At 43.3% G+C, this 57,671-nt stretch carries 49 protein-coding genes (1 of these 49 running past the window's edge); 12 read left to right on the top strand and 37 right to left on the bottom strand.

The genetic code is table 11. From position 1 onward, the window contains the following. The 3 genes from ACVC7S_RS04675 to ACVC7S_RS04665 form a co-directional block, all read left to right on the top strand. Positions 1-177, top strand: partial view of a DUF1700 domain-containing protein gene (locus tag ACVC7S_RS04675; protein WP_447266371.1) — the final stretch only. It extends 417 nt beyond the left edge of the window; the window shows 177 of its 594 coding nt (coding positions 418-594); the start codon falls outside the window, past its left edge; its stop codon occupies positions 175-177. Beyond that, positions 170-1,099 (top strand): DUF4097 family beta strand repeat-containing protein, encoded by a 930-nt coding sequence (locus ACVC7S_RS04670; RefSeq protein WP_447266370.1) that lies wholly within the window; start codon positions 170-172, stop codon positions 1,097-1,099. Before ACVC7S_RS04675 ends, ACVC7S_RS04670 begins: the two co-directional genes overlap by 8 nt. Positions 1,100-1,161: 62 nt before the next feature. After that, a complete protein-coding gene (locus ACVC7S_RS04665; protein WP_447266369.1) occupies positions 1,162-2,124 on the top strand; it encodes a DUF6574 domain-containing protein in 963 nt (320 codons plus the stop codon). A 62-nt stretch (positions 2,125-2,186) separates the two neighbouring features. Here the strand turns inward: ACVC7S_RS04665 and ACVC7S_RS04660 are convergent, their stop codons facing one another. The 15 genes from ACVC7S_RS04660 to ACVC7S_RS04590 all read right to left on the bottom strand — a co-directional run bounded on the left by ACVC7S_RS04660 (position 2,187) and on the right by ACVC7S_RS04590 (position 20,780). After that, positions 2,187-3,047, bottom strand: a complete 861-nt coding sequence (locus ACVC7S_RS04660) for a DUF4299 family protein (protein ID WP_447266368.1) — start codon at positions 3,045-3,047, stop codon at positions 2,187-2,189. Positions 3,048-3,487: 440 nt separating this feature from the next. After that, entirely contained in the window at positions 3,488-3,847 is a 360-nt protein-coding gene (locus ACVC7S_RS04655; protein WP_447266367.1) for a TfoX/Sxy family protein, read from the bottom strand. A gap of 9 nt (positions 3,848-3,856) precedes the next feature. Next, positions 3,857-4,270, bottom strand: a complete 414-nt coding sequence (locus ACVC7S_RS04650) for a VOC family protein (protein ID WP_009659930.1) — start codon at positions 4,268-4,270, stop codon at positions 3,857-3,859. Positions 4,271-4,326: 56 nt separating this feature from the next. Continuing rightward, on the bottom strand, positions 4,327-5,130 hold the full coding sequence (locus ACVC7S_RS04645; protein ID WP_447266366.1) for a helix-turn-helix transcriptional regulator: 804 nt from the start codon (positions 5,128-5,130) through the stop codon (positions 4,327-4,329). Positions 5,131-5,370: 240 nt separating this feature from the next. Then, entirely contained in the window at positions 5,371-5,679 is a 309-nt protein-coding gene (locus ACVC7S_RS04640; RefSeq protein WP_096408617.1) for a putative quinol monooxygenase, read from the bottom strand. 15 nt (positions 5,680-5,694) lie between these two features. Further along, positions 5,695-6,681, bottom strand: a complete 987-nt coding sequence (gene trhO / locus ACVC7S_RS04635; protein WP_061407597.1) for an oxygen-dependent tRNA uridine(34) hydroxylase TrhO — start codon at positions 6,679-6,681, stop codon at positions 5,695-5,697. A gap of 173 nt (positions 6,682-6,854) precedes the next feature. Continuing rightward, positions 6,855-8,048 (bottom strand): L-lactate MFS transporter, encoded by a 1,194-nt coding sequence (locus tag ACVC7S_RS04630; RefSeq protein WP_447266365.1) that lies wholly within the window; start codon positions 8,046-8,048, stop codon positions 6,855-6,857. A 439-nt stretch (positions 8,049-8,487) separates the two neighbouring features. Continuing rightward, complete coding sequence (locus ACVC7S_RS04625; protein ID WP_000800426.1) at positions 8,488-9,972, bottom strand: ABC transporter substrate-binding protein; 1,485 nt, start codon at positions 9,970-9,972, stop codon at positions 8,488-8,490. 107 nt (positions 9,973-10,079) lie between these two features. Further along, on the bottom strand, positions 10,080-11,000 hold the full coding sequence (locus ACVC7S_RS04620) for a carbohydrate ABC transporter permease (RefSeq protein ID WP_000818291.1): 921 nt from the start codon (positions 10,998-11,000) through the stop codon (positions 10,080-10,082). 13 nt (positions 11,001-11,013) lie between these two features. Further along, entirely contained in the window at positions 11,014-11,943 is a 930-nt protein-coding gene (locus ACVC7S_RS04615) for an ABC transporter permease (protein ID WP_049538037.1), read from the bottom strand. A gap of 357 nt (positions 11,944-12,300) precedes the next feature. Beyond that, complete coding sequence (locus tag ACVC7S_RS04610) at positions 12,301-14,181, bottom strand: beta-N-acetylhexosaminidase (protein ID WP_447266364.1); 1,881 nt, start codon at positions 14,179-14,181, stop codon at positions 12,301-12,303. Further along, entirely contained in the window at positions 14,175-15,044 is an 870-nt protein-coding gene (locus ACVC7S_RS04605; protein ID WP_447266363.1) for an ROK family protein, read from the bottom strand. The genes ACVC7S_RS04610 and ACVC7S_RS04605 overlap by 7 nt, the downstream gene beginning before the upstream one ends. 96 nt (positions 15,045-15,140) lie before the next feature. Next, positions 15,141-17,786, bottom strand: coding sequence for an alpha-mannosidase (locus ACVC7S_RS04600; protein ID WP_447266362.1), 2,646 nt, complete (start codon positions 17,784-17,786; stop codon positions 15,141-15,143). A gap of 295 nt (positions 17,787-18,081) precedes the next feature. Next, on the bottom strand, positions 18,082-19,362 hold the full coding sequence (locus ACVC7S_RS04595) for a glycoside hydrolase family 125 protein (protein ID WP_447266361.1): 1,281 nt from the start codon (positions 19,360-19,362) through the stop codon (positions 18,082-18,084). A gap of 128 nt (positions 19,363-19,490) precedes the next feature. Then, positions 19,491-20,780, bottom strand: a complete 1,290-nt coding sequence (locus ACVC7S_RS04590) for a hypothetical protein (protein ID WP_447266360.1) — start codon at positions 20,778-20,780, stop codon at positions 19,491-19,493. Positions 20,781-20,928: 148 nt separating this feature from the next. Between ACVC7S_RS04590 and ACVC7S_RS04585 the strand changes: the two genes are divergently transcribed. Beyond that, the gene (locus ACVC7S_RS04585; RefSeq protein WP_447266359.1) at positions 20,929-23,013 is read left to right on the top strand and encodes a GH92 family glycosyl hydrolase; all 2,085 of its coding nucleotides are present in this window, start codon (positions 20,929-20,931) and stop codon (positions 23,011-23,013) included. A gap of 36 nt (positions 23,014-23,049) precedes the next feature. On the opposite strand, the gene ACVC7S_RS04580 is transcribed toward ACVC7S_RS04585, so the two are convergent. Beyond that, on the bottom strand, positions 23,050-24,729 hold the full coding sequence (locus ACVC7S_RS04580) for an alpha-L-fucosidase (RefSeq protein ID WP_447266462.1): 1,680 nt from the start codon (positions 24,727-24,729) through the stop codon (positions 23,050-23,052). 752 nt (positions 24,730-25,481) lie between these two features. Between ACVC7S_RS04580 and arcA the strand changes: the two genes are divergently transcribed. From arcA to ACVC7S_RS04555, 5 genes are all read left to right on the top strand, one after another. Next, positions 25,482-26,708: an arginine deiminase gene (gene arcA / locus ACVC7S_RS04575; protein WP_000094628.1), complete on the top strand. Its 1,227-nt coding sequence runs from the start codon at positions 25,482-25,484 to the stop codon at positions 26,706-26,708. A 77-nt stretch (positions 26,709-26,785) separates the two neighbouring features. Continuing rightward, on the top strand, positions 26,786-27,802 hold the full coding sequence (gene argF / locus ACVC7S_RS04570; RefSeq protein ID WP_447266358.1) for an ornithine carbamoyltransferase: 1,017 nt from the start codon (positions 26,786-26,788) through the stop codon (positions 27,800-27,802). Positions 27,803-28,114: 312 nt separating this feature from the next. Then, positions 28,115-29,062 (top strand): carbamate kinase, encoded by a 948-nt coding sequence (gene arcC, locus ACVC7S_RS04565; RefSeq protein ID WP_096408642.1) that lies wholly within the window; start codon positions 28,115-28,117, stop codon positions 29,060-29,062. Between the two features lie 90 nt (positions 29,063-29,152). Next, positions 29,153-30,664, top strand: coding sequence for a YfcC family protein (locus ACVC7S_RS04560; protein ID WP_447266357.1), 1,512 nt, complete (start codon positions 29,153-29,155; stop codon positions 30,662-30,664). Positions 30,665-30,684: 20 nt separating this feature from the next. Further along, entirely contained in the window at positions 30,685-32,013 is a 1,329-nt protein-coding gene (locus ACVC7S_RS04555; RefSeq protein WP_447266356.1) for a dipeptidase, read from the top strand. Positions 32,014-32,067: 54 nt separating this feature from the next. Here the strand turns inward: ACVC7S_RS04555 and ACVC7S_RS04550 are convergent, their stop codons facing one another. The 14 genes from ACVC7S_RS04550 to ACVC7S_RS04485 all read right to left on the bottom strand — a co-directional run bounded on the left by ACVC7S_RS04550 (position 32,068) and on the right by ACVC7S_RS04485 (position 48,289). Next, the gene (locus tag ACVC7S_RS04550; protein WP_447266355.1) at positions 32,068-33,573 is read right to left on the bottom strand and encodes a zinc ABC transporter substrate-binding protein AdcA; all 1,506 of its coding nucleotides are present in this window, start codon (positions 33,571-33,573) and stop codon (positions 32,068-32,070) included. 9 nt (positions 33,574-33,582) lie between these two features. After that, entirely contained in the window at positions 33,583-34,389 is an 807-nt protein-coding gene (locus tag ACVC7S_RS04545; RefSeq protein ID WP_447266354.1) for a metal ABC transporter permease, read from the bottom strand. Further along, on the bottom strand, positions 34,382-35,086 hold the full coding sequence (locus ACVC7S_RS04540; RefSeq protein WP_001269485.1) for a metal ABC transporter ATP-binding protein: 705 nt from the start codon (positions 35,084-35,086) through the stop codon (positions 34,382-34,384). The genes ACVC7S_RS04545 and ACVC7S_RS04540 overlap by 8 nt, the downstream gene beginning before the upstream one ends. Continuing rightward, positions 35,086-35,526, bottom strand: a complete 441-nt coding sequence (gene adcR / locus ACVC7S_RS04535; RefSeq protein WP_001249328.1) for a zinc-dependent transcriptional regulator AdcR — start codon at positions 35,524-35,526, stop codon at positions 35,086-35,088. The genes ACVC7S_RS04540 and adcR overlap by 1 nt, the downstream gene beginning before the upstream one ends. A 147-nt stretch (positions 35,527-35,673) precedes the next feature. Next, complete coding sequence (gene nt5e, locus ACVC7S_RS04530; RefSeq protein WP_447266353.1) at positions 35,674-37,710, bottom strand: cell surface ecto-5'-nucleotidase Nt5e; 2,037 nt, start codon at positions 37,708-37,710, stop codon at positions 35,674-35,676. Positions 37,711-37,850: 140 nt separating this feature from the next. Next, positions 37,851-39,119, bottom strand: coding sequence for a D-alanyl-lipoteichoic acid biosynthesis protein DltD (gene dltD, locus ACVC7S_RS04525; protein ID WP_447266352.1), 1,269 nt, complete (start codon positions 39,117-39,119; stop codon positions 37,851-37,853). Continuing rightward, positions 39,112-39,351 carry a D-alanine--poly(phosphoribitol) ligase subunit DltC gene (gene dltC, locus ACVC7S_RS04520; RefSeq protein WP_000351974.1) on the bottom strand — a complete coding sequence of 80 codons (240 nt, stop codon included), beginning with the start codon at positions 39,349-39,351 and terminating at the stop codon, positions 39,112-39,114. Before dltC ends, dltD begins: the two co-directional genes overlap by 8 nt. Before the next feature lie 13 nt (positions 39,352-39,364). Then, on the bottom strand, positions 39,365-40,609 hold the full coding sequence (gene dltB, locus ACVC7S_RS04515) for a D-alanyl-lipoteichoic acid biosynthesis protein DltB (RefSeq protein ID WP_447266351.1): 1,245 nt from the start codon (positions 40,607-40,609) through the stop codon (positions 39,365-39,367). Further along, a complete protein-coding gene (gene dltA / locus ACVC7S_RS04510; RefSeq protein ID WP_447266350.1) occupies positions 40,606-42,156 on the bottom strand; it encodes a D-alanine--poly(phosphoribitol) ligase subunit DltA in 1,551 nt (516 codons plus the stop codon). Before dltA ends, dltB begins: the two co-directional genes overlap by 4 nt. Before the next feature lie 20 nt (positions 42,157-42,176). Beyond that, complete coding sequence (locus tag ACVC7S_RS04505; RefSeq protein WP_061407648.1) at positions 42,177-42,308, bottom strand: teichoic acid D-Ala incorporation-associated protein DltX; 132 nt, start codon at positions 42,306-42,308, stop codon at positions 42,177-42,179. A gap of 226 nt (positions 42,309-42,534) precedes the next feature. After that, positions 42,535-43,239 (bottom strand): MIP/aquaporin family protein, encoded by a 705-nt coding sequence (locus ACVC7S_RS04500; RefSeq protein WP_447266349.1) that lies wholly within the window; start codon positions 43,237-43,239, stop codon positions 42,535-42,537. A 67-nt stretch (positions 43,240-43,306) separates the two neighbouring features. After that, entirely contained in the window at positions 43,307-45,133 is a 1,827-nt protein-coding gene (gene glpO, locus ACVC7S_RS04495) for a type 1 glycerol-3-phosphate oxidase (protein WP_447266348.1), read from the bottom strand. Between the two features lie 63 nt (positions 45,134-45,196). After that, entirely contained in the window at positions 45,197-46,705 is a 1,509-nt protein-coding gene (gene glpK, locus ACVC7S_RS04490; RefSeq protein ID WP_447266347.1) for a glycerol kinase GlpK, read from the bottom strand. Positions 46,706-46,861: 156 nt separating this feature from the next. After that, positions 46,862-48,289 (bottom strand): helix-turn-helix domain-containing protein, encoded by a 1,428-nt coding sequence (locus ACVC7S_RS04485; RefSeq protein WP_447266346.1) that lies wholly within the window; start codon positions 48,287-48,289, stop codon positions 46,862-46,864. 164 nt (positions 48,290-48,453) lie between these two features. Between ACVC7S_RS04485 and hslO the strand changes: the two genes are divergently transcribed. Both hslO and dusB read left to right on the top strand, forming a co-directional pair. Beyond that, on the top strand, positions 48,454-49,326 hold the full coding sequence (hslO, locus tag ACVC7S_RS04480) for an Hsp33 family molecular chaperone HslO (protein ID WP_447266345.1): 873 nt from the start codon (positions 48,454-48,456) through the stop codon (positions 49,324-49,326). Further along, positions 49,313-50,293, top strand: a complete 981-nt coding sequence (dusB, locus tag ACVC7S_RS04475; RefSeq protein ID WP_000183315.1) for a tRNA dihydrouridine synthase DusB — start codon at positions 49,313-49,315, stop codon at positions 50,291-50,293. The genes hslO and dusB overlap by 14 nt, the downstream gene beginning before the upstream one ends. A 65-nt stretch (positions 50,294-50,358) precedes the next feature. On the opposite strand, the gene ACVC7S_RS04470 is transcribed toward dusB, so the two are convergent. Further along, positions 50,359-51,042 carry a hypothetical protein gene (locus ACVC7S_RS04470; protein WP_447266344.1) on the bottom strand — a complete coding sequence of 228 codons (684 nt, stop codon included), beginning with the start codon at positions 51,040-51,042 and terminating at the stop codon, positions 50,359-50,361. A gap of 267 nt (positions 51,043-51,309) precedes the next feature. Here ACVC7S_RS04470 and ACVC7S_RS04465 point away from each other — a divergent pair, with 267 nt between their 5' ends. Continuing rightward, positions 51,310-51,540, top strand: a complete 231-nt coding sequence (locus ACVC7S_RS04465; RefSeq protein WP_268705736.1) for a hypothetical protein — start codon at positions 51,310-51,312, stop codon at positions 51,538-51,540. A 73-nt stretch (positions 51,541-51,613) separates the two neighbouring features. Here ACVC7S_RS04465 and ACVC7S_RS04460 read toward each other — a convergent pair whose 3' ends face one another. From ACVC7S_RS04460 to ACVC7S_RS04435, 6 genes are all read right to left on the bottom strand, one after another. After that, the gene (locus ACVC7S_RS04460) at positions 51,614-52,387 is read right to left on the bottom strand and encodes an NUDIX domain-containing protein (RefSeq protein ID WP_447266343.1); all 774 of its coding nucleotides are present in this window, start codon (positions 52,385-52,387) and stop codon (positions 51,614-51,616) included. A 1-nt stretch (position 52,388) separates the two neighbouring features. Continuing rightward, complete coding sequence (pnuC, locus tag ACVC7S_RS04455; protein ID WP_447266342.1) at positions 52,389-53,168, bottom strand: nicotinamide riboside transporter PnuC; 780 nt, start codon at positions 53,166-53,168, stop codon at positions 52,389-52,391. A 9-nt stretch (positions 53,169-53,177) separates the two neighbouring features. After that, a complete protein-coding gene (locus tag ACVC7S_RS04450) occupies positions 53,178-54,236 on the bottom strand; it encodes an AAA family ATPase (RefSeq protein WP_447266341.1) in 1,059 nt (352 codons plus the stop codon). A 145-nt stretch (positions 54,237-54,381) separates the two neighbouring features. Then, on the bottom strand, positions 54,382-56,814 hold the full coding sequence (locus ACVC7S_RS04445; RefSeq protein ID WP_447266340.1) for an ATP-dependent Clp protease ATP-binding subunit: 2,433 nt from the start codon (positions 56,812-56,814) through the stop codon (positions 54,382-54,384). A gap of 1 nt (position 56,815) precedes the next feature. After that, a complete protein-coding gene (locus tag ACVC7S_RS04440; RefSeq protein ID WP_447266339.1) occupies positions 56,816-57,274 on the bottom strand; it encodes a CtsR family transcriptional regulator in 459 nt (152 codons plus the stop codon). Positions 57,275-57,543: 269 nt separating this feature from the next. Next, a partial coding sequence (locus ACVC7S_RS04435; protein WP_447266461.1) for an LPXTG cell wall anchor domain-containing protein occupies positions 57,544-57,671 on the bottom strand: 128 nt, incomplete at its 5' end.

Below are 57,671 nucleotides of genomic sequence, written 5' to 3'. Positions count from 1 at the left end.
CTAGTCGAAGCCAAATCTGCCTTTATCTTGATTTTCGGGGCTGGTTTGCTTGCTATCGGTGCTTCTTCTCTTGTTCTATTAGGCATCTCCTATGTAGCCCGTTTCTTTGGGCTCCTGATCGTCCGCTTGGTGCAATGGATTCTTAAAAAAGGAAAGAGAGGTGACAGACATGCGTAAATTGACGAAAGGATTTCTTATCTTTGGTGTGGTTTCTACAATCCTTGGTTTTATCATGATTATTGTAGGTGCCCAGTCCAATGGTATTCAAAGTTTGCTTGCCATGTCAAAAGACCCCGTCTATGACAATCGTATCGAAGAAGTGACCTTTGGAAGCGAAGTGGAAAAACTTGATTTGACCCTTGAGGAACACAGCCTAACCATCACAGAGTCTGTAGATGACAAAATCCACATCACCTATCATCCTTCCGTATCTGGTCGTCATGATCTGACTACTGGCATGAGTGACAAAACACTGAGCGTCACTGACAAACAAGCCTCACAACATCGCTTTCTAGGTTCAGGAATCGAAGGCCTACTTCGTATTGCCAGCAGTTATTCTCACCGTTTTGACGAAGTTGTTCTCTCCCTACCTAAAGGAAGAAAGCTGCAAGCTATCACCGTCTCAGCCAATCGTGGACAAACTAATATTCGTCAAGCCAACCTTGAAAATGCAACCATCAAAACAAAAGGCTATCTCTTAAGACTAACAGAAAGTTCTATCAAGAACAGCACACTAACGACACCCCATATCATCAATATCTTTGATACCGAACTGACAGATAGTCAGGTCAAGACGGAGGGGGGACACATCTATGCTGAAAATATTCATGTTCACGGTAAGGTTGAGCTAGAGGCCCATTCCACTCTAACACTCATTCTCTCCCAGAAAGAGACCGACCGTATCAATCTAGAAATTTCTTCTCAGCATGGTGGTATCTATCGTCAACCCAAAGAAGAACATCGTGGACAAAAAGAGAATGTACTTGCCAACCCTTATAAAACCGAAAAAGCAAATATCAAGGATTTACTCATTGCAAAAGCAAACCAGGATATCTACCTACCTAAAGAGGAGCACTCTGCTCCATCTAGAAACCATTGACAAAAACGCTTTCATCTGCTAATCTAAAAATAGAAAACGACCATAAAAAAGGAGGTTCCACCATGACACAAGAATGGTTTGAAAGCGCCGATCTTGAGAAGAAATCAGCTCAGACGAAATCGGAAATCCAACCCGACCAACCAGAGACTTCGGAAACTGTGGAGACCGAACCACAAGCAAGCCAAGAAACTCCTGTCTTACCTAAAGAGTCGGAAAGGCATGAGGAGGAAGCTCCCGAAATAATCGAGGAAACCCAAACCGAGGAAGAGAGAGAAGGGAAGGAGGAAGAGGAACACAAGCAAGAAAAGCCTGCAAAAGAGAAAAGCATCTTCAGCAAGGCTTTAGAGAGTCCCTATATCCCAGACATTGACCCCCGCAAAACTGCTCGATTCAAAGAAGAAATCGCACTATTTTGGACTTGGCTGCTGGCCGCTATCCAAGAACCAACTGCCAGCAAGAATACGGACCAAAAGCATCGTTATAGTGTCTTTGCCCTACTCACCTTGCTGTCGTCAATCAACCTTTTCTTTAGTATCTATCATATCAAGCACCTCTACTATGGCTATATGATTTCTATTGCTAATGGTTCTCCTAACCAGCTTCCACCTTTAGATCTCTTTGCCGGGCTTTCGATTCTGGTCGCTAGCGCTCTATTTTACTTTTCCATCATTTTGGGAGGCTTTACTGTCCGACGTGTGTTGGACCAGGAGAGCGACTTTACATTCCAAGAAGCCTTCGATCGGTATAGCAGACTCTTTGCTATCCCACTTGTCCTAACGGCTCTAGCAAGTTTCTTTGCACTCTTTGGCGGCTTACGATTTGCTGGTATCCTCACTCTTCTAAGCATGGCCATCTTTGCCCTTGGCAATCTCTTTGTGATTAGCAAGCCAAGTAAGATCAGTAGCCTGGACCCATTTTATCGATTCTTGCTCGCTGTCTTACTTGATGGCGCCATTCTCTTACCCTTCTTCATTGCAGAGCTTGCGCTGACAGTGGACTACCTTCGCATCCTGACATTCTTTTAACCAAAATCCCTGCCATTTGTTAATGACAGGGATTTTTATGCTTACTCTTTTTTGAACAATGTCTACTTGATAGTTGCCAATCCTTCAAAATCTTGTCCTAGGATGGGTTGAACTTCTAATTGATTGGCATCTAATTGCTGGTAAAATGCTTTTGGTAGTGACTCTAGGAATTTTTCATAATCCAAGCGAGCGATGGCTTCATAGTCTTCTGCTTTTGAGCCATCACCAGAAATCTTCACTAGGTCAATCTCCCAAACAAGCTCCTTTCCTGCCAGCTGCTCGGTATAAGGAGCTGGTACAAAGGGTTCCTTTGGCAATATTGTCTTGACTCCCTGGGCTAGGTGGTAGATACCGTGCACCTTGCCTTGAGCATCTGGGTAAAATTTCACACTGGCAAGGTAGGCATCAGAGCCTTGAACTTTCTTGACCAGCTCTTCAAAACGTGCCAATCCATCCTCAGCCAAAAAGCTCTCGAGGTATTCCTTATTGAGATAGATAGGGGCCAAGAGTCCTTGGCAATATACTAAACGAGCTGCTTTGTCAGCTAGATAATGCTTGACCGTTTGTCGGAAATAAGCTTCAAACTCAAACCCTTCTAACCCTTCTACCACTTCCCCCAACTTGCTCGATAGGGCCTGGAGGAGAGTCTCTACAATCTCCCAGTCCACTCTGGTAAGGAAATCTGGAATCCCCACTTGATAACCTTTTCGGCTGTCCGCATAGTTGACCTTGAAGAGAAATTGCGACTGGCCTACAATCCCACACTCGATATACTCGAGACGATTGAGGGGCTGGTGGAGATAGACCGCATCATAACTGTGTGACTCCAAGCCCTCCACAAAGGCCAAGATGGACTTGGCAGTCAAGACCTCCTGTTGTCCTAGAATGCTTTCTTTATTTGGGATAAAAAATGTTTTCGCCATAACTGGCCTCCTTTGAAATCGTTTACATACAGTATAACCTATTTTCCTGAAAGATACAGAAACAAACTTTAGTTTTTTAGATAAAAAGCATAGAAAAACAGCCCCTGAAAATTGCTTGACATTCAGCAGACTAAAAGTAATCGGTATTCACACACCCTAGAAATGCAATAAAGACGACCAAAGGAATCGTCTTTATTTAAGGTAAGTATTTCTTTATAATCTCATATATCTTTTTATGATTGTAGATCTTTTTAATTTGCTTATCAATTTAATTGCCTATATGTTCCTTCTTAGCATCATTTCTTCGTATAGGATTTATTTTCATAAAATCTTGCTAATTAAAGTCACAAAATCAATACATATTCTGAGAATATATCTGAATTTCATAAAAAAGCAATGAATGAACTTCTAAGAAAGCAAAAACTTATTCTGAGCTCTTCTTACTTTTTATCCTGCTGTGCCAGCTCCTGATTGTAGGACAAAGCTAGATTAATCCAGTAAGACAGTTCTTTTTGTCCTTCGGCATCTAAATCAATATAGCCATGATAAAGCCTGCCCTTCATTAACGTCACACTGGCACCATTTTTAGGCAGGACCTGCTTTTCCAGTCCCTTACCAATGCGTACCATGACAAGCTCTTGACTTCTCGAACTCACAGTAACGGTCATCTTACCGCGAACCATAAAAGCCAAACCACCAAACATCTTCTTCTCTTCTACCTCTTCTTCAAAAACATGAGGAGGAAGTTCAGTAGCTAAAATTTCACGGACTTGCTGGGCTAAGGATTCACTATAAGCCATCCTTCTACCTCATTTCATCACATCCCAGCCGATACCAAAACGGTCAATCAAGCGGCCATAAAACTCTGCGAAAGCTTGTTCCTCTAAAGGATAGAGAATTTGCCCACCTTCAGCAAGCTTAGCAAAAAGTTCATCAGCTTCTTCTCTACTGTCTGGGCTCAAAACCAACCATTGATTGGGCTGGTGATTGCTAGGAATAGATAGGTCGTTAAAAATGCCTACATCTTCACCATTCAGGGTCAAGTTTTCTGTATCTAAAGCAATCCAAGCAAGCTTATCCCGTTTTTCTGCAGGAAGGTCAGCTGGATCCATCATCTCACTGGCTCGGACAAGTCCCTTAATCTCTGTCTGAAAAAGGTCAGCATAAAAACGAAAAGCTTCTTCGGCCTGACCATTAAAACTTAAAAACACGTCTAATTTCATTATTGTTCCTCCAATTTTATATATCTGAGAATAAATCTCTAGTATCAGTTTATCAATTAGGATAAAAATTTTCTTATTCTCAATTGCGCTTGTTTGGCTAGGGAACGCATGATTAAAACTGGAAGATTAACTGTAATAGGTGGATCGCTCGGCAATGGCCTCCGCATGCTGATTTCCTCTTGATAGATGCTATCGCCTGCAAAAGTGAGAGGCTCATCGCTGCCCCAGCGAAAGTTATGCTTCAAGACATAGTTTTTAGTTAGGCATAAATCCTCCAGCAATTCACAGGCCAAAAGATAGTAGTGGCCATCTGGTACATTTTCAAAAGTAAACTGTCTCTCCTGACTTAGTGCCACTCCGATAACTGGCTCTTCTTTGGGTATTCGGGTTTTAAACAGCCCGACACAGCTAAGGCGTGGTTCATACCCCTCGGGATAAGATAGCGTCACAGTCAACCGATTGCCACTTTTGTGGTCAGGATCCTGATGCAACAAAGCTCCCTTCTCATCCAGCTGTTTAACCATAAAATCATAAGCCTTGGTTGATTCTTGGTAGTATTTTTTAGGCGAAAGTCCAGTATGCCGCTTAAAAGTATTGGAAAAACTACCTAGACTATCATAACCAGCTTCCATAGAGGTCTCGGTCACATTTTGCCGGCTTTCTACAATCTCCTGAATCCCTTTTTCCATCTTAAGAGCTTCCACATATTGCTTGATAGAGAAGCCCATCTTTTTCTTGAAAGTTCTGGATAGATGGAAAGGACTATAATGGAAATGCTCAGCCAAATCGGTCAGACTCAGCTCTTCATCTGCATGCTGACGCAGATAGGCTACCACTTCTTCCATGATAGCTTTAGACATAGACCTGCTCCTTTCCCATTTATTTAAGCTCATTATATCACATCAAAAAGAAAGGACAAAAAATCAAAACCGAAGAAAGAAAATCAGAAATCAAGTGATACTCCGCGAGATGCCCCAAGAACATGAGGAAATAGTCTGCTTTCCCAAATCTCTGTCCAACAAACCTTTTACCTGTAGATAAATGATGAAAAAAACTTTAGACGTTTGAATCGCCTAAAGTTTTTAGTTTTTCTTAGTAATTTAGAAACTTGCCTTACCATCAAAAATAGTCAGCTTATGCAAATTTTCTATGCCTGCAATAATGGGTCTAGCTTTTGCAATGAGATTTTGAAAAACTTCCAAGGTCAGACTGTCATTGTGAGCTTGCTCGCTCTCCCAAACTTCGTAAATATAGATGCTGTTGGGTTCATCTGCCTTCTCACCTAAGATATAGCAGAAACAAGTATCAAGATTTTGCATTTCTTTAACAACTTCTTGCATATAAGCAGCAAGTTCCTGCGCCTTTCCTTCTTTGGCAATTAATTTACCATAAACGCAAAATTTTTCCATTAGGATCTCTCCTTATTACTGAGCTACCACTGTTTCCAAGCTTTCACCGATAGCTGCTAGGCGCTCGACCACTTCTGCTTGTGTCAATTCATTTTCTGAAACATAACGGTTGCGTGGGTGAACACGGCACTCGTGTGAGCATCCACGAAGGTACTTGTCTTCATTTTCTTCTGATGTTAGGATACGACGGTTACAGAAGGGATTTCCACAGTTGACATAACGTTCACATGGTGTTCCATCAAACCAGTCTTTCCCTACGATGGTTGGGTTAACATGGTTGACATCGACTGCGATACGCTCGTCAAAGACGTACATTTTCCCATCCCAAAGCTCACCTTGAACTTCTGGGTCTTTACCGTAAGTTGCGATTCCTCCGTGCAATTGGCCAACATCTTTGTAGCCTTCACGCACCATCCAACCTGAGAATTTCTCACAACGAACGCCACCTGTACAGTAAACCACGACACGCTTGTCCATGAATTTTTCCTTGTTGTCACGGACCCATTGTGGTAACTCACGGAAGTTGCGGATGTCTGGGCGGATAGCTCCACGGAAATGTCCTAGGTCGTACTCGTAATCGTTACGTGTATCAAGGACAACGGTATCTTCATCAAGTAGGGCTTCTTTGAACTCTTTTGGAGACAAGTAAGCACCTGTTGTTTCAAGTGGGTTGATGTCGTTGTCAAAGTCATTGTCTTCCAAACCAAGGTGGACAATTTCTTTCTTGTAGCGAACAAACATCTTCTTGAAGGCTTGTTCATTTTCTTCGTCAATCTTGAACCAAAGGTCTTCCATTCCTGGGAGGCTGTGAACGTAGTCCATGTATTTTTGAGTTGTTTCGTAGTCACCTGAAACAGTTCCATTGATTCCCTCGTCAGCGACTAGGATACGACCTTTAAGGCCGATTGATTTACAGAAAGCCAAGTGATCTGCAGCAAATTGCTCTGCATTTTCAATTGGGGTATAGAGGTAGTAAAGTAAGACACGAATATCTTTTGCCATAAGATTTGTTCTCTTTTCTATTCTTAAATTTTCAGAATTTTTCATTCAACTATTCTAGTATACCCACTTGAGAAAACGAATGCAATTTATTTGACCGGAAATTAAAAAGGAGCTAATTCCAACGAATGTCTACTCCAATTTAAAAAATCCTTGGATAATCCAAGGATTCATTTTTAAACTTTTTTAGCTTTAGCCATATAGAAGAGTTGGAGCAGAATACCAATGATAGCCATACCGATAACGATAAAGAAGGCCATTGTATAATCTCCTTGGTTTGCCTGTGCAAGACGTGCCCCTAACTGAGGACCAGCAATAGCAGCTACACCATAAGCAGTAAACATCCATCCATAGTTTGTCCCTACGTAGGTCACTCCCCAGTTTTCAGCAGTAATTCCTGGGAAGGAACCGAGGAAGCCACCAAATGACAAGGCAACCATCATGATTCCAAGGATAGCCAAGATGCTTCCAGGACCTTTGAATAAGGCTGTGAGCAACAAGCCAGTAGCAACCGCTCCAAACATGGCAATAACGGTAGGGTAGCGGCCAATCTTATCAGATACCGTACCCCAGAAGATACGACCAAATGTATTTGCAATGGATACCAGCATAACGAAGAGGGTCGCTTCTCCAACAAGTTGATATTGGTCTGAGATTGCTGCTGCAGTTCCGATAATCATCATTCCGCCTGTAGCACCAAGAACATAAATCAACCATAGAAGCCAGTAATTTCCATCACGGAGCATTTCTTTATAAGTTTTTCCTTCCGGTTGAGCATTCCCCGCTGCTGGAGCAACAGTAGGAGCTTTGGCCATAACTAGGGAAGATGTACAGATCACTAGTAAAAGGACAATACCTAATACCTTAAAGGTAGAGTAAATCCCCATAGAAGCAATCAAAGATTTTGCAACCGGTCCGATAATTAGTGGACCCAAGCCAAATCCTGCCGCTGTCAATCCACCAGCTAGGCCTTTTTTGTCTGGGAACCACTTTGTCGCAACGGACGTAGATGCCCCATAAGCAGAGCCGATACCAAGTCCTAGGATGACACCGTAAGTTAGATAAAGCACGGGTAGTGAGTTGGCAAAACCAGTCGCAAACATCCCTGTACCAAAGAGAATACCACCTAGAAAGACAAACTTTTTAGGTCCAACCGAATCTACTTTGGGTCCGAAAAGAATCATTCCAACAGGTACCATAGCAAAAGAAATGCTAAAGGCTAAGGAAGTCTGAGCTTGAACCCATCCTTGACTAGCATTGGTTTCTAGGAGTGCCTTCTGAAAGACCGACCAGGCATATCCTGCACCTAGAGAGAGATTCGTTAAAATGGCCGCAGCCAAAATTAACCATCGATTGGGTGTTTTTTTCATATGAATAACCTCATGTAATATTTCTTGTTCCCAAAAGGGATAGCAAACAACTTTTTATCGGATTTTCACTTGCTGTGTTTCACTTGAACCTTTCATAATTTACAAAATGTGAACAAGCTGAAATCAGACATAAATGAAACATTTAAGAAGAAATCCTGTCCACTTCTTAAATCAAAATCCAGTTAAATTTCACAATGTTAAGCGCTTTCATCGTACTCTTATTATAAGCTAGTTCATTCTAAAAATCTACTTAATTAAACTAATAGAGGTATTAGTCCAATTAATCGATATCTATATTTTATACTGGTATTTCACAAAGTTTTTAACAAGATTTTTTTACTTTTAGCTACTCTAATAAAAAAACCACTACCTCCCCCGGGAGTCCCAGAGGAGGTAGTGATAACATTTTTTAGGAATGAATACACGAAATCAGTTTGTCTTATGATTTTTTGCTTTTCAAAAATTCGTCGTATTGTTTTTGCATTTCATCCAATACTTTTTGGTATGCACCTTCAGATTTCAATTTTTCCATCAATTCTGGAATAGCTTTATCAGGGTCTACAGTACCAGTGTTGATAGCTGTATCGAATTGTTGCATTGTGTTAGTGATTGCAGAGATTTCAGATTTTACGCTATCAGTGTTAAAGATGAATCCAAGCGCTGGAGATTCTTTAGCTTCTGCCAATTGTTTCTTAGAATCTTCGATTTGTTGGTCTGTAACGTTTTCGTTGATGTAAAGGATCCAGTTGTTACCAGTGTTCCATCCACCCATGTGAGTGTTTCCTTTGTATCCTTCAAGGACACGAACACGGTTTTCTTTACCTGGAATTTTCTCCCAGTTCTTGCCTTCTGGACCGTAAACAAGTCCATTCAAGAGTTCAGGGTTCGTGTTCAAGAGGTTCAACACTTCCATTGATTTTTCTTTGTTCTTAGAGTTGTTTGAGATAACAAAGTTAGCAACTTGAGTTGTTTGGTTTTTCTTGATGAAGTTAGTGAATGGTTTGATTTGGATGTCTTTGTTAGCAACACGTGAGAGCAAGCTGTTACCGTAGTCAGCTGGTCCTACTGTTTCTTCACGAACGAACCAAGTGTCTTGTTGAAGGTCAAATGAAGTGTCGCTTGTTGCTACGTCTTTTGGAATGTATCCTGCTTCGTAGAATTTGTGAAGAGTCTTCAAGTGTTCTTTGAAACGAGGAACGTCGTAACGGTTTACGATCTTAGTAGTATCCCCTTCAAGGTCGATAACGAATGGAAGTCCGTTTGCTACTGGGTAGTCAAAGTTTTCAGAAGGGATGAAGTTCTTAGTAACTGCAAATGGTACTACATCTGGAGCTTTTTCTTTGATTTGTTTCAAGACTGGTTCAAGTGTTTCGTATGAGTTTACACCTGAAATGTCGATACCGTATTTAGCAAGAAGAGTTCCGTTGAAGGCAAAGTTTTGTGAAGATGCAACGTTAGCCGCAACTGGAACAGCGTAGATCTTACCGTTTACAGTGTTTCCTTTGATGTAAGCTGGGTCAAGTGCTTTATAAAGCTCTGCTCCTTCTTTCTTGTACAATTCTGTCAAGTCAGCATAAGCACCTTTTTGCGCGTTTACGATGTAGTTATCTGCAAAAGCGATATCGTAGTTTTCACCTGATGATGTGATAACTGACATTTTCTTACCATAGTCACCCCATCCAAGGTATTGGATATCCAATTTAGCACCAACTTTTTCTTCGATGATTTTGTTTGCATTTTCTAGCAATTCATCCAAGTTGTCTGGTTTGTCACCGATTTGGTACATTTTAATAACAGGTTTTTCTCCTGATCCTGAGTCAGCAGCTTTTTTGTTGTTACCTGAAAGGTTTCCACAAGCAGCAAGACTTGCAGCCAAAGCTACTACGCTAGCAGATGCAAAAGCATATTTTTTCCAGTTTTTCATGATAAAAACTCCTTTTTTTATTTTTAAACTTATAAACGATTTAATGATTTTAACTTCAGCCACTAAGATGAAGTTGGGAAGGGAGAAACGGTGTTTCTCAGTAAGTCCTATTCTTTCACACCACCGATTGTCAAACCTTTAACAAAGTAGCGTTGGAAGAATGGATACAGAATCGCGATTGGAAGGGTTGCAACAACAACCATGGCCATACGACCTGTTTCTTTCGGTAGAGCGACTCCCAGTTGACCAGATAGGCCGACTGCTTTTGCGATGTAGTCCATATTTTGTTGGATTTGCATGAGCAAATATTGCAATGGATACAAGTTATCACTCTTGATGTAAAGAAGGGCGTTGAACCAGTCGTTCCAGAAACCAAGAGCTGTCAAAAGCGTGATGGTTGCGATACCCGGTAATGACAATGGTAAACAGATTTGGAAGAAGATCCGGGCTTCACTAGCACCATCGATACGAGCGGACTCCAGAATGGCTTCTGGAATGGTCTTCTTGAAGAAGGAACGCATCAAGATGATGTTAAATGGTGAGAGAAGCATTGGAACAATCAAGGCCCAAACTGTATCACCTAGTTGAAGCAAACGAGTTACCACGATATAGCCTGGAACCAAACCGGCGTTGAACAACATACTAAGTAGGACGAAAACTGTAAAGAATCTGCGGTACTTAAAGGTTGTCCGTGAAATGGCGTAGGCATAAGTAGTTGTGATAAAGACGTTTGTCAAGGTTCCGACTACTGTTACAAACACTGAGATAAAGAGCGCTTGTAATATCTTATCTTTAAACTGAGCCAAAAACTCGAAGCCATCTAATCCAAACTGTGATGGGAAAAAGCTATATCCATGTTGAAGGATGCTCTTTTCATCTGTGATGGAAATCATGATGACAAAGATAAAGGGCAAGATACAAGAGAGAGCAATCAATCCAGAAATAATACTGAAGAAGATATCTGCCTTCTTACTAAAGGAGTGAATGCCGACATTATCAATTTTTGCTTTTTTAATTTTTTCTGCCATGCTTTCCTCCTTTCTAGAATAGTGCTGAATTTGGATCGACTCGTCTTGCGAGTATATTTGATAAGATAACGAGAATTAAACCGACAACTGACTGATAAAGACCAGCTGCTGATGCCATACCAATATCCGCTGTCTGAGTCAAACCATTATAGACATAGACGTCTAGTACGTTGGTTACATTATAGAGCTGACCAGCATTGTGTGGGATTTGGTAGAAAAGACCGAAGTCTGCACGGAAGATGTTTCCGACTGCAAGGATGGTCAAAACAGTTATCAGCGGTGTCAACTGTGGAATCGTTACATTGCGAATCCGTTGCCACTTGCTAGCCCCGTCCACTGTTGCTGCTTCGTAGTAGGTAGGGTCAATTCCCATGATAGTCGCATAGTACATGACACTGCTATATCCGAATCCTTTCCAGATACCTAGGAAAAGGAGAAGATATGGCCAAATACCTAAGTCAGCGTAGAAGTTAATTTCCTTCAATCCGATGGAAGAAAGGAAGTGGTTGATCACACCCTTGTCAATGTTGAGGAATGCATCTGTAAAGAAACTGATGATAACCCATGACAAGAAGTACGGGAACAACATAGACGTTTGGAAAATTTTAACCATTCTCTTAGAACGAAGCTCACTGAGGATGATAGCAATTCCAACCGACACAATCAAACCAATAAAGATGAATCCAAGGTTGTAAAGGACGGTATTTCGAGTAATGATAAAGGCATCTTTAGAACTAAACAAGAACTTAAAGTTATCGAGGCCGACCCACTTACTATTCATAATACTGTGGATAAATCCTTCACCACTCATATGGTAATCTTTAAAGGCGACCACATTTCCAAATACTGGGATATAGAAGAATAGAATCAACCAAAGTGCCCCTGGTAAAACCATCAAGAGAAAAATCCAGTTATCTCTCAAGGTCTTTGAAAACTTTTTCATAATTTCCTCCCATTTTATTCCTAAAAACTGATTTCATCGAATTTTTAGGTTTGATAACGATTACATAATTAGTATACTCTTATTTTAAGAATAGTTTAAACTACTAATTATAGAAAAAACTCCACAAATTATTTTATGTGGAGAAGTTTTTTATAAGAAATAGGTTTCACGAGAAACACTCTGAACAGGGGACACTATTCTTGTTTTTATACTCAATGAAAATCAAAGAGCAAACTAGGAAGCTAGCCGCAAGCTGCTCAAAGCACTGCTTTGAGGTTGCAGATAAAACTGACGAAGTCAGTAACATCTATACGGCAAGGCGAAGCTGACGTGGTTTGAAGAGATTTTCGAAGAGTATTAAGTCGTATAAATCGTCGATGCGGTCGCAATGGTGTGCCACTGGTTGGCTGTTGTGGCTGCAAAGTCCTTGTCTCCATAAAAATCATTAAATGGAAGGATTTCAACTTCTAATTCTTCGATACGGTCAATCTGACCTGCCAGATAAGCCTCGATGCGACTCTCTGCTCGCTTGATTCTTTGTAAGAGTCCGCCCATACGGATATCAACCGTATCCAAACCAAAGACCTTGTTTTCTTTCAGCCATTGTTGACTAAAGAGTTTGTGGAAGGTTTCAATCTCACTTCTGAGTTTTGGTAATTCTTCTCTGGCGATTTGCTGCAAGCTGACTTTGTCACCGACTTTATAAGTTTCACGAATGCGTCGTCCTACATCAACCTTGCTACTTAAAATAGCATTCAACTGAGCCTGAGTTTCAAAGAGATAGGCGTAGATGCCTGCTTTGTCTTTGATAGCATCAAGGGTCTCAGCGGCCTGAGCGAAGTGCGGTTTGTCCTGTTCAGGTGTCGTGTGTCGATCAAGAATCGGACAGAGAACATCCTGATAAAGGACATAGCGGTTAGGATTGATACCACTGAGATTGCCTGGTAGATCTGGCAAGAGGTTGGCTAGGTCAATCTGCATGAAATCCTCAACTGATAGACCCGTATTGGTCTTGAAGTGTGCAGACAAACGGTCTAGGTCATTGCGGTAGCTGAGTTCTGCCCAGATTTGCAAGCTTGGGAGAATAGAAAACTGGGCTGTTTCCCCACCATTGTCCCCCCAACCTGTCACGATAACTTCTTTGATCTGATTAGCACGACAGGCTTTATTGGCCTCGATAGCCACTAGACGGCTGAAATGGTTGTGTGGGGTAAAACCAATCCACTTCCAAGCACCACCTGCAAAGGCGATATCTTGGCTAATCTTGTGGTGATTGCGGAAATTACGATTGTACTTTTCTTCGCTGTCCTGGTAATAATCCCAATAAACCAAGGTTACACGATCTTTGAGACGGTCTAGGTAGACACGAGTTTCCTCAGGAATTTCCACATCGCGGTCATACTGGCCATCTGCTGACATGAGTTTGAAGAACATGTCACTCCACATCTGGCAGTGGAAACCATATTTGTCAGCAATATCCAGCACGCGCTCCAAGTGTTGACACATGAGGAGACTACGGTCCACAACACCGTTCAAAATGAGGTAGCGTCCCAAACCAACCAAGTGAGCTTCGTCCATCCCGATATTGACCTTGCGTGTCTGCAGTTTAGACAGAGTGGCAAACATCCCGTCAATCAAATCATAAACCTTTTCTTCACCGATAAGGAGAATGTCCTCTACATCACGGAGTTCTTGCACTTCTTTGACACCCCATTTAACGAAGGCCGACAAATGAGCCAAGGTCTGGATGCAAGGCACAAAGGTCATATCAAACTGCTGGGCATGGGCTTCGATTTCCTGCAACTCCTCTGTTGAATAGGCTCCACGGAAGTAACCAAAGTATGGTTGCCCCTCAATCTGGTAGGTGTCTTCCATGTAAAGCTCAAAGGTTGAGTAGCCCATGAGAGCCAAAACCTCAATCATCTGCTTAGCTGAAGCTACATTTAGCACTGCATTTCGGGAACAGTCTGCCATGTAAGCCAAATCTTCGTAAGCAGCTTGTTCTTCAATCTCTACCTTATCACCTTCCACTAGAGCTGTTGCCAATAAGGACAAGGCGCGGTAAAGTTGGTGAGGTTTGCGATAAGTCAGTTGATAGTGGCCATCCTCACCCTTGATAGAGATAGAGGCTTGGTCAGACTGAGCGACTGCTACCTCTACATCTGCTAGCGAAATATGCTTTTTAAGCAACTCTAATGCTTGCTCTTGTTTGGGACTAAGTCCTGTAAAAATTACCATTGGTTTTCCTCCTGCAACCAGTTGACAAGGGCACCATAGAGATTGGCATCTGCATGATAGGTGCAAGCTTGGATAACTGGTGCGACTGTGTATTCTTCGTAGGTTTCGACAAATGCATCGACAGCTTTTTTGACACCTTGGATAAAATCTGGATTTTGACTGATAGAGCCTCCCAGACTAATGACATCTGGATCGATCAGATACTGGATATTGAGCAAGCCTTGAGCCAGATTACGGTTCATGCGCTCAATGGCTTCTTGACAAAGGGCATTGCCTGCTGCAGCTTCTTGGTAAATCTTGCGACCGTCCCAGTCAGTCTGACCTGACTTTTCAATTACGTAGCGGACCATGTTTCCTGTAGATGCTAGTTGCGACCAGTTGTTGAGCTTTTCTGCTGGTGCAATGATTGTCATATAGCCAAACTCACCACCTAAGCCGTGGCGACCTCGGTGAAGTTTGCCATTGATAATCATAGCTCCGCCGATTCCTGTCCCAATCACGACACAGGCTGCATTTTCAATCTCTGGATGAGCTAGCAGTTCACTAAGTCCAACACAGTTGGCATCATTTTCTAGATGGACAGGGAGTTGATGATGAGCAAGGGCCTCATACCAAGAAAAACCGTGAATATAAGGTACGGCACTGATTCCCTCAATTACACCTGTTTCTTGATTGACCGCGCCTGGAACGCTCATGGCAATGCCCTTATAATCTTTCTCTGCCAAGCATTTGTCTAGCCATGCCAGTAAATCTTCTAGGGTTTCTGGTGTCGGTGTACTTGTCTTATCTAGTATTTTTCCATCAGGAGTCAGACTGGCAAACTTAATCCCAGTCCCTCCGATATCAATGGTTGCAATGGTCATATTTTCACCAAAAAAGGGACGAATCAGTAGTTAATCCTTACTCTTTCGCCCCTCCTTTCTATCTCATAGTATTCGTTATCAAACACTTTAAAACTGTTAAATGTCTTCTTTTTTAATCAATTCTGTACGAATTTCTTGTGGAGCCAATAGTCCTGAATGAACTGGATATGGTCGTTCAAGTAAGTCCAGAATGGTTTGTTGGTGTTCAGATATGCGCACATTTTCTTGGCTCATATTGTAGTAACGGAGGACATATCCTTCTTCATTTTCCGCCACTTTAAAGGCTGTTGGGCAAACTTGTGGTAAGCTGAGTGCCGCATGACTCAAGAGGCTACCAGTCGCAGCAACACTTCCTTCTTGTTTAGCAACCTGAAGGCTAGTGAATGGTGTTTGGAAGGCTTTGGCACGACGGAAAGCTGAGAAGCGTTCTTGCGCTTGGTGGCATTCAAGAGCAAACTCGACTTCAAACTCACGCAAGCACTGAGCCTCTGGCGTTGGGAAGTAACCCCAGTCACCTAGCTCGCCTGAAGCACGAAGGATGGTCACTGCAATGGTATCGTCTCCAAGGATTTCATACTCGTGCAATCCTTTATTGGCCACCGTCACTCCGTTTTCATCATCATAAAGGCTGACAAAGGCTTGTTGGTGTTGTGGATTTTCAGGATTTTCCCAAGAAGCAGCTGGTTTATTTGGTCGTGTCACCACCTCATAGATGCTTTCAGAGTCATTGCTTGGACGTGTGTTATGAGTCTTGACCAAGAGACGGATACGGTGGTCCTTGGCTGTGTTAGTAAAGCGAGTCTTGAAGCGTATTTGTGGATTATCAACAAAGACGGTCATCTCTGTTTCAAGAAGAATGCTTGCCAATTCTTCTGAGCGCCCAGCTTCACGCGTCATAAACTCGATGATGCCTCTTTGTTCTGCATCTAATTTTTCGTCTGCACTTACTGGAATTGTCAATTCATGCTTGAGCAAGACCTTAGCAAAACGAGCTGTATTTTCCAAGACTTCATAGCCTTTGAGTTCTGCGTAGATAGGCTCTGTTCCTTTTGGTTGGAAATAGATGTACTCATTTCCAATGTCACCACGGTCTTCAAAGCGAATAACATCTTCATAAGCTTCATGAGTTGTCTTGTCGTAGACCGTGATGTTTTCATCCACACTTACCGTTACAAATGGCGTATCAATCACTCCATTTTGGTAAATACCGTCACGGCCTTCTTGTTCTCCTTCAAGCAATTGGAAGGTTGTCCAAGAGAGAGGTGCTAGATGAACAGGGACTGTCACGCGCACTTGTCGAGCGATACGAGCCTGACGGAACTTGTCTTTTGGCAAATCATACTCAAAATTAGCTCCCAGATCTTCGATTTTCGCTTCTACAGCATGGCCTTCCAAGTCTTCGACACGGTAGTTTGGCAAGGTCAAGGCTGCCATTTTCTTGTAGCCTTCTGTTGGGTGCAATTCCTTGAAATCACAAACCGCCACATCAATCACTGTGCTGACAGTGTCAACCTTGTCATGCAAGCCTGTATTGATGACCGTAAAGAGATGGTCGCTTTGAGCTTCGTGGGTTGCAATTTTACCCTTCCACTCGTTGAGAAGATTGGTCTTAACGAAGTTTCCGACTTGGTTGACCTTGGCAAAACGTGTTTCCATCTCACGGTGAACTTCGTCAATACTACAGCCACAGATACTGTCATGGGGCGCATTTTGTAGAAGGACTTTCCAAGCATAGGTCAACTGGTCCTTGTGGTTATGTCCGCCAGTGATGACCGTCAATGGTTCCACTACTTGTTCTAGCAAGTTGCTATTTTCTTGGAAAGCTTGTTTGAGGTAAATACGGGATGAAGAAGTGTTGGCAAGTGTGTACCAACCGTCTGTTTCCTGGCTCGTCAACTCACCTGTAACCGTAGATAGTTGCTCCGGCAGAGCACTTTCTACTGCGTGGATGTAGTCATCAAAGGAACTATGCACAAAGGTCACATCTGGAAAGAGTTCATTGGCCACACGAATGGCCTCACTCAGATTTCGCTGTACAGGCTGGTGGTCACATCCATTCATCATCAACCATTGGTTGGTCGAAGCGTAGTCACGCACGTCTGCCAATTTTTGTTTCCAGAAGATCAAGGCCTCGTCTTTATCAACTGGAATTTCATTTCCATTACTGTACCAGTTGGCAAAGAGGATACCGAGGACACGACTTCCGTCTGCACCCTGCCAGTACATTTCTGAAAACTGGGAAGTAAACTGCTCATCTTCGAGGACTTGGTTGTCAAATCCAATCGGCTTGACACCACGGCCAAAGGCTGCCACGTGAATGCCTGATTTTTGAAGAATTTGAGGAGCTTGCCCCATATTTCCAAAGGTATCTGGGAAGTAACCAATCTGGGTTGATTTGCCCCATTTTGCACATTCTGCTTGACCAATCAAGGTATTGCGAACATTGGCTTCGCTAGAAATCAAGTAGTCATCCTGCAAGATATAGAAAGGTCCAATCTTGAGCTTGCCTTGGTCAATGTAACCTTGGACTTTGTCGCGATTTTCAGGGCGAATTTCCAAGTAGTCATCGAGGACGATGGTTTGTCCATCCAGGTGGAAACTTTTGAATTCAGGGTCATTTTCAAAGAGATCAAACAGATTGTCAAAAAGTTCCACCAACTGCATACGGTGACTTTCAAAAGGCAAGTACCACTCACGATCCCAGTGACTATGTGAGATAATATGTACAACAACATTTTCCATGAAGTAAAACCTCATTCTAACTTAAATTTTTATTTTTAACGTTTTAAATGTGAATTTGTGATTCTTTCCTAGAATCAATTGAGCAAAAGCCTGCTCCTTATACTCAATGAAAATCAAAGAGCAAACTAGGAAGCTAGCCGCAGGCTGCTCAAAGCACTGCTTTGAGGTTGTAGATAGAACTGACGAAGTCAGCTCAAAACACTGTTTTGAGGTTGTGGATAGAACTTGACGAAGCCAGTAACCATACCCACGGCAAGGCGAAGCTGACGTGGTTTGAAGAGATTTTCGAAGATTATTAACGGATATCCAAGTAATCCAAGACCAACTCACAGAACATCATGTTGGCCCATGAGAACCATTCGCGAGAGTAGAGCGTTGGATCATCTACGTGGAAGCTTTCGTGCATGACACCTGTGCCACCATCGCAGGCAACGAGCTGATCGAGCAAGAATTTCTTCTCCGCCTTATCTCTTGTTGTCAAGCCTTGGATAGAAAGGGCGATTGGCCAGATATAGCGGTAGAAGGTATGAGAACTTCCGAGACCGCTAGCGTATTCTCCTTGGTAGAAGTATGGATTTTCAGGGCTCAGAATGGTACGACGAGTTGCTTGATACACTTCATCTTCAATGTCGCAATAGCCCAGATAAGGAGCAGCCAACAAACTTGGAACATTTGGATCATCCATGATGCTAGCATTTCCTAGACCATCCACTTCAAAGGCGTAAATCTTTTCACCCTTGCTATTGGTGGTGTAGGCATAGTTTTCGATCCCTTTTTGGATCTCTGCTTGCAGGCGTTTAGCGTCTGCGATGACACTCTCGCTATCAGCTAGATTCAATTCTGCAAAGATTTCTTGGACATAACCCAAGACAACGACCGCAAACATATTGGACGGAATCAAGTAGCTATACTGACAACAATCATCACTTGGACGAAAAGCTGACCAGGTCATACCTGTCAGGGCAAAGTCAGGTCCAAAGCCATCATTTACCAGAGTATCTTCCTTGCGGTCTGTATCGCGGACAAAACGATATGGAGAGTTGTTGTGGTCCTGCTCTACTGTCCAGAGATGAAGAATTTCCTTGGTCGCAGCGACAAAAGTTTCATCAAACTGGCTGGTTTCACCTGTTTCTTTCCAAAGGAGATAAGCCAGCTGCAAAGGATAGCAAAGCGAGTCCACCTCATACTTGCGTTCCCAGATCCAGCCGTTAAGATCTGTGTAGTCAGTCTCGTGGTGGCCCTTCCAGTTCTCCTCAATGTTAAAGGAATTGGCATAAGGATCCTTGAGTACCAAGGTCATCTGACGCTTGACCAAACCTGCAATGGTCTGACGCAAGAGAGGATCTCTTTTAGCCACATGAAGATAGGGTCTGAGTTGGGCAGTCGAATCCCGAAGCCACATGGCAGGAATATCTCCTGTCAATACAAAGGTTGAACCATCTTCTAGAATCTCAACCGTATTGTCCAAGGTGTCGGTATAGCAACGCTCAAAGACATCCACCCACTCGGGATGATCCTTAGCCCGCTCCGCTACTTCATCTAGCCACTCTCTGACGATTTCTTTAGAATAAACCATTTTAAATTTTACCTCTTTCAAACAAGTTTCATGTTCAGTATAAAAAAAATCACCCCTAAAAGATATACACAAACTAAAGTCGTTTTGAAACAAACTTATGAAAAAAAGTTGGGGCTCTGCCCAACTTTTTATTCACTTTTCTTTTCTTCGAAAACCTTATAACCCTCGGTAGCCAGTTCTGCTTTTAGACCCTCTAAATCTTTTGATCCCCAGCTTGATACCTTAGAAGCAGCATCAAGATCTAGATTGCCATCTTTCAAAAGGTAAGCTTGATAACCATAGTATTTGTAACGAACTTCTTTTGAGTTGCCACTTGACCAAGTTACTTTATAGACTGTAATCAACGAAACTTTTCCATTTGATTTTTTGTTCTCTTCTGGGATAACTTTCAAATAGCTGCCTTGCGACTCTAAAGTGTAGATGCTAAAGGAGCTATTTTGATGTTCAGACTTGCTATAATCATCATTCTTTTTCAGAAGATCCGCAAAATTCTTCACATCTTTTAGGTCCTTCAAACCTTCAACCGTCACCTCGACCTTGTTGTTGTCAACAACTTTTCCTTTTGATTTCAACTCATTGATATAGGTCACACTAACAGTAAGAGTAACTGTATCTCCGTTCTTCAAGTTAGTCGGACGTTTGTTATCTTCAAAGTTGAAATAGCCATCTTTATTAGGTTTTTCTGTAATGGACGCTATGCCATACCCATTAAATCCAGTAAATGTCACAGGAGTTTCTTTGAGCAAATCCGCTGTTGATACTTTCTCATACTCTTTCAAGTCAGCAACCTTAAAGGTTTTCTTTTCTGCTTTGACTGCCGCACTTTGAGAATTCGTAGCGATCGTAAAGGTAACCTCATCACCATTTTTAAGTTCACTAGTCCGATCGAAATTAAATTGGACGCTCGTAATCATCGCTTCAGCTTTTTGTAACATGGCTGCTAGTTTCGGATTTCTACTCACTTCCGAATAAGCCACAGGATCTTTTTGAGCCAAAGCTTTCGCTTGATTATTGTTAAATCCAGCCTTTCGATAAGACAATTCTTCGATTTTAGATGCGATTTCTTCGCTGTTATAAGTTAACTTCCCAGTTTCTTCATATCCTGAAAATTGAACCTTTACTTCATCTATAATACTCTTTGGTTGTGAGTCATAAATATTGTAGCCAACGAAAGCGACAATCGCAAGCACAACAATAGCAAGCACTGCAATGATTTCCTTGCGCTTTGTTTGCAATAAGGTTTGAAGGCTGATTCCTTCTTGCTTCGGTTCTACCACTTGATCACTTTTCGACTCTTCCTCAATGTTAGGCTGATCTTCTTTGTGACCTTGCTCAATTGTTTCTGTCAGCTCGGGAGTCTGCTCCGTCACCTTTTCTACCAATTCATCATTGGCAGGATTCTTTTCAAATTCACTCATGATAATCTCCTTTCTTGGCCTCATTCTAACAGAAAAGAGTATATTTGTAAATCTTATTTAGATATTTATGCACTTATTTTAACTTTTAGCTATCTTCCTTTATTTTTGTGTTATACTGTATACAAAAATGTTTACAGAAAGTTAGTTTATGAAACCACTACTTGAAACCATCGATACCCGCTTTGGTACTGCTAGCAAGCATGCCTTCTCTCGGGGAAATACCCTACCATACACAGGCGTGCCTTTTGGGATGAATTATTTTGTGCCCCAGACCAGTGATCAGGAGGGAGCTTGGTTCTTCGATCCGCATCTGCCTATCTTTCAGGGGATTCGCTTAACCCACCAGCCTAGCCCTTGGATTGGGGACTACTCATGGCTCCTTCTGACATCTGTCACAGGTCAGCTTGGGGGAGACAGTCTCTTTCACCGCCAGTCTTCTTATGATATAGATAAAGCTTGCTTCCAGCCTCACTATTTGAAACTCTTTTCTCTGCGCTATCAGATTGAAACCCAGCTCACACCGACTTGCTATGGCGCTTCTATTCGTTTGGAGCAAAAGCAAGGCAAAGCCCTCGCCCTCTATCTTCACGCAGAAGATGAACTGACAGTGGAGCAGGTAGATAAGCGGACTCTGGCCCTCAGACAAGAAGGCAAAACAGAGACCAATAAAAATCCACTGATACTCTTCACCGCCCTAAAAATAAATACGGAGATTCTTGCTGTCAGCCAAGAAAGCAGAGACTGGCGAATTGACCTCGCAGATAGCCATGCTGAAATCCAACTAGCGACTTCCTTTATTTCTCCTTCTCAAGCGCTGCTTAATCTACCTCAAACGGACTTTGATAGCTGTAAAGCAAGTGCGAAAGCGAACTGGGAAAATCTCCTCCACCGTTTTGATATCGTGGAGACAGGTGAAGCCGACCGGACCTTCTTTAACCACTGCCTCTACAGACTTTTCCTCTTCCCACAGACATTTTATGAGGTGAACGAGTCAGGGCAGGCCATCCACATGGATTTGTCTACTGGTACTGTCAAGCCTGGTGTCCTCTTTAGCAACAATGGTTTCTGGGATACCTTCCGCACCACCTTCCCTCTCTTTGCCCTTATTATACCAGAACACTATCACCGCTTTCTAGAAGGTTTCCTCAATAGCTACCGTGATACTGGATTCCTGCCTAAATGGCTAGCTCCAGATGAACGTGGTATGATGCCAGGGACTCTATTGGACGGCATTATCGCAGATAGCGCCTGTAAGGATATGGCTCCCGAATTGGAAGAAGAACTCCTCCAAGCCATGCTGGAGACAGCCACCAAGTCTGACCCTCTTGGCATCAACGGTCGCCACGGTTTAGCTCAATACCAAGAATTAGGTTATCTCTCTACTGACCACCACGAAAGCGTCAGCCACACCCTAGACTACGCCTATAGTGATTTTTGCATCGCCAGCTGTGCCGAAAAACAAGGTCAGAATGACATCGCCCAGACTTATAAGGTCGCGTCGCAGAATTACCGTCATCTCTTTGACTCTGAGAAAGGCTATATGCGTGCGCGAGATCGTCAAGGCAACTTCCGACCTGACTTCTCTCCTTACAGTTGGGGACGAGACTACGCCGAATGTTCAGCCATTCAAGCTACTTTAGGCGTCCTCCACGACATCCCCGGCTTAATCCAACTGATGGGTGGAAAAGAAGCCTTTAGCCACTACCTTTTGAAAGCCTGTCAGGATGCTCCTCTCTTTGAAACGACCGGCTATGGTTACGAGATTCACGAGATGAGCGAGATGGCTACTGCTCCCTTTGGACAAATCGCCATTTCCAACCAGCCTAGCTTCCACATCCCTTATCTCTTCCGCTACAGTGACTACCCTGACTACACTGCTCTACTCATCAAGACCTTGCGTCAAAAAGCTTTTCACCCAAGCTGGCAAGCCTATCCTGGCGATGAGGATAATGGCAGTCTCTCTGCTTGGTACATCTGGTCGGCTCTCGGTTTTTATCCGACCTGTCCGGGCAAGACCAGCTATGATCTCGGAATCCCCCTCTTTGATCATCTCCGTGTCTACCTGGCTAAAGAAAATAAATGGTTGGATATCTATGCTGAACAAAACTACAGCCATTTTAACTTTGTCAAAGAGTGTCGATTGGACAAGACCTCTGTATCTAGCATCCAACACCAAGAACTCTTGAAAGCTGAGCAACTGAACTTCACCCTCAGCTGGTTACCAAATCACTAATAACCAAAAGAACCTTTGCGCGGTGCAAAGGTTTTTTTATGAAACTTGGACTTGAAGTTGATCTACAAGCTGACCACCCACCGTTAGATTCAGATAGAAATCCAAGGTCTTATCAGCAGCAAAATACAGGGTTGGTATGGTCAAATCTTTTTTGCTTTCCCCATCTTGAAACGCAAGGACTTGAATCTCGTCCTGATAGGCGACACCATGCACACCAGTCCCCGGTTGAATCGAAATCTTAGCCTCTAAAGAACCACTACATTCTCTGCGCTTAACTGTAAAATAGGCATTTTCTCCCTTGGTCACAGCGAGACTGTTTTCTGAAAACTCCAGTTGCTGAACAGCTTCTTTTTTTGACAAGCTAGGTGTTTTATAAAGTGAAATCTTAGTTAATACTGGCAAATCCTGTGCCTCTGTGATGATTACACGTACCTTCTGAGCCTCTACCATGGATCCGCGTAAAAGGCGTTTATAGCCTACTGTAAATCCTGATCCAAACTCCTGCCAGACACCATCCAACTCTACCTGAACATGGAAAGCAGCGATTCGTTGCCCTAGCTTCAAATCTTCTCTTAACTCAATTACATCAAAAGTTTTAGGTGACTCTAAATCGAGCTCTAACTGAATTGGCAGTTCTGCATCACTTGCCCAAGAACTAGTCTCCAGTCCATCTGTCAGATGGTGACAGGCAAAGTCTGCGGAGAGAGTAGGACCAGATACCGCAGCTCCCAGAGCCAAATCTTCTTTATAGAGCTCATTGCGATAAGCCGCAAATTCATAAAGGCGTTCAATATCCTTTGCATCAAATAGCCCATCTTGATTCGGCGGAATATTGAGCAAGAGTGGAGTTCCCCGGCCCACCGAGTGAAAGTAGATTTCGACCAACTCCTCAAGAGACTTAGGATCCTGGTCCTCATGGTAAAACCAACCTGGACGGATGGAAACATCTGCCTCTCCGATTGAAAAAATCGTGCCTGAGGAATCTCCGTGCTGAAGATAGTCCAGCTCTGCTTCTGTTCCTAGTTTGTCAGGATTCACCTTTTGCCACAGTGGATCCCCTGCATAGCCCCGTTCATTGCCAATCCAGCGAATACTAGTTCCCTCAGTTGAGAAAATCAAACAATCGCCCTGCAAGTCACGAATGGTTTCAAACCAAGTCTCAAACTCATAGTTGACCTGCTGGGCCCCTTCCCCTCGAGCACCATCCATCCAAACCTCAGCGAACTTACCAGCATTCCCATAGTCAGGATTTGATAAGATTTCCTTCAACTGAGCCAGATAATAGGCATTGTAGTCTGCTTCTCGGTCCACATGATAGAGGGGACTATGGGCATCCCAAGGAGATAAATACACTCCCATGTCCATGTCAAACTCAGTTGCAGCTTGGGAAACTTCAAGGAGCAAATCCCCCTTTCCATCCCTCCAAGGGCTAGCCTTAACCGAATAATCGGTATGAGCAGTTGGGTAGAGGACAAAACCATCATGGTGCTTGACCACCAAAATCAGCTTTTTAAAACCTGTTTCTTTGAGCACCCGAACCCACTCACGCGCATCCAACTTGGTCGGGTTAAAGCGTTCAGGCTCCTCCTGACCTGTTCCCCATTCCTGGTCATAAAAGGTATTTGGACCAAAATGGATGAAGGCTGCTAGCTCATCTCCCAGATAAGCTAGCTGGGCCTGACTTGGTAATGGTCCATGCGGTTTTATTTTTGTCATCATCTCATATCTCTTTCTCTGATTATTTCTCTTGTTCCCAAAGTTATCCACAGGTTGTGGATAAGAAAACCTGCCTAAAAATTAGCTTTCCCAAACTCCAGCTCTTAGACTTTGAAACTGTCACCCTCAGGCTGCCTGCTCAAATCCCCACTGCGATACGATTTCTACCAGAAAACTAGCTCGTTACTAGTTGCCGATACTATTCTCAAGATAGCTCTAGTTTACTAACTGAATGTCCTGCTCTCCCCAGACTTATCCACAACTTGTGAATAAACCATTCTTCCTAGTTGTTACCTCGTTGACTATAACAAAAAATCTAGGTAGCGTCAATAAGACAAGGCTGTCTTCCTAAATACTCAGAAAAGATTCTATAATTTGTACAATATACATTTTACACTTTCCGTAAGAAAGGCTTTTCAGATAGATTTCATATAATTTACCATCATTCTTTCAATTACAACCTCAGCCGAATCCCTTATTAATTCTATGTATGAAAGTAATTTTTTCATCTCAAATCATAAAATTTAATATAAAATTTTAAAAATTTTTCTATTCGTTTTATTGTATGTATATCCATTTTATCTTTGTTTTCTATCCCCTACTGCATATTAACATAAAACACTATAAAAACCATATTTTGTCGAAATTTTCTCTATATTTTCGTCCTTGACAAGCATTATTGTTTGTGTTATAACGAACATGTAAGCGGTATCAAAAAGGTATCAAAGCAAAATTTTAAAGGAGGAAACCACATGTCTTCACATCCAATTCAGGTATTCTCAGAAATTGGGAAACTGAAAAAAGTTATGTTGCATCGTCCGGGCAAAGAGTTGGAAAACTTAATGCCGGACCACCTCGAGAGGCTACTCTTTGATGACATCCCATTTTTAGCGGACGCCCAGAGTGAGCACGACGCTTTTGCTCAGGCACTTCGTGACGAAGGAGTCGAAGTCCTTTACCTAGAGCAACTGGCTGCTGAATCATTGACTACTCCAGAAATCCGAAATCAATTCATCGAGGAATATTTAGACGAAGCCAACATCCGTGGCCGTCAAACTAAGATTGCAATTCGCAAGCTCCTCCAAGACATAGAAGACAATCTCGAATTAATCGAAAAAACCATGGCTGGGGTTCAAAAAACAGAACTCCCTGAAATCCCTGAATCAGCAAAAGGATTAACCGACTTAGTTGAGTCAGATTATCCATTTGCTATCGATCCTATGCCCAACCTCTACTTCACTCGCGATCCGTTTGCCACAATTGGGCATGCTGTATCGCTCAACCATATGTATGCCGACACCCGTAACCGCGAGACCCTCTACGGTAAATACATTTTTAAATACCACCCCGTTTACGGTGGCCTTGATTTGATTTACAATCGTGAAGAAACGACACGCATCGAAGGAGGCGATGAACTTGTTCTCTCTAAAGATGTTCTAGCTGTAGGTATTTCTCAACGGACGGATGCGGCATCTATAGAAAAACTACTTGTCAACATCTTCAAAAAAAATGTTGGCTTCAAAAAAGTATTGGCCTTTGAATTCTCAAACAGCCGTAAGTTCATGCACTTGGATACTGTCTTTACTATGGTGGACTACGATAAATTTACTATCCACCCAGAAATCCAAGGCAACCTCCGAGTCTTCTCTGTGACCTATGAAAATGAAGAATTGCAAATCGTCGAAGAAAAAGGCGATCTAGCAGAACTCCTTGCCCAAAACCTCGGTGTTGAGAAGGTAACCCTCATCCCATGTGGGGACGGAAACATCGTTGCTGCTGCTCGTGAACAATGGAATGACGGTTCTAACACCCTTGCAATCGCACCAGGTGTGGTAGTTGTTTATGAACGCAATACCGTTACCAATAAGAAACTGGAAGAATACGGTCTTCGCCTCATTAAGATTCGCGGAAGGGAATTGGTACGTGGCCGTGGTGGACCTCGTTGCATGTCTATGCCGTTTGAACGCGAAGAAATTTGACTTCCTCACCCTTCTGATAGATAGACAGATTATACTTGGCCAAGTCCCTTAGGACGAAGTATTAGAAAGAGGTTATCATGACACATTCCCTATTTCAAGGACGTAGTTTTCTAGCAGAAAAAGATTTTAGCCGAGCAGAGCTCGAATACCTTATCGGTCTTTCAGCTCACTTGAAAGACCTCAAAAAACGTAATATCGAACACCGCTATCTAGCAGGCAAAAACATTGCTCTCTTGTTTGAAAAGACTTCTACTAGAACCCGGGCTGCTTTTACAACAGCAGCCATTGACCTAGGTGCACATCCTGAATACCTAGGTGCCAACGATATCCAACTTGGCAAGAAAGAATCAACTGAAGATACCGCTAAAGTTCTCGGCAGCATGTTCGACGGAATTGAATTTCGTGGTTTTAGCCAGGATATGGTAGAAGAATTGGCTCAGTATTCTGGCGTTCCTGTTTGGAACGGCTTGACTGACAAATGGCACCCAACTCAAATGTTGGCCGACTACCTCACAGTACAAGAAAACTTTGGTCATCTAGAAGGATTGACCTTGGTCTACTGTGGAGATGGTCGTAACAACGTTGCCAATAGTCTCCTTGTGACGGGAGCGATTCTCGGAGTCAACGTACATGTCTTCTCTCCAAAAGAACTCTTCCCTGACCAATCTGTCGTAGAATTGGCAAAAGGATATGCAAAAGAAAGCGGCGCCCACATCCTGATTACAGAAGATGCTGATGAGGCTGTCAAAGGAGCTGACGTCCTCTACACTGACGTTTGGGTATCTATGGGTGAAGAAGACAAATTTGCTGAGCGGGTTGCCCTACTCAAACCTTACCAAGTCAACATGGAGTTGGTGAAGAAAGCTGGAAACGACAAGTTGATTTTCCTTCACTGCTTGCCAGCCTTCCACGACACCAATACCATTTACGGTAAACAAGTAGCTGAAAAATTTGGCGTAGAAGAAATGGAAGTAACGGACGAAGTCTTCCGCAGTCAATACGCACGACACTTTGATCAAGCAGAAAATCGGATGCATACCATCAAAGCTGTCATGGCAGCGACTCTTGGAAATCTCTATATTCCCAAAGTCTAACATTTAGTAACCAAGCACCTTAGGGACTCCGGCTAGTAAGCATTACAATCCATATTTCTAGAAATAAGAAGTTCGTTTAATCAATTGCCACCTCTAAACAAACCTTCCTATCATCCTTTTATCACTAGTCTAGTCCCTTTGGTGGTTTAACCCACTCTTATCCATTTTTGAACTCCCTTCGTCCAGATTACCTCAATGCATCTACCTCTCACCTCATCAGAATAGTGCTTGCTCCAAGCATCCAACCTTGGTCTTGCTTTCAATCTTTTCTTTGAGGTCTGATAGGTTTGTATCTTAGTGAAAGGAGAGATCATGTCTCATCGGAAAATCGTCGTCGCCTTAGGCGGAAATGCCATCCTCTCCACAGATCCCTCTGCCCAGGCTCAGGAAGCTGCTCTGGTAGAAACAGCTCGTTATCTGGTCAAACTGATTCAAAACGGGGATGAACTCATCATCACCCATGGCAACGGCCCTCAGGTTGGAAATCTCCTGCTCCAACACTTGAAGGCTAATTCTGAAAAAAATCCTGCCTTTCCACTGGATTCTCTAGTCGCTATGACCGAGGGCAGTATCGGTTTTTGGCTCCAAAACGCCTTGGAAAATGCCCTAGTAGACGCTAACATCGAAAAGAACGTCGCCTCTGTAGTCACTCAAGTCATCGTCGACAAGGACGACCCAGCATTCGCTGATCCAAGCAAACCAATCGGTCCTTTCTATAGCGAAGAAGAAGCAAAAGCAGAAAGTGAAAAGACAGGTGCTACCTTTAAGGAAGATGCTGGTCGGGGATGGCGTAAGGTAGTCGCTTCACCTAAACCAATTGGCATCAAAGAAATCAATAGCATCCGTACTTTACTCAATGACGGACAAATCGTCATCGCTGCTGGCGGTGGAGGCATTCCTGTCATTGAAAATGAAAACGGTTACTTGGACGGTGTTGAAGCCGTTATAGACAAAGACTTTGCTTCTCAACTGCTGGCAGAATTGGTTGAGGCAGATGTTTTTATCGTGCTCACTGGCGTAGACTACGTCTACATCAACTACAATAAACCAAATCAAGAAAGGCTGGAACGCGTTACCGTTAGTCAACTTCAAGAATACATCAAACAAGGACAATTTGCTCCAGGTAGCATGCTACCCAAGGTCGAAGCTGCCATTGACTTTGTCACCCACCACCCTGCTGGTAAGGCTGTTATCACCTCACTCAGCAATCTCGGTGCCCTGATTGAATCCGAAAGTGGAACAATTATTGTGAAAGACTAGTCGATTTTTAAACAAGCTTGATTAGGAGTACACAGGCAGACCAACATCATTCGTTTTATACTTTGTGACATAGTTTAGGAGGAAAAACAAATGAGTGAAAATACAAAAAAAAGGTTCCAAATGCCGTCATCTTACACTGTTTTGATCATTATCATTGCTGTTATGGCAATCTTGACTTGGATCATCCCGGCAGGTAAGTATGATACAGACGAAGCAGGTAACCTCATTGCAGGTACCTATCAAACCGTTACCTCTAATCCCCAAGGGATTTACGATGTTTTAATGGCTCCGATTCGGGCTATGCTCGGTCACGAACCTACAAAAGCCGCTATTGACGTTGCCTTCTTTATCCTCATGGTTGGGGGATTCCTTGGCGTTGTCAATGCAACTGGCACACTAGATGTTGGTATTGCCTCTATTGTTAAGAAATACAAGGGACGCGAAAAAATGCTGATCCTCATCCTCATGCCCCTCTTTGCACTAGGAGGAACAACTTATGGTATGGGTGAAGAAACCATGGCATTTTACCCACTCCTCGTCCCTGTGATGATGGCTGTTGGTTTCGATAGCATTACTGCTGTTGCCATTATCCTACTCGGTTCTCAAGTTGGCTGTCTCGCCTCTACACTCAATCCATTCGCAACTGTTATCGCTTCTGATACGGCAGGCGTATCTTCTATGGACGGTGTCATTCTCCGGATTATTTTCTGGATTGTGATGACGGGTATGAGTACCTACTTCGTTTACCGCTATGCAGAAAAAATTCAAAAAGATCCTACAAAATCACTCGTTTATTCTCAAAGAGAAGAAGACCTCAAACATTTCAAAGTCACTGACAATGATGATGCTCCATCTGTCTTGAGCAAGAAACAAAAACATGTACTTGCCTTGTTCATCTTGACCTTTATCATCATGATCGCCAGCTTTATCCCTTGGGTAGACTTGCATATCACCTTGTTTGAAGATATGAAGAACTGGTTGATCGGTCTTCCTGTTGTCGGTGGAGTGATCGGCTCATCTGCTCAACCTTTTGGTAGTTGGTACTTCCCTGAAGGGGCTATGCTCTTTGCCGTCATGGGGATCCTCATCGGTATCGTATACGGCCTCAAGGAAAGTAAAATCATCTCTACCTTTATGAATGGTGCAGCAGATCTTCTCACAGTAGCCTTGATTTGTGCGGTAGCCCGTGGTATCCAAGTTATCATGAATGACGGTATGATCACTGCGACAATCCTTCACTGGGGCGAAGTCGGCCTTCAAGGTCTCTCACCTCAAGTCTTTATCGTCTTGACCTACCTCTTCTACCTCCCTATGTCCTTCCTTATCCCATCTTCATCAGGTTTAGCTAGTGCTACAATGGGTATCATGGCACCACTCGGTGAGTTTGTCAATGTCAAGGCAAGCCTCATCATCACTGCCTACCAATCTGCATCTGGTGTACTTAACCTCATCACTCCTACTTCTGGTATTGTGATGGGAGCTCTCGCACTCGGTCGTATCAGCTTAGGAACTTGGTGGAAATTTGTTGCGAAACTCATTATCACTATCGTGATTGTGAGCATGCTTCTGCTTATCCTAGGCACCTTCCTGCCATTCCTATAAAATAGTGCGAGGTAAAACGAATGACCGTCTACATCACTGATTCTATTAAACAAAGCTTTGTAAAGAGCCTACAAATCTTGATTTCTTATCCATCTGTTCTTCACGAAGGGGAGCAGGGGACACCTTTTGGACAAGCTATTCAAGACGTCCTAGAAAAGACGCTGGAAATCTGCCATGAACTTGGCTTTCGAACCTATATTGATCCCAAGGGCTATTATGGCTATGCCGAGGTTGGCGAGGGAGAGCTCCTTGCCATCCTCTGTCACTTGGATGTTGTACCTGCAGGAGATCTATCAGATTGGCAGACGCCACCATTTGAAGCAAGCATTAAAGAAGGAATCCTCTACGGAAGAGGGGCACAGGACGATAAAGGTCCTTCACTGGCAGCTCTCTACGCAGTGAAAAGCTTGCTTGACCAAGGCATCCAATTTAAGAAGCGCGTGCGTTTTATCTTTGGTACGGATGAAGAAACCCTTTGGAGATGTATGGCACGCTACAATGCCCTCGAAGAAACAGCCAGTATGGGATTCGCCCCTGATTCGTCATTTCCTTTGACATACGCTGAAAAGGGGCTCCTTCAAGTCAAGCTTCATGGCCCCGGCTCTGATCAACTCAAGCTCGATATCGGAGGTGCCTTTAATGTCGTACCAGACAAGGCAAGTTACCAAGGTCCTCTTTATGAAGCGGTTTGTAGAGGTTTAACAGAAGCTGGTTATGATTACCAAACTGCAGACCAAACAGTGACTGTTATCGGTTTGCCCAAACATGCCAAAGACGCTAGTCAGGGTATAAATGCCGTCATTCGACTAGCCAGTGTACTCGCAAACCTTCACTCACATCCTACTCTCCATTTTCTAAGCGACAAAGCCGGGCAGGACGGCAAAGGGCTGAAAATATTTGGGGAGGTCGCTGATGAACCGTCCGGTTCCCTTTCCTTTAATGTTGCGGGCTTGACTATCAATCCCGATAGCTCCGAGATTCGGATCGATATACGCATACCTGTGCTAGCAGATAAGGAGAAACTGGTGGCACAGCTCACTCAGTGCGCCAAAGACTACCAACTTGACTACCAAGAATTTGACTATCTAGCACCCCTCTATGTCGCAAGAGATAGCCAACTTGTTACTACCCTTATGCAAGTCTACCTAGAAAAAACCGGAGATAAAACTCCTCCTCTCTCATCAGGTGGTGCTACCTTTGCCCGCACCATGCCAAACTGTGTAGCCTTTGGCGCTCTTTTTCCAGGAGCACAACAAACTGAACATCAGGCAAATGAAGCAGCTGTCCTAGACGATCTTTATCGCGCTATGGACATCTACGCAGAGGCGGTTTACCGTCTCGCAACCTAACCAGATAAAGTTTCTACCAAAAAATCCCGCAGATTTGCGGGATTTTTTCTTACATCAATGCGCCAACATTTCTTGGGCGATTTCTTGACCAGATAGCTTATCTGGATAGTAGGTTGGCCAGTTATCCATCTCCTCAAAGAGAGCTTCTTGACTGGTGCCCCCAAAGAAGATATGGAAATGTTCTGCCTTGACTGGGGCGATATTGTGGTCGCTAAACTGAACATACTTGAATTGTCCAGCATCTGCATCGGTCGCTTCAAAGAGGAAGCGCACCCCACGATTGCCTTTTTTATAGGTCAAGATTTTCTTGCCGACATACTTATACGTAAATTTCTTACTTTGTCCACCTTGAACAAACTCCATGGTATTGTCCGTGATATTAATCTTAGTCACATCTGTCTGATAGCCTTTTTGATAGTAGGCCTTGTACTCATCTTTGGTCATCTTGCCAGTCAACTTAGCCTTGTAGTCAAAGACTTGGTCAAAAGTTCCATCCTCAAGGAAAGGATAAACTGATTGCCAGTTTCCTGCATAGTCACTCAAGGCGCGGTCCTTGACATCTGCGTCCTCAAAGTAACCGTTGTGAACTGTCTTGGTGTTTTCTTCCTTCTCTGGCTCAATTTCCGGTCCTTCTTGATCTGTTGTCTGCTTGAGAGCCTTGAGGTTTTTCTCCATGATAGAGATATAGTCCTCACCAGCCTTGGTTGCTTCTTCTGTCAGACTTTCTAGCGGATTGAGCACATCTAGTTTGACACCCGTTTCTTTGGAAAGGGTATTGGCAAGGGCTTGAGAGGCATTCTCTTCAAAGTAGATATAAGAAATTTTGTTTTTCTTGATATACTCTGTCAACTCTGCTAAACGAGCTGCTGATGGTTCTGCGTCTGGTGAAAGACCTGAGATTGATACTTGCTTGAGACCGTAGTCCAAAGCCAAGTATCGGAAGGCTGCGTGCTGGGTCACGAAACTTTTTTGTTTGGCTTGAGACAAGCCATCTGTATAGGACTTGTCCAAGGCTTGTAACTTTTCAATATAGGCAGCGGCATTCTTCTCAAAGGTATCCTTTTTATCAGGATAATCTGCTGATAAGCTGTCACGAATATGCTCTACCAGTTTGATAGCACGTGCTGGTGAGAGCCATACATGGGGATCGTAGTCATGATGGTGACCTTCATCACCGTGATCATGACCTTCCTCTTCTTCCTCAGCTCCTGGTAAGAGCAGCATATTGCCTGTCGCCTTGATAGTCTTGACTTTTTTCTTATCCAAAGACTCTAGCAATTTGGGAACCCAGGTCTCCATGTTTTCATTGTCATAGACAAAGGTATCTGCATCTTGGATTTTGGCAACTGCCTTGGCGGATGGTTCATAGTCGTGAGGTTCTGTCCCAGCACCGATTAGGAGTTCTACATTTGCGGTATCTCCCGCGACTTGCTTGGTAAATTCGTAGACAGGGTAAAAGGTTGTCACGATATTTAATTTCCCATCTGCTTGTTTTTGATTGGAACAAGCCACTAAGAATACTGTCACAAGACTTGCCAAAAGGAAGGTCAGTTTTTTCATTTTCGTCTCCTATTTGATATAACGCTTGAGTAGACTGACTACTAAAAAGACAACTACAAAGATAATGGTGATACTTGCGCTAGCAGGAGTCTCCGCATAATAGGAGATGTAAAGCCCCGCTACCATTCCAAAAAAGCCAATCGCACTAGCCAGTAACATAACAGATTTAAAGTTTTTCCCCAGACGAAGGGCAATACTAGCTGGCAAGACCATAATGGTTGACACTAACAAAGCTCCTGCAGCTGGAATCATGAGGGCAATGGCCACCCCTGTCACCATGTTAAAAAGAATAGACATGGTACGAACTGGAAGTCCATCTACAAAGGCCGTATCCTCATCAAAGGTCAGGATGTACATAGGACGTAAGAACAAGAAAGTCAAGAGCAAAACGACTGCAGCAATGACAAAGAGGAATATCACCTGCTCCTGGCTAATGGTCACAATCGAACCAAAGAGATATTGATCCAGACTCATGGAACTCGAACTTTTCCCCTTACTCATCACGATAAGGGAGACTGCAAGCCCTGTCGACATGAGGATGGCAGTCCCGATTTCCATAAAGTTCTTGTAAACCGTACGGAGATACTCCAGAAAGACCGCAGCTATCAAGACAATGACAATGGTCGAAATAGTTGGAGAAATCCCCAAAACCAGACCAAAGGCAACCCCTGACAAGGAAACGTGACTGAGAGTATCACTCATGAGACTCTGACGACGTAAGATAAGGAAGGTCCCAAGAACTGGTGAAAAGAGACTCATGGCAATGACAGCCAAGAAGGCCCGCTGCATGAAGTCATATGATAACAAACTAAGCATGGTCCACCTCCTGGTCACTCTCGTGAACGTTAAAACAACGCCATGGCGAGTCTTGGTTACGCACTAGATGGATATTGCGGTCTGCATAGGCCTTGACCTCCTCTGGATCATGCGTAATCATCAAAACGGCCTTACCATGATGGTGAGCACTGTGGTGCATGAGTTCGTAAAATTCATTTTTGCTCCCTGCATCCATCCCTGTCGTCGGCTCATCCAAGACAAAGATATCTGGGTCAGAAGCAAACATCCGTGCAATAACCGCCCGTTGCTTTTGCCCACCAGAGAGGGAACCAATCCGTTTATTACGGTGTTCCCACATACCAACTGAGTCTAGACTGGCCTTGATATGCTCCTCATCATGGGCGTTCAAACGACGAAACCAGCCCTTTCGCGGATAGCGACCCGACTTGACAAATTCATAAACTGTACTTGGAAAGCCAGCATTAAAACTGGCAATTTGCTGGGGAAGATAGGCTATCCTAAGCTTTTTCCCATGAGTATTTGTCTTTGAGATGGTTACCTTACCAAATCTTGGCTGCAAGATGCCTAGGCTCGCCTTGATAAGCGTTGTCTTGGCAGCTCCATTTTCACCAGTCAGGGTGACAAACTCCCCGCTATCAACACTGTAGTTGATGTGCTCGAGGACAGGCTCTTTGTCATAATAGAAAGACAAGTCCTCTACTGTAATATACCGCATTATTTAATTTCTCCTACTAAAGCAGTTAAAAACCGCTGGATAACTTCTTGTTCATTTGGAGTAAACTGACTTGCTACTTGTTCATAGGCTAAGAGCGTGTGTTCATGATGATGGTGGTGTTCCTCTGCCACTGGTCGAGCTAGTTCTGTCAGTTGATAAAAAATCACACGCGCATCCTTTGGATCTCTGGATGTCTCTAACATGCCCTCTTTAACCAAAGACTTGATAGCCTTGGTCACTGCTGCCTGACTGACATTGAGGCGACGAGCCAACTCCGAGTTGGTTAGGGATTCTTCTGACAGGAGCATGAGGATGTGTTCCTGAGTATTGGTCAAGGCTACGTCACTTGTGCAATGCCCAATCAGAATTTCATGCTGGTTCTCAGATCTCAAGATCACCTCGTTTAAAAAATTGTCGATTTCCTGTGCAAGCTGTCTCATGTGTTACTCCTTCCCAAGCTATCTTTTCGTAAAAAACATAGATAGCCACCGATTCTTTACTGGTTAATTATATCATAAACCAAAAAAGAGTCAAGGGAAAAAGGCGTAAAAACGTTTCCCTAGACTCTTCTAGATGTGAAATTTAACCTATTTTAGCTTTGGTTTTCGGCTCGATAAGATACCTGCCAGACCAGCTACCATTCCCATCAAGAGCAAGAAGATGGATTGTTCACTTCCTGTATTTGGGAGAGCTTTTTCTGAGACAACCGCCTTCTTGCTAAATTGACCTGCCACCTCATAAGTCAATGGCACATTTGTAGTCGCATCGTTAGCAGCCGCATTCGTTTGAGGCGTTTCTACTGGTAGACTAAAGTTTTTAGAATCCACAGAAATCGTCCGTGAGTTCGGATTAATCTTTTCATACTGGGTCAAATCAGCGGTTTTCAGATACTCTTCAAAGGCAGCATCCATAGAAGGACCTTCTTCTCGCGCACCACCTAACATCGTGTAGCCATCACCACCTGCAGCTAAGAAATCATTAGTTGCAAGGTAGTAAGTTTTTGCGAGGTCCAGAAGATCATAACGACCAGTCGTGCGGTTTTTGACCTGGATGGCCAAGACACGTTTTCCTGATGGTAGGTTGGTATCATAGTAGACCTTCACACCTGAAACTTGCAAGAAGCCACCACTTGGTTCTAGCAATGGTTGTCCGTTCTCATCCAAGACCTTCTTGCCATCCTTATCGACCTGCAAGATAGATCCGAGTGATTTTTCAAACATATCCAAGACTTGTTGCCCCGTCACTTGGATTTGTGAGATGGTATTTCCAAAAGGAAGAACGGCAATGACATTTCCTTTAGTGATTGGTTTGCCTTTTGCAATAGTTTCACGCAAGCCACCACCATTTGTCACAGCGATGTCAGTCGGATGGCTAAATCCTGTCTGTCCATACTGATAGAGCGAGTCTGCCACGACGTTTCCGAGGTTGGTTTCACGGACCCGAACATTTTCACGATCACCGTTTAGTTCTACAGGGCTGTTTGAAACGACTTCAACAGCATTTTCAGCATCGTATTTTTGTTTAATGTCTTTGACTAGTTTTTCAACTGTTGGATTGGCTGGTAATTTTTTAGCATCAGCAGCCGGAATCTGAGTTGGATTGCCCAAAAGCTGACGTGATTTGTAGATAACCTTCCCAACATTATGAAGGTAACTTCCTGTTTGGTTATAGGTAACATTGTCGCCATAAGTTGTGGAAGCTACTGTATGAGAATGCCCATCAATAACTGTCACACGTTTGCCTTTGAGACGAGGATTTTTAGAGAGAGCTTCTGCCAAAGTTGAACCACGCCATTCTACTGGGGTTGTGGTATCCACACCCAAGTGAGCCAGCACAACATAGTGTTTGTAGTCCTTACCTTCTGCACGAGCCTTGGCTTGAACTTCTTCGATGACCTTATTGACTTCAGAGATTGGATCTGTAAAAGTTACCCCTTTGACATTTTTAGGGTGAGTTTTGGTTGCTGTTTCAGGTGTTGTCACGCCGATTACAACAAACTCATCACCTTCCACAGTCTTATCTTTATCAACGATTGTAGAAGCTTCAAAAAGACGAGCTCCATTGACATAGGTATTTGAGCTAAGTAATGGGAATTTCAAGATTTCCTTGTATTTCTTAGCTTCGTCTAAACCAAAGTCAAACTCATGGTTTCCTACTGCCATGGCATCATACTTCATCTGATTGAGAATTTCGGCGCGTGCTTCACCCTTTGTAGAGTTGGAAATCGGTAAACCTTGGAAGGCGTCTCCAGCATCTACGACGAGAGTCGTTTGATTTGATTTCGCGCGTTCCTGCTCGATGACAGTCGCTAGCTTGGCATCTCCAATAACTCCCTTTTCCTCTACGATACGACCGTGGACATCATTGGTGTGCAAGATAACGGTATCTTTTTCTTCGCTTTTAGGAGATTCAACAGGAGCTTCCTTTACTTCCGCCGATTCAGCACTTGTGGGAGTTGCCGCCTCAGTTGTTGGAGCTACAGGAGTTTCTGAAGTTGCTGAATTTGCTACAACTGCAGGGCTTTCTGCAGGGGCAGTTGCTTCTTCAGCATAGACTTGTCCAGCTAAGAAGGCTGGAGCTAACAGGGCTGTCGACAAGACAGGTAACAAAGAACGTTTGTTCATTTTAAAATCCCTTTCTTTTCTTCTTTTCTATTACATTATACGCTATTTCTGAAAAAATTTAAACTTTTGACCTATTTCTCTCTCAAATATTCGCTATTTAACAAAAAACCTGAACCAAAAAGTTCAAGTTTTTTCTTAATCTATTGAAAATCTTTGATTTTTCCATCATAGGTCGCCCAGTCCTTGCTGAAGAAGCGGTCATTCATTTTATAGTCTGGAGCTGGGGTCGGATCCGTTAAGAAGGGATTGACAACCTTATCAAAAGCTAGCCAACCCAACCAACCAATGTGAATCGTATCCTTGACAAAGTAGGGATCTCCACCTTTTTTAGAAAAGTCAGCAATGTTGGTGAAACCTTGACTTTCTAACTGGTAACGAATTTTTTCAACAGCATGTTGGTACATTTCCTCGCTGAGCCCTGTATGGGTCATCCATCTTTTATTGACAGGCTGGATCACAAAAAGGACATTGACCTTTGATTTGGCAAATTGATTGAGAACCAACTGCAAATCATTGTATTCAGACGACTTGAGGAAATTGTAATTTTTTTGATAGCCCTTATACTTCTCGAGGTAGTCTTTCACCTGAGTCTTATAAAATTGATTTTCAATTCCCATATCGTTATTATTGGTATTGGCTTCTGCATCCTTTCGAGCAATTTTTTCTAACTCTTCATAAGAAAATTGATCCGGAAGATCTTTTAAATAGTTCTCCACATGTTCCTTGTACTTGAGTTTTCCTCGAATGGAAAATTGTCCAAATAGCGAAGCCTGACGCTCATTAAAACGTGCAAAAGCCTTGATAATAGCATGGTCGATCTCTGATAATTCCTCACCCTTTGACAGCTTCTCAACGATACCCTTCATAGAGACTCCTGGATTTTGCTTTAAGAGACGTTTAGCCGCATGTTTGGCTGCAATCTCTCCCGATTGATTTTCTAGAAAGGCTGTCAACTGATCGTTGTTAAAGTAGTTTTGGAAGAAGGCTGGCTCATAGTCCTCCTCTGTAAACCACTGAGGGGAAATGACAAATACTGCCTGTTTTTCCTCGATTTCTGGTAAGATTTGCTGCATACCGAAATACTGGTTAAGCGAGGCCGCTCCTGCTTGTCCCAAAAAATAGGGCCGGTAGGGGCGACTATATTTCTCCGCCAAGACCGCAGGATGCATGCTATCAAAACGAATCCACTCACTTGAGCCAAAAAAGGGAATAAAGCGCATATTGGGTTCCGTAAGGGCTCTCACTTTTTGGCTTCTCTCTTTAAAGCTCTCCGAACTAATCGCTGCTGCAGAATATTTTTCTTCCATCAAATTATGACTCGGATTGTTTGGATAGAAAAAGATCAGTAAGAAAACAAGAAAACTAGCAAGAAGCAGAGGGCCAAAGATTAACCACAAACGCTTAAGCATTCTGCAACTCCCTAATGCCTGCTACGATTTTATTGGCTGTATTCCAGTCCTCGCGACCGAACTCCGTCACTGGGACACGAATGTCAAAACGATTTTCAATCTCAACAATCAATTCAACCGTTCCCATGCTATCCAAGACGCCTGCATCAAAGAGGTCCTCATCCATCATGTCAGAAACATCTTCCATAAACAACTCATCAATAATTTCGATAACTTCTGATTTGATATCCATATTTTATTTCCTTTTATTTTTTAAACCACAAATCATTCAAGAATCCAGAAAAGATCAAGAATGAAAACATGACGACATGGAAGGTGACAACCATGCCAAGCAACTGAATCCAGCGATTCTCAGGTAAAGCAGCCTTCCCAGCTTTTTTGCGTTCTTTATTGAGTGCTTTTTTCTTGCGAACCCAAGCGTCATTGATGACCAGTCCAATCCCATGAAAGAGTCCGTAGGCGATGTAGTACCAGGTCACTCCGTGCCAAAATCCCATAATCAGCATATTTACAATATAGGCAACACTTGAAGTCACATTGCGATTCTTAAAGACCTTCTTTCTAGTCAAGACCATCACCATTCGCATAAAGACAAAGTCACGGAACCAGAAAGACAGACTCATATGCCAACGATTCCAAAACTCCTTTAAATCCCTTGATAAAAAAGGCTTGTTAAAGTTAATCGGACTACGAATCCCCATCAAGTTTGAAATGGCTAAGGCAAACATAGAATAGCCAGCAAAGTCAAAGAACAATTCCAAACCAAAGGTATACATGACTGCTAGGGCATAATGGTTAAAGAAGCCACCAGTCTGCAGGGCCAAATTTTTCAGTGGAGGCAATAATGTCTCTCCTAAAATGTGAGCCAAGATAAACTTATATAGAAAGCCAAGCATGATATACTTGACAGCCTCTTCCAGCATATCCATCAACTCATCCCGCTCAGGAATAGTCTGATAATTTTCATTGAAGCGTTTAAAACGATCAATGGGACCACTTGAGAAGGTCGGCATAAAGAGAAGAAAACGGATAAATTCCCACAAGGTGAAATCCTTAATCACCCCATCTCTCAGCTCGATGATCATCCCAACAGAACGAAAAGTCAAGTATGAGATTCCCAAAAAGCCAAGCAAGGACTGGGGAGCATGAATAGCAGGAGCTACTTTCACAAAGATAATCGGCAATAAAGATAAAAAGCTAACCAGATAAAAGACCCACTGGCTATCCCGCTTTTTTCTGTATCTTTTGTAGAAAAAAACAAGTAGCAATTGCCAAACGATATAAAGAAGGAGAGCACTGATTTGATCCGTCTTCCCACCTACCAACATGGCTAGGATAAAGAAAAGACTAACCAGTACCTCATACAAGGCAAAACGTTTCTTGAAAAAGAGGCCGATAAAGATGGGCAAGGTGGCACCGATGATATATAGAAAATACTGTGGATTCCCATAAGGTTCCAAATGAGGAAAATGTTTGAAAAATTCCATCATCGGCTGTTTACCTCGTTAATCAAGCCCTTGATGTCAATCTTACCATTAGGAGTCAGCGGTAAGCTGTCTCGGTATAGGAATTTAGACGGCATCATATAGGACATCATGATATCAGCCAAGTCTTCCTTGATAGCCTTGGTTATATCAATATCCCGTTCAAATTGCTGACGGATACCATCCTTTAGGATAACATAGGCCAGTAAATTCTGTACCTTATGGTCCTTGTTATAACGTGGGACAGCAACAGCCGACTCGATATAGCGAGACTTGTTGAGGTTTTGCGAGACATCTTCAAGCTCAATACGATAACCATTAAACTTAATCTGGAAGTCCATCCGTCCACCGTAGAGAAGCAAGCCCTCATCTGTCATGGTTCCTACATCTCCTGTGTGGTAAGCTGGAAGACCTTCGAACTCAAAAAAGGCTTCTGCTGTTTTTTCAGGATTGTTCATATAGCCTTTTGAAACAGCTGGTCCAGAAATGATGATTTCTCCCTGTTCACCATTGGGAACTTTATTGCCATCCTCGTCAATGATAAAGGTCGGAGAATCCGCCTTGGTATAGCCGATTGGTAGACGTTTGAGAGTCGCCAACATCTCATCTGTCACGGCAACTGCTGATAGGGCTACTGTCGCTTCTGTTGGACCGTAGGCATTGATGATACGAGCATGCGGGAAACGCTCACGCAGTTTTCGAGCTGTTTTGACCGTCAATTCTTCACCATCAAAGTAGAAATGCGTGATTTCAGGCATTTTCTCGCTATTAAAGTCTTCTGACAACATGGCCATATCTGCAAAGGAAGGCGTCGAAGTCCAGATAGCGATGGGCAAGGAAAAGATGGTCGCAAAGAGTTGCTTAAAGTCCTGTGTGATGGCAGACGGTAGAGCAAAGAGTGTTCCACCTAGTGCCAAGGTTGGCGCCCAGTACATGACAGATAGATCAAAAGAATAAGGCGGCTGGGCCAGCATTTGTGGACGACTTGGCGTCGCAAATTCCTTGTCTGTAATCATCCAGTTGGTAAAGCTGAGGAGATTGTCATGGGAAATCTGCACTCCTTTTGGCTTACCAGTCGTCCCAGATGTAAAGATGATGTAGTAGTTGTCATCTCCTTTTACTGGATGCGTGATGGTATAGCTGGAACGTCGAGAAAAGGCTTCATGGACCTGCTCTAAATTCAGTGTTGGTATACTTGTCTGCTCTAATGGAAAATCTGAGATAGCAATAATCAAGCTCGGTTCTGCTACTTCTACGATAGCAGCTACCCGTTCTAAGGCTGAATGGCTATCGATGGGAATATAGGCATGACCTGACTTGGTCAGGGCCACAAAGGTAGCCAACATCTCATACTCCTGTCCGCCATAGACGACAACAGGAGATTTTTCTGGCAAATTCAACTGATCAATGGCTGCAGCCAAACTATCCGAATCAACCTTCAAATCTCCATAAGTATGCTCTCGCCCCAAAACGTTGTAAACAGGATAACTAGCTTGTGTCTGAGCAAAGTGCTCAATCGTTTCAATCATATCAACTATGGGTTTATTTGACACAATAGATTTTCTCCTTTGAGTTAAAATTCGTTATAGATAAAGCCACCTTGTCCCTGTCCAAGGTAACTAAAAAAATATAGCAAGCCTAGTAAAATAACAAAATACAGGAATGTTTGAGCCCAAAAAATATAAAATGTTCTCTTTTTTTTCATATTCGACTTCTTTTCTGTAAACTTTCAGGAATATTGTGCAAATAAGCACTTACTATCTTATCTTTTTACCATTTTACCACTTTATGATGCTAATTTTCAACTGTTTACCGTCACTTAAAAGTTGGTTTTAGCTTATTTTAAGACAAGTTAAGATATTAATGTTTTGGCCATCAAAAAAGAGCCTGAGATTTCCATCTCAAACTCTGTTGCAAAAAGCTCTTTTATCTTAGAAAAGTGAAAATACGAGAACTGCTAGGGCCGCTCCGAGGATAGGTCCTACAACAGGAATCCAAGCATAAGACCAGTCCCCGTCTCCCTTGTTTGGAATTGGCAAGATGCTGTGCATGATACGAGGTCCTAGGTCACGAGCTGGGTTCAAGGCACAACCCGTTGTCCCACCTAGTGAAAGACCGATACCGACAATCAAGGTCCCCACTGCAAAGGTCCCTAATCCTGCTTGAAGGTCATAGAGCCCCAAGGCAAAGATTGTCAAGAGCAAAACAAAGGTTCCAAGGATTTCGCTAACCAAGTTGGATACTGTGTTCTTGATTGCTGGTCCAGTGCTGAAAGTTGCTAGGATATTGCCTGCATTTTCTTCTGCCTCATAATGCGGTTTGAATTGCAACCAAACCAAAATCTGAGCCACCATCGCTCCTGCGAATTGGGCTAGGATATAAGGGAAAACAGAAGCCCAAGAGAGCGTTCCTTTTAAGGCCATCGCAAACGTCACAGCTGGATTTAGGTGGGCTGGGCTGAGCGTGCCAGATACAAAGGCCGCAACGGCTACAGCAATTCCCCAGCCCATAGTAATCACAATCCATCCTGAATTGTTACTCTTGGTTTTGGGAAGAACCACACCTGCAACAACACCATTTCCTAGGAGGATCAGGATTAAGGTCCCCAAAAATTCTCCAAATAATTCTTTCATCATATCTTTGTCTCCATTTAAAAGAAGGGGCGGGCGGCAAGGAATGCTGCCCTCCACCTCTTTTCCTTTTTTAATTTTTTAGTTCTGCCAAATCGTTTTGAGCAAGAGCTGCTTCAACATCCGCACGGTAGGCTGCTTTTTCTTCTTCGGTCCAATCATAGAATCGTCCCATTTCATCCAGAACTGGCTCAACGATGCTATCTAAACTATCACGCATAAAGAGCATGTGGTTAGTACGACGAAGGAGGAAGTCAACTGGGCTCAGAGCCAACTCGTTGCGCATTGCATAGTGAAGGGACAAGGTATCTGCCAAGCTGAGTCCTGGCGCTTGTTCCAAGCTATGAGCAAGGGCAAAGACCTTCGGTGCATTTGAACCATAGAGGTTTGCGAGATACTGTGCTTCCTTGCTATCCAAACCACGTGAAACTCCAAGTTGAGCAAAGGCTTCGATTTCTGAGTCCACATTTGCTGGGTTCAATTCTCCACCTGAAACAGGGTAAGTCTTAGAATTGATGAGTTTAAAGCTACGGTCAAATTCTGCTTTAAGGATATCAACCACGCGCTCCATAGCCCCTTCAGCCATCTTACGATAGTCTGTGATTTTACCACCAGCAAGGGTCAAAAGGCCGTTATCATCACGGTCCAAGCTCGAACCACGTGAAACTGCAGATGGATCCAAATGTTTCTCAGATGTGCTGCTTTCAAGCTTGCTGACAGCAGATTCAACATCTTCACGCGTTTTTTCTTTCGAGAGATAAGCTTCGACAGTCGCAATCAAGCTATTGAAGCTTTCGTCGCTAATGGTTCCGTTATTTCCGCCATTGTAGTCAGAGGCACTGTTGCCAGCAATCAATGGACGAAGACCAGCCCAGCTACTTTCGATATCATCAATGGTAATGTTTGCTTCTGGGAAGCGGTTGTTGACAATACCAAGTAGATAATCTACATCTTCCTGCGTCACTTTTGGATGTTCCAAATCGCTTGTGTAGTCTGTATCCGTTGTACCAAAGTAAGTCTTGTTTTCACGTGGGAGAACAAAGACCATACGACCATCTCCCAAACCTGTGTCAAAGTAAACCGGCTGTGAAACCTTGATCTTACTTGAATCCACTACCAAGTGAACTCCCTTAGTTGGACGCATTTGTGAGAATTGGGTTCCCTTATTAGACAAATTACGTACCTTGTCGCTCCAAGGACCTGTCGTGTTGATAACCAGACGAGCCTTGATTTCAAAGACTTGGTCTGTCAACAAATCACGAGCTACGACGCCTGTAATCTTGCCGCTTTCGTCAAAGAGGAAGCCTTCTGCCTTAACGTGGTTGGCAATGAGAGCACCGTCTTGGTTGGCACGTTTGATGTTTTCAATCACGAGACGCGCATCGTTGTTACGGAAGTCAAGGTAAACCCCACCTCCTACCAAACCTTCTTTCTTCAAGTTTGGCTGGCGTTCCAAGACTTCTTCCTTGCTCAAGACCTTGTTAGCAGCTGGCGTATTGTTAACACCTGCCAAAAGGTCGTACAAGTCCATGGCTACTTTGAGACGGAAGAGGCTAAAGGTCGCTCCATCTTCATCGTAAACTGGCAAGAGCATTGGATCTGGTTTTGGAATATGTGGAGCGATTTGTTGAACCACTGCACGTTCAGAAACTGTATCTGATACCACTTCCACGTCGAATTGTTTGAGGTAACGCAGACCTCCGTGGACCAATTTTGTTGATCGGCTGGATGTTCCTTCTGCGAAGTCCTGCATTTCAATCAAACCAGTGTCAAGACCACTGGCTGCTGCCTGCAAAGCTACACCAGCTCCTGTAATCCCTCCACCAATAATCAAGAGATCCAAGGTACGGTCCTGCATTTTTTTAATTGACAATTCACGTGTTTTCTTTGAAAATTCCATATTTACACACTTTCTAACTGAGTCGTTTCATTCTTAAACTGATCATTGCATCAAGAAACAGTATTAGTCATCGATTTCCGCAAAGACTTGCGTTGCTTTCACAGCCTTCTTCCAGCCCTTATAAAGTTGTTCCTTACGAGATTCGTTCATGGATGGCTCAAAGAGTTCTCCTGTCTCGTTCAAGAGTTTCAACTCATCCAAGTCCTTCCAATAACCCACTGACAATCCTGCCAGGAAGGCTGCACCTAGGGCAGTTGTTTCCAAGTTTTTAGCGCGTGCGATATCAATTCCCAAGATGTCAGCCTGGAACTGCATGAGGAAGTTGTTCATGGCTGCACCACCATCTACCTTCAAGACTTGGATAGCTGTCTGCGCATCCACTTGCATGGTGTCAATGATGTCACGTACTTGATAAGCGATAGATTGCAAAGTCGCCTTGATAAAGTCTTCTTTAGTTGTTCCACGAGTTAAGCCAAAGACCGAACCACGAGCGTTTTGGTTCCAGTATGGTGCCCCTAGACCTGTAAAGGCAGGTACGACATAGACTTCGTCATTGTTGTGAGAATTAAGAGCATATTTTTCAGACTCTGGTGAGTTTTCTACCATGCGAAGACCGTCACGAAGCCATTGAATGGCACTTCCTGCGATGAAGATAGAACCTTCCAAAGCATAGTAAACCTTGCCGTTAATACCATAACCAATCGTTGTCAAGAGGTTGTTTTCAGACAGCTGCATCTCTTCACCAGTGTTCATGATGATGAAAGAACCCGTTCCATAAGTATTCTTGACCATACCAGGCTCAAAAGCTAACTGTCCAAAGAGAGCCGCCTGCTGGTCACCAGCCATACCAGAGATTGGTACTTCTCCACCGTAGAAATGGAATGGAGCTGTCTTGCCGTAGATTTCAGAGTTAGAACGAACTTCTGGGAGCATAGCCTTAGGAATATTGAGGATTTCCAAAATCTCATCATCCCATTTAAGATCCTTGATGTTATAGAGCATGGTACGGGCTGCGTTTGAGTAGTCCGTCACGTGAGCCGCACCGTCAGTCAATTTCCAAACCAACCAAGTATCGATAGTACCAAAGAGCAATTCTCCTTTTTCTGCTCGCTCTTGAGCGCCTTCTACATGGTCCAATATCCAACGAACCTTGGTCGCTGAGAAATAAGCGTCAATGATCAAACCAGTCTTTTCATGGAATTTTTCCACATAACCTTGGCTTTTTAGTTGCTCAGCCAGAGGAGCTGTCTGGCGTGATTGCCAAACGATAGCATTATAGATAGGGAGGCCTGTTTTCTTATCCCAGACGACAGTTGTTTCGCGCTGGTTGGTAATCCCGATTGCTTCGATTTGACTTGGTTTCACACCACTTTCGATGAAAGCACCCGCGATAACTGACTGAACAGAGTTCCAAATTTCATTGGCATTGTGCTCTACCCAACCTGCTTGAGGGAAAATCTGAGTGAACTCTTTTTGGCTAGAGCTGACCTTTTCTCCTTTTTTGTTAAAAATGATGGCACGAGAACTAGTAGTTCCTTGGTCAATAGCCATGATGTATTTTTCTTGTGACATGTGCTGTCCTCCTGATAAAATCTTGAGGGGGTTCCTCTTTACAGTAACTAGTATACAAAATAAAGCGCTTTCTTGTTTATCAATTTTTTTAAAATTTTAAAAAAATATGAGGAGATTGTGCGAATTTCACAAAAAAGACCTGAAAATTCAGGTCTTTTAGGCAAATAGCATCTGACGAATCGTAGCTAAATCTTCGATGTCCAAATCATTTTTCAAATAGTAGACGGGTGTTTGTTCTTTCTTATGGATAGGGTTGTTAGTAATCAACAAATCATAATGTCGACTGGGGTCATAGGCTTCAATAGTAATGAAACGATTGTATTCCAAATACCGTTTCAAAATGGCAGCCATCCTAGAAAAGACAAGGAAACCAGATGTCAAATCCAGACCAATTCGCATATGTTGGCCACCATTTTCTGCCATATACTCCATCAACTGAAGCCATTCCCAGAGGATTTTCTTATCAAGATCCGTCCCCTGATGAAAGGCTGGCAAGGAGGCGAAAATTTTCTGAGCAATATCTCGAAAGTCATGCTCCATCAGCAAATAAGGGTGCCGATGCTCTATCTGATACTTGTAGCGATCTTGCAAGATATAGCCTTTGTAGAGATAAACTTGACCACAAAGCTGACTGAGTTCATAGGTGACATGGTCCTCTGTATAGTCCCCCAGCAACTCCTCCTTCTTCATTTCTTGAATCAATTGCGTCAACAAATCGGCTAATTGCCCTCCGAAACCAAGGATGTACTCCATGGTATGAAGGGGCAAAATGCGATGAGACAAGAGGAAAGAGAAGAAAATCATCATCTCCCCATCCTCAGTTCCTAGAGGAATGTGCTGCCCACCAAAAAAAGAAGAAGCCTTGCCAAGTAGACGAAGGTAGAAAATATTGTCAAAATACCCTCGCATTTTTTCTTCTATGACTTGAAATTGACAGGCGTTAACCCGAAGGCGCTGTTGACTGATATGATTCCAGAGAACCAAGTCTAATTTCTGACCCGAAGACAAGCTGGCACCGCAGATTTCTTCTAAGGTAGCAATATCCTGCTTTCTCTCCGCTTTCTGCATATGACTTTCCCACTCCTGACTGGACCAGACCTTGCGGAAAAGACAGAAATAAAAGTAACGAATCTGATGCTCCGGACCTCGCCAACGGCCATTTTGGATGGATAAGTCAAACTCTGACAAAATATGATTCAAGCTAGATAAATGGCGACCAAGCGTGGCCTCGCTAATCATCAATTCTTGAGCCAGTTGATGGGCTAGGAACTGTTGGTGATAGAGAAGGTAAACCAAAATTTGGTACTTAATGGCATTGTCTAAAAACAAGCTCCGAATCTCTCTCCCCTTTGTGGCAGTACCGACAGACAGACGCAGGCTTTCATCATCCAAGTGGATGGTCAGCTCTAACCCTCTTTCCAAGGCATTTTCGTTAATCAGAGAGATGTACTTGGTTAGAGTCGCCTTTGAAAAGCCTGTTTCTTCCATGGCTTCCTTGACGGTTGTCTGCGAATCTTGTAACAGAAAGGAAAGGACTAAAAATTGACCAGATTCGGCTTTTTCCATCAAATCACCTAAATACATTTGTTACCCCTTTCATTTTCTCCTTCAAGAATAGCATAAATCTTTCAAATGCGGAAATAATCTGTTTCTCATTTTATTTTAAAGCCGATTTCCTCGTCCTTATTCCTCAGAAACAGCAAACACACGGCTCCCCCTTTGGGCATTTTTATGCTAAAATAGTAGCTATGGATAAAATTATTAAAACTATATCAGAAAGCGGAGCCTTTCGTGCTTTTGTCCTTGACAGCACAGAAACCGTCCGCACTGCTCAAGAAAAACATCAAACTCAAGCCAGTTCAACCGTCGCACTTGGTCGTGCCCTTATCGCTAGCCAAATTCTCGCAGCCAATGAAAAAGGAAATACCAAGATTACTGTAAAAGTTCTTGGAACGAGCTCTCTCGGTGCCATCATCACGGTCGCAGATACCAAGGGAAATGTCAAAGGCTACGTTCAAAATCCAGGTGTTGACATCAAAAAGACCGCAACAGGTGAAGTCCTAGTCGGACCTTTTGTCGGAAACGGTCAATTTCTCGTTATCACAGACTATGGCACTGGTAATCCTTATAACTCTATGACTCCCCTCATCTCTGGAGAAATCGGTGAAGACTTGGCCTACTACCTGACCGAAAGCCAACAAACTCCTTCAGCAGTCGGCCTCAATGTGCTTTTAGACAAAGACGACAAGGTCGAAGTTGCCGGTGGTTTTCTTCTCCAAGTATTGCCAGGGGCCAAGGAAGAAGAGATTGCTCGCTTTGAAAAACGCATCCAAGAAATGCCAGCCATCTCAACTCTTCTGGAAAGCGATGACCATATCGAAGCCCTTCTCAAGGCCATCTATGGTGACGAATCCTACAAACGCCTATCTGAAGAAGAAATTCGTTTCCAATGTGACTGCAGCAAAGACCGTTTTATGAACGCTCTTGCCAGCCTTCCAACTTCAGACCTAGAAGAAATGAAAGAGGAAGACCACGGTGCAGAAATCACTTGTCAATTCTGCCAAACTACTTATAACTTTGATGAAAACGACCTGGAGGAACTCATTCGTGACAAATCTTAATACACCTTTTATGATTGGCAATGTTGAGATTCCCAATCGTACTGTTTTAGCACCCATGGCTGGCGTGACCAACTCAGCCTTTCGTACCATCGCAAAAGAGCTCGGAGCTGGACTCGTTGTTATGGAAATGGTCTCTGACAAGGGAATCCAATACAACAACGAAAAAACTCTTCATATGCTTCATATCGACGAAGGCGAAAACCCAGTTTCTATCCAACTCTTTGGTAGCGACGAAGATAGTCTCGCACGCGCAGCAGAATTTATCCAAGAAAACACCAAGACCGATATCGTTGATATCAACATGGGTTGCCCAGTTAACAAAATCGTGAAGAACGAAGCCGGCGCTATGTGGCTCAAGGACCCAGACAAGATCTACTCTATTATCAACAAGGTCCAATCTGTCCTTGATATCCCCCTCACTGTCAAAATGCGCACTGGCTGGTCTGATCCATCCCTAGCCGTGGAGAATGCTCTCGCAGCTGAGGCTGCTGGTGTCTCTGCCCTCGCCATGCACGGCCGTACCCGCGAACAAATGTATACTGGCCACGCTGACCTTGAGACCTTGCACGACGTAGCCCAAGCCCTGACAAAGATTCCATTTATCGCCAACGGTGACATCCGTACGGTTCAAGAAGCCAAACAACGTATCGAAGAAGTCGGAGCTGACGCTGTTATGATTGGTCGCGCAGCCATGGGAAATCCCTACCTCTTCAACCAGATCAATCACTACTTTGAAACAGGAGAAATTCTCCCTGACTTGACGTTTGAGGACAAGATGAAAATTGCTTACGAACATTTGAAACGCTTGATTAATCTCAAAGGAGAAAACGTTGCCGTTCGTGAATTCCGTGGACTCGCTCCTCACTACCTTCGGGGAACATCTGGTGCAGCCAAACTTCGTGGAGCCATTTCCCAAGCAAGCACTCTGGCTGAGATTGAAGCTCTATTGCAATTAGATAAAGCTTAATACACAAAAAACCGTAACTCACTTGAAGTTTACGGTTTTTTTATCCTAGGAAATCCTAGATACTATTATTGAATCAAGGCAACACTCGAAACTTTACCATCCGCACCTGTTGTAATTTGGATGATTTTTCCTCCACCGATTTTGGCATTATACTTACCATCATCAAGAGTGTAAGAGTAGCCTCTGATAGAATAGTTTTCTTTCTTTCCATCTGCAGTTTCTACTGTGAATTGCCCCCCTGATGAAACCGTAATAGTTTCGCCATTCGCTCCCTTCCAGTTGCCTGCTGCAGCTGAGAAGTCACCATCCACCATGGTTAAAACTCCCTTGTAGCGTTTGTTGTGTTCTGCTTGCTTGTCTTGAAGTTTGCGGTCAGTTGTTGGATCATAGCTTGACTGGTTAGACTGGGCTTGAGAACCTTGCTGAGTTGACGGAGCCTGAGAAGGGGCTGGTTGACTAGGAGTTGCTTGTTCCTGTCTTGATTCAGGTGCTGGTTTCGCTTGTGACTGATCTGCCGTTGTAGAAGACTGACCAGAAGATGCCTGAGCCTTTTCAGATGAAGCTGAGCTTGAAGATTTTTGTGTCTTGCTTTCTTTGCTAGAAGAAGCTGCTTTGGAACTTGATGATTGACTTGTCTTGGCAGAGCTGCTGGTTTGAGTGGTTTCGTTTTTATTTCCACAAGCTCCCAGTAGCAAGGTAGAAGCCAATACAGTCGCTGCCATCAATTTGATATAGGTTTTCTTTTTCATTTTTCTACTCCTTTGTAACATTTTTGAAATGTTAAGAAATCTTTTTGTAATATAATTGTAACATTGGACTTTGAATCTGTCAACTATTTAGAGAAACTATTTTAAAAATTATTCTCTCTACTATCTCTATTCGTAATCGAAACGAAAAAATAGAAAAATTTCCTAGATTAGAGTCCTATTTTTTACATCACCTTTGTATAATCGCTTGCATTGTATTAGACAAAGGAATATAATAACATTGAAATAGAATATAGGAGGTATGCTCTTATGCTAAATAAGTATTACAAGTATCTTCCTTGGTTGATTTTGGGAGCTATTGGCTCTTATCAATCAGCCACTTACTATGCGCGAACTGCATTTGATGTCTTCTATCTGACGATAATCTTTATGATTGTCTATATCGCTTTGTTATTTTTACATGAGAACTATCTCAAGTATCGATACAAAGACTTCTTTACTCATATGTTGAGCAATCCTAAGAAAGATAGGCACACCTAAAAGCAATCGCAACAGCAAAACCATCTCATGATGGTACATAAAGAGGTCGGGAACTTTATCCCGACCTCACTTTTTATTTCAATCGATAGGTTTTTCTTGGTTTCTTTTTGGGCACTCGTTTGAGTCCGACTTCTTCTACATATTCGCCATATTTTACGAGAAAGTTATTGCTGACGATGGGGCGACCGGGGTTGATGAGATTGACCAGTTCAGTCCCTTCATAGACAGTGAACTCCTCCTCCAGCAGATAAAGGAAGGTCGGATTCCAGTCAAGTCTCCCTTGGATTCGTTTAATAGACTCTTGGATAATAGCATAATGGTCAAAGGCGAAGGCACTCTCCTCCAACTCTACTCCCTCTAAGAAGCACTTGCCCGTCTGAAAATCGACATCTACAAAAACCACATCCTTAGCATCATCTCCAGCCTGAACGAGGTCTAAGGCGCGGCTAGGCAAATAAACCAAGTGGGCAATGGTCACCGTCCAGCCCCGTGGATCACGACCAGGAGTAGATACGGTCATCAATTGCTCGATTTTTTCTAAAGGAAGATCGAGATTGACTTCTTCTCTCACCTCGCGCTGACAGGCATGCGCAGCATCCTCTCCCTTATCCATAAAGCCTCCAACCAGAGCCAAACAGTTTTGATAAGGGTGAGCCTTGCGACGGATCAGCAAGAGTTTGATCTTTCCTTCAACAAAGCAGTAGGCTACCATATCTACTGTCACACTTGGTTTTTCATATTGAGGGAGTTCCTGCTTGTAGTACCAATCCAAAAACTCCTCCTGACTGGCATGGATTTCATAATATTCTTTTTCCGTCATCCCTGCTGGAATCTTTATGTCTGCCATCTTATGCCTCCTTTCGAACTGCCTTGGTCCATTGGTACCATCCCACTAGACTGTTGAGTGTGTATACCCAGTACATCCCTTGGATGTGGATGTTTTCACCCCACCAGAGGTAGATACTAAAGAGATTGGTTGCAATCCAGAAAATCCATTGCTCGCGGTAAAGACGTGTCATCAAGAGCTGACCAACACCATTGGTCGCATCGGTAACACTATCACGGAAAGGGCGAGCGCTATTGATACTTTGGTAAGCCAAGCCCATACCAATCCAAATGATAGCAGTCAAGGCCAAGTACTTGAGCCAGTCAAGAACAGATAATTTCTTAGCTTCAAAGTGGGATTCTTCTGGTTTTCCTTGATCATTGATACGATTGGACAACCAAGCATAGAGACCAATCGGCTGCATGACAAAGAAGTAAACAGTCGTCAAAACTTCTCCATAAAAAGTCGCATTCATGGCCAAGATCAAGTAGATAGCCGAGTTAATGGCCCCAAAGAGATAATTGCTTGCACGCCCTTCTGCTACCAAGATAACACAGACAATCCCAGTCCAAGATGCAAACAAGCTCAACCAGTCATGGCTTTCTGTATTTTGCGTGAACTCTAAGATCAAGGGAACACTCGACAAGGCGATGAGATACAACCACTGGAAAAGGCTACGGCCGACAAAGAGATCTTTCCAGATCAGGCGCATAATTCCTGCAAAACCGATCTTACGGGCTTCTGCATGAACATTTTTAAAGTTTTCGATAAATTGTGTGATTTTTTTAGTTACTGTTTTCATAATTTTCTCCTAATCTGCTTGGTAAATGGTATCAATAGCCACTTTGGCTGCTTCATAATTTCCTAGGTAATCCTCCGCTAGATAAACTAAAGGAATGGTGGTTAAATATCGCTCTCTCATCTGGTCCAAATGCTGGGAAAAACTGTGACGAATATGGTCTTCTGCCATGGTCATATCCCTAAACCCGTCATTGACATAGGAACCGACAGGTTGCACGAAGAGAATCAAATCCCATTTTTCCTTAGCTAAGATCGAAACAAAGAGATTGTCAAAGGTTTCTCCTGATAAGTCCCCTTGATCCTCAGTCTCCATGTAATAGTCATAGTAGCCCTTGGTTACTAAGGAGTTGGTGTCAGCTATCACTAGGCCTCGATTGGTATTACTGTCAATTAACTTAGAGGTCTGGTCATACTGCCCTAAAAGGAGATAGTAGTAATCCTTTGGAGTCAATTCATCGTCGCGGACATTGTTTTTAATCTGGTACTCACGTGCATATTCCAGACTAACGGGCGCATCGTAATACCTTGCCAAATCCTTTGCCAGAGTGGTCTTCCCATTGCTAGCACTTCCCATAATCAACACTTTCTTAGTAAACTGACGGCGGAAGGGTTGAGCGATGTATTTCCAATATTTGCTTGGATTTTCTCGAATCATAGTCGCTGAGATTCCAAACTTTCTTTCTTGCAAGACAGTGCCAAATCCACGATTAGATAGCTCTTGCTGGTAGTCACGTTCTCCCACAAAAAAGATCAGTTCTTGCTGGGCTTCATCGTAGGAAATCTCCGATAGCATCTGGTCCAACCACTCCTGCCAGCCCATAGGGTAACGAGGAAGCTTGGTTTCATCTAACTTGCAGACAGAGGTCAACTCATCGTCACGAAAAGCCTCTCTGATATAGCGAAATCTTTTTTGAAGAGTTAAGCCTATCTGCTCCCCTCTGTCTCCCTCATAGCCTGAAACGACTACCCAAACCTGGTCACACTGACGCTTCGCTCGCTGGATTAAATCGATATGCCCCTGATGAAGAGGTGCAAAGGTCCCAAATACCACTGCTGTTTTCTTTTTCATAAATGTTTTACCTTTTTATAATTTTTGATATTTTTATTTTCTATGTTTTTATTATATACTATATTTTTGTTTTGTCAAGGGTTTTTTATTATTTTTTATAAAAAAGTGATAAAAAAGAATCAGGATTCCTCCTGATTCTCATTTTTTAAGCAATATCAAATTTCAATTGTCCAGCTTTAACTCCTATCTTGAGGGTCTTGCCTGCTACCAGTTCTCCCTTAAGGAGAAGTTCTGCTAGCTTGTCTTCCACTTCTGTTTGCAGGGTTCTGCGAAGTGGACGGGCTCCCATTTCTGGATTGTAACCGTGACTAGCTAGCAACTTCAGTGCCGAAGCTTGCAGTTTCAAGTCGATACCCTTCTCTGCCAGGCTAGCAATCAATGGTTTAACCATGATCTTGACAATTTCCTGCATATGTTCACTATCCAAGCTATGGAAGACCACCTTTTCATCAATACGGTTGATAAACTCTGGTCGATAAGCTTTTTTCAACTCTTCGAAGATTCGTTTTTCCATATTTTCCTGGTCAAAACGAATGTCCTTGGCCCCAAAGCCGACTGTCTTGTCATCACGAAGAGCCGTCGCACCAAGGTTTGACGTCATGATGATAATGGTATTTGAAAAGTCCACTTTGCGTCCCTTGCTATCTGTCAAGACACCGTCGTCCAGAACCTGCAAGAGAACATTAAAGATATCTGGGTGGGCCTTCTCTACCTCGTCAAAGAGGAGTACGGAGTATGGTTTGTTGCGAACCTTCTCGGTCAACTCCCCACCTTCTTCGTAGCCCACATAGCCCGGAGGAGCTCCATTGAGACGGCTGGCTGCGAATTTCTCCATATACTCACTCATATCAAAGCGGATAAGAGCTGATTCGTCATCAAAGAGAACTTCTGCCAAGGCCTTTGCCAATTCGGTCTTACCGACACCCGTTGGTCCTAGGAACATAAAGGAACCAATCGGACGCTTGTGACTGCGAATTCCTGACTGATTGCGGCGAATGGCACGGCTAATACTTGAAACAGCTTGATCTTGACCGATGACCCGTTTGTGCAGTTCCGCTTCCAAATTCAGGTACTTCTTGGCATCTGTTTGCGTCAGTTTTTGGACTGGGATCCCTGACAAGCGACTCAAGGTAGTCAAAATATCAGATTCTGTCACCAAGTCTTTATAGACAGGCAATTCTTGTTCTTTTGCGATTAGCTGGCCTGCTTGTTTCCACTTGCCATCCATCAAGGCCTTGTCAGCTGGACTCAAGTCGGATTCGTCCATTCTCACATGCTTGGATTTGTTTTGCACAGTTGCTGCTGCCTCATCCAAGAGGTCGATAGCAGAGTCTGGCAAGTGACGACTGGTCAGGTAACGATGTGCCATCTTAACAGCTGTTTCGACAGCTTCATCTGTGATTTTCACACGGTGGTGTTTCTCATAGGTAGCCTTCAAACCTTGCAAAATAGTCATGCTATCAGCTAGACTTGGCTCATCAATCGTCACTTTGGCAAAACGACGAGAAAGGGCAGCATCCTTTTCGATGTGTTTTTGGTATTCTTCCTGAGTAGTTGCACCAACCGTTCTCAAAGTTCCACGTGCCAAGGCTGGCTTCAAGATATTGGCCGCATCCAGAGTCGAGTCAATACCACTTCCAGAACCCATGATGGTGTGGAGTTCATCGATAAAGAGGATTACTTTGCCATCTTCCTCGATATCCTTGATGATATTGTTCATGCGCTCTTCAAAATCTCCACGGAAACGTGTCCCCGCAACAACATTCATCAAATCAAGCTCCAAAACGCGCATCTTGGCCATTTCCGCAGGTACATCCCCACTAGCAATACGCTGGGCAAGGCCAAGGGCCAGAGCTGTTTTCCCGACACCAGCATCTCCAACCAAGACAGGATTGTTCTTGGTCTTCCGACTTAAAATCTGAATCATACGTGAGATTTCCTTGTCACGACCGATAACTGGCTCTAACTTGCCAGAGCGCGCTTGCTCCGTCAGGTCATGCGTGTAGTCCTCTAGACCGCCACTTGGATTCTGAGGCATACCCATCATATTGGCCATGGAATTTTGCTTGTCTGCTACCGTGCGGTGGCGTTGACGCAAAGCCTTGAGGTCTTCACGAGTCCAGCCAGCACGTTCCTCTAAATTACGACGAAGAGCAGCAATTCTGACCTGATCTTTCTGGTCTTCATAAGAAAAACCTGCTCTCTCCAAGATGCGAGTCGCCAAGGCATTGCCATCATGCAAGATTGCATATAATACATGCTCTGTCCCTAGCACCTTAGCATGGACCACTGAGGCCACATACTCTGCTTCTGCAAAGAGAACCTCCAAACGATGGGAAAAGGGCAATTCTGTAAAGGTTTCGTCTTGGCTATAGTCCGTTTCAGTCAATTCCAAAGCAACCTCTTCTAAACGGTCCATTTCATAAGGATAATCATTTAGAGTCGCACCTGCCACACTGTAACTGTGATTGGACATGGCAATCAATAAATGCCAAGACTCTAGATATCGGGCTCCAAAATGGCCCGCAACCATGTAGGCACTTTCGATACATTCATTCAATGCTTTTGAATAGTTCATCTTACTTCTCTTTTCTATCTACCTCTTGTAATAGCTGTCGGAGCATATTGGCACGGACAACTGAGGATTCTTCCCCTAGGACACGATCTGTTGCTACTGAAGTCAGCAAGGTCATCTCCTGATTGGTCATCAAGTTCTGCTCCACCAAAAGCTGGAGAATATCCTCGTAAATCTCCTGACTAACTCGCTCACCAATCGAGTAAAGCAAATCGCGGAGCATCTCATGATGATTGGAAAACTCAATCCGTCCGATGCGAATGTAGCCTCCGCCACCACGCTTGCTCTCAACCAAGTAACCTCTGCTTTCAGTAAAACGTGTCTTGATGACATAGTTGATCTGACTTGGCACAACCTGAAAGGTATCCGCCAACTGACTCCGCTGCAATTCCACGATACCAGACTGGTCTAAAATTGCCTTGATATAGGCTTCGATATGATCTGATGTATTTTTAAATCTCATAGTAAATCAAACTCCTTCTTTGAACCTTGACTATCTTTGACTATTATACCGAAATTTTTGGTTTTTTGAAAGAAAAAGGGAACAAGTAGAAAAAATTATTATGAAATCCTGAACCTTAACCAATGCCATTAGACCGTTGATTTTTTCATAGCGTCTTGTAGAGCAATACAAACTAACAGTCTCAAAACAAAAAGCCCCTAGAAAACGAATTTTCTAGAGACTTTCTCTATCAGGTTTAAGAGAGAAGGAATATTCTCACTTACCAAGTTTCATGTTTCTTCTACAAAAGCTTCAGCTTTACGTTTTACGAAGAATACCAATCCACTCAATGCCAAGACTACAAATCCAATTGCTGAGAAGATAGATGTTGCTTCACCTGTTTTTGGAAGTTCAGCTT

Source organism: Streptococcus sp. Z556, assembly GCF_053010225.1.
Note: the sequence above shows the minus strand (reverse complement) of the source record. Positions and strands in the feature narration are given on the sequence as shown.

Excerpts from the sequence above, each read along its gene's own strand:
- ACVC7S_RS04450 (WP_447266341.1), bottom strand. The coding sequence starts at position 54,236 with ATGAAAAAGAAAACAGCAGTGGTATTTGGGACCTTTGCACCTCTTCAT.
- ACVC7S_RS04465 (WP_268705736.1), top strand. The coding sequence starts at position 51,310 with ATGCTAAATAAGTATTACAAGTATCTTCCTTGGTTGATTTTGGGAGCT.
- pnuC (WP_447266342.1), bottom strand. The coding sequence starts at position 53,168 with ATGAAAACAGTAACTAAAAAAATCACACAATTTATCGAAAACTTTAAA.
- ACVC7S_RS04585 (WP_447266359.1), top strand. The coding sequence starts at position 20,929 with ATGAAACCACTACTTGAAACCATCGATACCCGCTTTGGTACTGCTAGC.
- ACVC7S_RS04615 (WP_049538037.1), bottom strand. The coding sequence starts at position 11,943 with ATGAAAAAGTTTTCAAAGACCTTGAGAGATAACTGGATTTTTCTCTTG.
- arcA (WP_000094628.1), top strand. The coding sequence starts at position 25,482 with ATGTCTTCACATCCAATTCAGGTATTCTCAGAAATTGGGAAACTGAAA.
- ACVC7S_RS04630 (WP_447266365.1), bottom strand. The coding sequence starts at position 8,048 with ATGAAAAAAACACCCAATCGATGGTTAATTTTGGCTGCGGCCATTTTA.
- glpK (WP_447266347.1), bottom strand. The coding sequence starts at position 46,705 with ATGTCACAAGAAAAATACATCATGGCTATTGACCAAGGAACTACTAGT.
- adcR (WP_001249328.1), bottom strand. The coding sequence starts at position 35,526 with ATGAGACAGCTTGCACAGGAAATCGACAATTTTTTAAACGAGGTGATC.
- ACVC7S_RS04610 (WP_447266364.1), bottom strand. The coding sequence starts at position 14,181 with ATGGTAATTTTTACAGGACTTAGTCCCAAACAAGAGCAAGCATTAGAG.
- ACVC7S_RS04550 (WP_447266355.1), bottom strand. The coding sequence starts at position 33,573 with ATGAAAAAACTGACCTTCCTTTTGGCAAGTCTTGTGACAGTATTCTTA.
- trhO (WP_061407597.1), bottom strand. The coding sequence starts at position 6,681 with ATGGCAAAAGATATTCGTGTCTTACTTTACTACCTCTATACCCCAATT.
- ACVC7S_RS04625 (WP_000800426.1), bottom strand. The coding sequence starts at position 9,972 with ATGAAAAACTGGAAAAAATATGCTTTTGCATCTGCTAGCGTAGTAGCT.
- hslO (WP_447266345.1), top strand. The coding sequence starts at position 48,454 with ATGGATAAAATTATTAAAACTATATCAGAAAGCGGAGCCTTTCGTGCT.
- ACVC7S_RS04655 (WP_447266367.1), bottom strand. The coding sequence starts at position 3,847 with ATGGCTTATAGTGAATCCTTAGCCCAGCAAGTCCGTGAAATTTTAGCT.
- nt5e (WP_447266353.1), bottom strand. The coding sequence starts at position 37,710 with ATGAACAAACGTTCTTTGTTACCTGTCTTGTCGACAGCCCTGTTAGCT.
- dltC (WP_000351974.1), bottom strand. The coding sequence starts at position 39,351 with ATGGATATCAAATCAGAAGTTATCGAAATTATTGATGAGTTGTTTATG.
- ACVC7S_RS04485 (WP_447266346.1), bottom strand. The coding sequence starts at position 48,289 with ATGTATTTAGGTGATTTGATGGAAAAAGCCGAATCTGGTCAATTTTTA.
- ACVC7S_RS04540 (WP_001269485.1), bottom strand. The coding sequence starts at position 35,086 with ATGCGGTATATTACAGTAGAGGACTTGTCTTTCTATTATGACAAAGAG.
- ACVC7S_RS04580 (WP_447266462.1), bottom strand. The coding sequence starts at position 24,729 with ATGACAAAAATAAAACCGCATGGACCATTACCAAGTCAGGCCCAGCTA.
- ACVC7S_RS04650 (WP_009659930.1), bottom strand. The coding sequence starts at position 4,270 with ATGAAATTAGACGTGTTTTTAAGTTTTAATGGTCAGGCCGAAGAAGCT.
- ACVC7S_RS04445 (WP_447266340.1), bottom strand. The coding sequence starts at position 56,814 with ATGAACTATTCAAAAGCATTGAATGAATGTATCGAAAGTGCCTACATG.
- argF (WP_447266358.1), top strand. The coding sequence starts at position 26,786 with ATGACACATTCCCTATTTCAAGGACGTAGTTTTCTAGCAGAAAAAGAT.
- ACVC7S_RS04460 (WP_447266343.1), bottom strand. The coding sequence starts at position 52,387 with ATGGCAGACATAAAGATTCCAGCAGGGATGACGGAAAAAGAATATTAT.
- ACVC7S_RS04440 (WP_447266339.1), bottom strand. The coding sequence starts at position 57,274 with ATGAGATTTAAAAATACATCAGATCATATCGAAGCCTATATCAAGGCA.
- ACVC7S_RS04640 (WP_096408617.1), bottom strand. The coding sequence starts at position 5,679 with ATGGAAAAATTTTGCGTTTATGGTAAATTAATTGCCAAAGAAGGAAAG.
- ACVC7S_RS04560 (WP_447266357.1), top strand. The coding sequence starts at position 29,153 with ATGAGTGAAAATACAAAAAAAAGGTTCCAAATGCCGTCATCTTACACT.
- dltB (WP_447266351.1), bottom strand. The coding sequence starts at position 40,609 with ATGATGGAATTTTTCAAACATTTTCCTCATTTGGAACCTTATGGGAAT.
- glpO (WP_447266348.1), bottom strand. The coding sequence starts at position 45,133 with ATGGAATTTTCAAAGAAAACACGTGAATTGTCAATTAAAAAAATGCAG.
- ACVC7S_RS04470 (WP_447266344.1), bottom strand. The coding sequence starts at position 51,042 with ATGAAAAAGAAAACCTATATCAAATTGATGGCAGCGACTGTATTGGCT.
- ACVC7S_RS04595 (WP_447266361.1), bottom strand. The coding sequence starts at position 19,362 with ATGGTTTATTCTAAAGAAATCGTCAGAGAGTGGCTAGATGAAGTAGCG.
- ACVC7S_RS04590 (WP_447266360.1), bottom strand. The coding sequence starts at position 20,780 with ATGAGTGAATTTGAAAAGAATCCTGCCAATGATGAATTGGTAGAAAAG.
- dltD (WP_447266352.1), bottom strand. The coding sequence starts at position 39,119 with ATGCTTAAGCGTTTGTGGTTAATCTTTGGCCCTCTGCTTCTTGCTAGT.
- ACVC7S_RS04500 (WP_447266349.1), bottom strand. The coding sequence starts at position 43,239 with ATGATGAAAGAATTATTTGGAGAATTTTTGGGGACCTTAATCCTGATC.
- arcC (WP_096408642.1), top strand. The coding sequence starts at position 28,115 with ATGTCTCATCGGAAAATCGTCGTCGCCTTAGGCGGAAATGCCATCCTC.
- ACVC7S_RS04605 (WP_447266363.1), bottom strand. The coding sequence starts at position 15,044 with ATGACCATTGCAACCATTGATATCGGAGGGACTGGGATTAAGTTTGCC.
- ACVC7S_RS04620 (WP_000818291.1), bottom strand. The coding sequence starts at position 11,000 with ATGGCAGAAAAAATTAAAAAAGCAAAAATTGATAATGTCGGCATTCAC.
- ACVC7S_RS04505 (WP_061407648.1), bottom strand. The coding sequence starts at position 42,308 with ATGAAAAAAAAGAGAACATTTTATATTTTTTGGGCTCAAACATTCCTG.
- ACVC7S_RS04555 (WP_447266356.1), top strand. The coding sequence starts at position 30,685 with ATGACCGTCTACATCACTGATTCTATTAAACAAAGCTTTGTAAAGAGC.
- ACVC7S_RS04660 (WP_447266368.1), bottom strand. The coding sequence starts at position 3,047 with ATGGCGAAAACATTTTTTATCCCAAATAAAGAAAGCATTCTAGGACAA.
- ACVC7S_RS04545 (WP_447266354.1), bottom strand. The coding sequence starts at position 34,389 with ATGCTTAGTTTGTTATCATATGACTTCATGCAGCGGGCCTTCTTGGCT.
- ACVC7S_RS04665 (WP_447266369.1), top strand. The coding sequence starts at position 1,162 with ATGACACAAGAATGGTTTGAAAGCGCCGATCTTGAGAAGAAATCAGCT.
- ACVC7S_RS04645 (WP_447266366.1), bottom strand. The coding sequence starts at position 5,130 with ATGTCTAAAGCTATCATGGAAGAAGTGGTAGCCTATCTGCGTCAGCAT.
- ACVC7S_RS04600 (WP_447266362.1), bottom strand. The coding sequence starts at position 17,786 with ATGGAAAATGTTGTTGTACATATTATCTCACATAGTCACTGGGATCGT.
- ACVC7S_RS04670 (WP_447266370.1), top strand. The coding sequence starts at position 170 with ATGCGTAAATTGACGAAAGGATTTCTTATCTTTGGTGTGGTTTCTACA.